The organism is Streptomyces sp. NPDC104096 (genome assembly GCF_055584385.1).
On record NZ_JBVJMD010000055.1, the window covers coordinates 1 to 51,073 of the forward strand.

At 71.7% G+C, this 51,073-nt stretch carries 38 protein-coding genes and 1 pseudogene; 18 read left to right on the top strand and 21 right to left on the bottom strand.

What is annotated here, in order from left to right; all coding sequences use genetic code 11:
• The first annotated feature begins 226 nt into the window (after positions 1–226).
• Both ACZ60B_RS35205 and ACZ60B_RS35210 read left to right on the top strand, forming a co-directional pair.
• Positions 227–1,615, top strand: a complete 1,389-nt coding sequence (locus ACZ60B_RS35205) for an OFA family MFS transporter (RefSeq protein ID WP_469394415.1) — start codon at positions 227–229, stop codon at positions 1,613–1,615.
• Between the two features lies 1 nt (position 1,616).
• A complete protein-coding gene (locus ACZ60B_RS35210; protein WP_469394417.1) occupies positions 1,617–3,023 on the top strand; it encodes an OFA family MFS transporter in 1,407 nt (468 codons plus the stop codon).
• A gap of 88 nt (positions 3,024–3,111) precedes the next feature.
• Here the strand turns inward: ACZ60B_RS35210 and ACZ60B_RS35215 are convergent, their stop codons facing one another.
• The 4 genes from ACZ60B_RS35215 to ACZ60B_RS35230 form a co-directional block, all read right to left on the bottom strand.
• Positions 3,112–3,789: a GntR family transcriptional regulator gene (locus tag ACZ60B_RS35215; RefSeq protein WP_469394419.1), complete on the bottom strand. Its 678-nt coding sequence runs from the start codon at positions 3,787–3,789 to the stop codon at positions 3,112–3,114.
• Between the two features lie 270 nt (positions 3,790–4,059).
• Positions 4,060–5,007, bottom strand: a complete 948-nt coding sequence (locus ACZ60B_RS35220) for a beta-ketoacyl-ACP synthase III (protein WP_469394422.1) — start codon at positions 5,005–5,007, stop codon at positions 4,060–4,062.
• 164 nt (positions 5,008–5,171) lie between these two features.
• Positions 5,172–5,309: an MFS transporter small subunit gene (locus tag ACZ60B_RS35225; protein WP_450665801.1), complete on the bottom strand. Its 138-nt coding sequence runs from the start codon at positions 5,307–5,309 to the stop codon at positions 5,172–5,174.
• On the bottom strand, positions 5,275–6,645 hold the full coding sequence (locus tag ACZ60B_RS35230) for an OFA family MFS transporter (protein ID WP_469394424.1): 1,371 nt from the start codon (positions 6,643–6,645) through the stop codon (positions 5,275–5,277). Before ACZ60B_RS35230 ends, ACZ60B_RS35225 begins: the two co-directional genes overlap by 35 nt.
• A gap of 239 nt (positions 6,646–6,884) precedes the next feature.
• Between ACZ60B_RS35230 and ACZ60B_RS35235 the strand changes: the two genes are divergently transcribed.
• Genes ACZ60B_RS35235 through fdhD form a run of 5 tightly spaced genes read left to right on the top strand, consistent with a single transcriptional unit; the run spans position 6,885 to position 13,312 of the window.
• A complete protein-coding gene (locus ACZ60B_RS35235; protein WP_469394426.1) occupies positions 6,885–7,856 on the top strand; it encodes a 2-dehydropantoate 2-reductase in 972 nt (323 codons plus the stop codon).
• Positions 7,853–9,766 (top strand): molybdopterin oxidoreductase family protein, encoded by a 1,914-nt coding sequence (locus tag ACZ60B_RS35240; RefSeq protein WP_469394428.1) that lies wholly within the window; start codon positions 7,853–7,855, stop codon positions 9,764–9,766. Before ACZ60B_RS35235 ends, ACZ60B_RS35240 begins: the two co-directional genes overlap by 4 nt.
• Before the next feature lie 9 nt (positions 9,767–9,775).
• Complete coding sequence (locus ACZ60B_RS35245; protein WP_469394487.1) at positions 9,776–11,599, top strand: NADH-ubiquinone oxidoreductase-F iron-sulfur binding region domain-containing protein; 1,824 nt, start codon at positions 9,776–9,778, stop codon at positions 11,597–11,599.
• Positions 11,596–12,456, top strand: coding sequence for a 2Fe-2S iron-sulfur cluster-binding protein (locus ACZ60B_RS35250; protein WP_469394429.1), 861 nt, complete (start codon positions 11,596–11,598; stop codon positions 12,454–12,456). Before ACZ60B_RS35245 ends, ACZ60B_RS35250 begins: the two co-directional genes overlap by 4 nt.
• Positions 12,457–12,463: 7 nt before the next feature.
• Positions 12,464–13,312: a formate dehydrogenase accessory sulfurtransferase FdhD gene (fdhD, locus tag ACZ60B_RS35255; RefSeq protein ID WP_469394431.1), complete on the top strand. Its 849-nt coding sequence runs from the start codon at positions 12,464–12,466 to the stop codon at positions 13,310–13,312.
• Positions 13,313–13,399: 87 nt separating this feature from the next.
• Here fdhD and ACZ60B_RS35260 read toward each other — a convergent pair whose 3' ends face one another.
• Positions 13,400–13,855 (bottom strand): MarR family winged helix-turn-helix transcriptional regulator, encoded by a 456-nt coding sequence (locus tag ACZ60B_RS35260; RefSeq protein ID WP_469394434.1) that lies wholly within the window; start codon positions 13,853–13,855, stop codon positions 13,400–13,402.
• A gap of 277 nt (positions 13,856–14,132) precedes the next feature.
• On the opposite strand from ACZ60B_RS35260, the gene ACZ60B_RS35265 reads away from it, so the two are divergent.
• A complete protein-coding gene (locus ACZ60B_RS35265; protein ID WP_469394436.1) occupies positions 14,133–16,001 on the top strand; it encodes an exo-alpha-sialidase in 1,869 nt (622 codons plus the stop codon).
• Between the two features lie 46 nt (positions 16,002–16,047).
• Here ACZ60B_RS35265 and ACZ60B_RS35270 read toward each other — a convergent pair whose 3' ends face one another.
• A complete protein-coding gene (locus ACZ60B_RS35270; protein WP_469394489.1) occupies positions 16,048–17,058 on the bottom strand; it encodes a bile acid:sodium symporter family protein in 1,011 nt (336 codons plus the stop codon).
• A gap of 169 nt (positions 17,059–17,227) precedes the next feature.
• On the opposite strand from ACZ60B_RS35270, the gene ACZ60B_RS35275 reads away from it, so the two are divergent.
• Positions 17,228–18,139, top strand: coding sequence for a LysR substrate-binding domain-containing protein (locus ACZ60B_RS35275; protein ID WP_469394438.1), 912 nt, complete (start codon positions 17,228–17,230; stop codon positions 18,137–18,139).
• Here ACZ60B_RS35275 and ACZ60B_RS35280 read toward each other — a convergent pair.
• Positions 18,114–19,094 carry an Lrp/AsnC family transcriptional regulator gene (locus tag ACZ60B_RS35280; RefSeq protein WP_469394440.1) on the bottom strand — a complete coding sequence of 327 codons (981 nt, stop codon included), beginning with the start codon at positions 19,092–19,094 and terminating at the stop codon, positions 18,114–18,116. The genes ACZ60B_RS35275 and ACZ60B_RS35280 overlap by 26 nt on opposite strands.
• 123 nt (positions 19,095–19,217) lie before the next feature.
• Between ACZ60B_RS35280 and ACZ60B_RS35285 the strand changes: the two genes are divergently transcribed.
• The 3 genes from ACZ60B_RS35285 to ACZ60B_RS35295 all read left to right on the top strand — a co-directional run bounded on the left by ACZ60B_RS35285 (position 19,218) and on the right by ACZ60B_RS35295 (position 23,763).
• On the top strand, positions 19,218–20,717 hold the full coding sequence (locus ACZ60B_RS35285; RefSeq protein ID WP_469394442.1) for an MFS transporter: 1,500 nt from the start codon (positions 19,218–19,220) through the stop codon (positions 20,715–20,717).
• 274 nt (positions 20,718–20,991) lie between these two features.
• On the top strand, positions 20,992–22,818 hold the full coding sequence (locus tag ACZ60B_RS35290) for an AMP-dependent synthetase/ligase (RefSeq protein ID WP_469394444.1): 1,827 nt from the start codon (positions 20,992–20,994) through the stop codon (positions 22,816–22,818).
• 108 nt (positions 22,819–22,926) lie between these two features.
• The gene (locus ACZ60B_RS35295) at positions 22,927–23,763 is read left to right on the top strand and encodes an aldo/keto reductase (RefSeq protein WP_469394446.1); all 837 of its coding nucleotides are present in this window, start codon (positions 22,927–22,929) and stop codon (positions 23,761–23,763) included.
• 18 nt (positions 23,764–23,781) lie between these two features.
• Here the strand turns inward: ACZ60B_RS35295 and ACZ60B_RS35300 are convergent, their stop codons facing one another.
• The 4 genes from ACZ60B_RS35300 to ACZ60B_RS35315 form a co-directional block, all read right to left on the bottom strand.
• Positions 23,782–24,483 (bottom strand): SDR family oxidoreductase, encoded by a 702-nt coding sequence (locus ACZ60B_RS35300; protein ID WP_469394448.1) that lies wholly within the window; start codon positions 24,481–24,483, stop codon positions 23,782–23,784.
• Between the two features lie 119 nt (positions 24,484–24,602).
• Positions 24,603–25,493, bottom strand: a complete 891-nt coding sequence (locus tag ACZ60B_RS35305; protein ID WP_469394450.1) for a class I SAM-dependent methyltransferase — start codon at positions 25,491–25,493, stop codon at positions 24,603–24,605.
• A 151-nt stretch (positions 25,494–25,644) separates the two neighbouring features.
• Positions 25,645–27,348, bottom strand: a complete 1,704-nt coding sequence (locus ACZ60B_RS35310; RefSeq protein ID WP_469394453.1) for a glycoside hydrolase family 6 protein — start codon at positions 27,346–27,348, stop codon at positions 25,645–25,647.
• A 167-nt stretch (positions 27,349–27,515) separates the two neighbouring features.
• On the bottom strand, positions 27,516–29,003 hold the full coding sequence (locus ACZ60B_RS35315) for a cellulase family glycosylhydrolase (protein ID WP_469394455.1): 1,488 nt from the start codon (positions 29,001–29,003) through the stop codon (positions 27,516–27,518).
• 275 nt (positions 29,004–29,278) lie between these two features.
• Between ACZ60B_RS35315 and ACZ60B_RS35320 the strand changes: the two genes are divergently transcribed.
• Together ACZ60B_RS35320 and ACZ60B_RS35325 are read left to right on the top strand one after the other, a co-directional pair.
• Positions 29,279–32,197, top strand: coding sequence for a glycoside hydrolase family 48 protein (locus tag ACZ60B_RS35320; RefSeq protein WP_469394457.1), 2,919 nt, complete (start codon positions 29,279–29,281; stop codon positions 32,195–32,197).
• Between the two features lie 136 nt (positions 32,198–32,333).
• Positions 32,334–35,009: a cellulose binding domain-containing protein gene (locus ACZ60B_RS35325; RefSeq protein ID WP_469394459.1), complete on the top strand. Its 2,676-nt coding sequence runs from the start codon at positions 32,334–32,336 to the stop codon at positions 35,007–35,009.
• A gap of 563 nt (positions 35,010–35,572) precedes the next feature.
• On the opposite strand, the pseudogene ACZ60B_RS35330 reads toward ACZ60B_RS35325, so the two are convergent.
• A pseudogene (locus tag ACZ60B_RS35330) lies at positions 35,573–37,142 on the bottom strand (ISAzo13-like element transposase-related protein).
• 499 nt (positions 37,143–37,641) lie between these two features.
• Positions 37,642–37,992, bottom strand: coding sequence for a hypothetical protein (locus tag ACZ60B_RS35335; protein ID WP_469394461.1), 351 nt, complete (start codon positions 37,990–37,992; stop codon positions 37,642–37,644).
• A gap of 396 nt (positions 37,993–38,388) precedes the next feature.
• On the opposite strand from ACZ60B_RS35335, the gene ACZ60B_RS35340 reads away from it, so the two are divergent.
• Positions 38,389–38,763 (top strand): transposase, encoded by a 375-nt coding sequence (locus ACZ60B_RS35340; RefSeq protein ID WP_469394463.1) that lies wholly within the window; start codon positions 38,389–38,391, stop codon positions 38,761–38,763.
• Here the strand turns inward: ACZ60B_RS35340 and ACZ60B_RS35345 are convergent.
• The gene (locus ACZ60B_RS35345) at positions 38,729–39,475 is read right to left on the bottom strand and encodes a class I SAM-dependent methyltransferase (protein ID WP_469394466.1); all 747 of its coding nucleotides are present in this window, start codon (positions 39,473–39,475) and stop codon (positions 38,729–38,731) included. The two genes, ACZ60B_RS35340 and ACZ60B_RS35345, sit on opposite strands and share 35 nt — an antisense overlap.
• A 30-nt stretch (positions 39,476–39,505) precedes the next feature.
• Complete coding sequence (locus ACZ60B_RS35350; protein WP_469394468.1) at positions 39,506–39,811, bottom strand: 4a-hydroxytetrahydrobiopterin dehydratase; 306 nt, start codon at positions 39,809–39,811, stop codon at positions 39,506–39,508.
• Positions 39,812–40,187: 376 nt separating this feature from the next.
• Here ACZ60B_RS35350 and ACZ60B_RS35355 point away from each other — a divergent pair, with 376 nt between their 5' ends.
• Positions 40,188–41,051 carry a helix-turn-helix domain-containing protein gene (locus tag ACZ60B_RS35355; RefSeq protein WP_469394470.1) on the top strand — a complete coding sequence of 288 codons (864 nt, stop codon included), beginning with the start codon at positions 40,188–40,190 and terminating at the stop codon, positions 41,049–41,051.
• Positions 41,052–41,066: 15 nt separating this feature from the next.
• Here the strand turns inward: ACZ60B_RS35355 and dnaK are convergent, their stop codons facing one another.
• The 6 genes from dnaK to ACZ60B_RS35385 form a co-directional block, all read right to left on the bottom strand.
• Entirely contained in the window at positions 41,067–42,974 is a 1,908-nt protein-coding gene (gene dnaK / locus ACZ60B_RS35360; protein ID WP_469394472.1) for a molecular chaperone DnaK, read from the bottom strand.
• Between the two features lie 243 nt (positions 42,975–43,217).
• Entirely contained in the window at positions 43,218–43,643 is a 426-nt protein-coding gene (locus ACZ60B_RS35365; RefSeq protein WP_162469773.1) for an OsmC family peroxiredoxin, read from the bottom strand.
• Between the two features lie 65 nt (positions 43,644–43,708).
• The gene (locus ACZ60B_RS35370) at positions 43,709–45,445 is read right to left on the bottom strand and encodes a vWA domain-containing protein (protein WP_469394492.1); all 1,737 of its coding nucleotides are present in this window, start codon (positions 45,443–45,445) and stop codon (positions 43,709–43,711) included.
• 56 nt (positions 45,446–45,501) lie between these two features.
• The gene (locus ACZ60B_RS35375; protein ID WP_469394475.1) at positions 45,502–46,563 is read right to left on the bottom strand and encodes an ATP-binding protein; all 1,062 of its coding nucleotides are present in this window, start codon (positions 46,561–46,563) and stop codon (positions 45,502–45,504) included.
• Between the two features lie 176 nt (positions 46,564–46,739).
• Positions 46,740–48,926: a phage holin family protein gene (locus ACZ60B_RS35380; RefSeq protein WP_469394478.1), complete on the bottom strand. Its 2,187-nt coding sequence runs from the start codon at positions 48,924–48,926 to the stop codon at positions 46,740–46,742.
• 108 nt (positions 48,927–49,034) lie between these two features.
• The gene (locus ACZ60B_RS35385; protein WP_469394482.1) at positions 49,035–49,466 is read right to left on the bottom strand and encodes a hypothetical protein; all 432 of its coding nucleotides are present in this window, start codon (positions 49,464–49,466) and stop codon (positions 49,035–49,037) included.
• Positions 49,467–49,549: 83 nt separating this feature from the next.
• On the opposite strand from ACZ60B_RS35385, the gene ACZ60B_RS35390 reads away from it, so the two are divergent.
• Positions 49,550–50,323, top strand: coding sequence for an MBL fold metallo-hydrolase (locus ACZ60B_RS35390; protein ID WP_469394485.1), 774 nt, complete (start codon positions 49,550–49,552; stop codon positions 50,321–50,323).
• The gene (locus tag ACZ60B_RS35395; RefSeq protein ID WP_469394494.1) at positions 50,323–50,979 is read left to right on the top strand and encodes a DedA family protein; all 657 of its coding nucleotides are present in this window, start codon (positions 50,323–50,325) and stop codon (positions 50,977–50,979) included. The genes ACZ60B_RS35390 and ACZ60B_RS35395 overlap by 1 nt, the downstream gene beginning before the upstream one ends.
• The last annotated feature ends 94 nt before the right edge of the window (positions 50,980–51,073 follow it).

Here is a 51,073-nt window from a genome sequence, read left to right on the forward strand (position 1 = left end):
GGGGGGTGTTGGGGGTGGAACGGGGGTTTGGGGGGTCTATGGGTTGCGTTTTGGGGGGGGGTTTGGGCGGGGGGGGGGGGTGTTGGGGGGGTTGTCTTTTGGGTCCCGGCGGGGGGGGGGGGGCCGAGGGTGCGGGGGGGCCGCCCCCGGGACCCGTGCGCGCACGAAACGCATTTGGACAGGGGGCGCTGGCCAGGAGCTTTCGACGCAAGGGGTGCTGAGTGACATGACAACCACCGACTACCCGGCCTCCGTCCCCTATCGGGAGGTGACGGACCGCAACGGCCGCGTGTACCGCGTCGGCGAGACCGACGTCGACATCATGGGCCGCAAGCGCACATGGATGGTCGTCCTGCCCTGGGTGGGCATGATGGGCATCAGTTCCGCCGAGTACGCGTTCACGTCGGCGGAGGACACGCTCCACGAGGCGCATCTGTGGAGCAGCGGACACATCTTCTGGCTGATGGGCGTCTGGATATTCTTCCAGGCCGCCGTCGCCTTCCCGGCCGGGCAGCTGCGCGAGAGCGGCCGGCTCCCGGCGCGTACGGCGATGCTGATCGGCGCGGTCGGCACGATGGCCGGCTATCTGTCGCTGGCGTACGCGCCGAACGTGCTCGTCGCCTACTTCGGCTTCGGCATGTGCAGCGGTATCGGCGCCGGTCTGGTCTACGCGACCTGCATCAACATGGTCGGCAAGTGGTATCCGGAGCGCAAGGGCGGCAAGACGGGCTTCGTCAACGGCGGTTTCGCGTACGGGTCCGTGCCCTTCGTCTTCCTGTTCACCTCGTACATGGACCTGGGCAACTACGAGACCGTGCTGGCGCTGGTGGGGGTCGGGCTGTGCCTGATGGTGGCGTCGGCGGGCTGGTTCTTCCGGGACCCGCCGAAGAACTGGTGGCCCGCCACGGTCGACCCGCTGCGGGTGACCGACGACCCCAGGATCCGCCGGGCGCTGGAGAAGAACCCGCCGGCGGTCAGGCAGTACACCCCGAAGGAGGCGGCCCGTACCCCCGTTCTGTGGATGATGTGGTTCTGTCTGCTGTGCACGGCCGGCATCAATATCTTCGGCATCGCCTTCCAGGTGCCGTTCGGCAAGGACATGGGCTTCGCGGGCGGCATCGTCGCCACGGCGATGTCCCTGAAGGCCATCGTCAACGGCACCGGCCGGGGCGTGATCGGCTGGATCTCCGACCGCTACGGCCGCCGCAGCACCCTGGTCATCGTCTGTCTCGTGCTGGGCACCGCGCAGTTCGGCGTGCTGGTCTCCGGCCAGTTGGGCAGCATGCCGTTCTTCCTGTTCTGCTCCATGGTCTCCGGCTTCGGCGGCGGGGCGATCTTCCCGCTGTTCGCGGCCATGACGGCCGACTACTTCGGTGAGAACAACAACGCCACCAACTACGGGATGGTCTACAGCTCCAAGCTGATCTCCGGGCTCGTCGGCTCGGGCGTCGGCGCGATCGTGGTCGACGCGTGGGACTACCACGGCGCGTTCGTCCTCGCGGGCTCGATCGGGCTGGCCTCCGCGGTGCTGGCGCTCTTCCTGAAGGCTCCCGGCCGGCCGAAGGCCCGGAGCATCGTCCCCAACCCGCAACCGCTCGGCGAGGAGATGGCGTGAGATGACCGCGGATCCCATCGCTACGAACGGCGCGTCGGCCGATTCCGGCGCCGCGCACCGCCCCTACCGTGAGGTGACCGACGCCCGCGGCCGGGTCTACCGGGTCGGCGAGACCGACCGGGACATCCTCGGCCACTCCCGCAGGCTCATGGTGTATCTGCCGTGGATCGCCATGATGGCCATCAGCGTCTTCGAGTACGCCTACGGCTCGGCGGAGGACACCCTCTCGCACGCGCACGGCTGGACCCAGAGCAACACCTTCTGGATCCTCAGCGTCTGGGTGTTCTTCCAGGCCGGTATCGCCTTCCCGGCGGGCTGGCTGCGCGAGCGGGGCGTCCTGACCGCCCGCCGGGCCATGCACCTGGGCTCCGGCATGTGTCTCGTGGGGTTCCTGGCCCTCTCGCACCTGAGCGATGTCCTGCTGGCGATCCTCGGCTTCGGCGTGATCGGCGGCATGGGCGCCGGGCTGGTCTACGCGACCTGCATCAACATGGTCGGCAAGTGGTTCCCCGAACGCCGGGGCGCGCGCACGGGGTTCGTCAACGGCGGCTTCGCGTACGGCTCGCTGCCGTTCATCTTCATCTTCAACTACGCGTTCGACACCGGGAACTACCACCGGGTGCTGGACCTGATCGGCTGCTACATCATGATCGTGGTGTTCGGGTGCGCGTTCCTGTTCAAGGACCCGCCGAAGAACTGGTGGCCGGCCGACATCGACCCGCCGACCCTCACCGGTGACGGCGAGAACGCGGCGCGGACGTCCAAGAACCCCCCGGCGGTACGGCAGTTCACCCCCAAGGAGGCCGTCAGGTCCGGGATGCTCCCGCTGATGTGGATCTCGATCGTGCTGACCGCCGGGGTGTCGATCTTCGGGATCTCCTTCCAGGTCGACTTCGCCAAGGAGGTCGGCTTCGGCCCGCTGGTCGCCGCCTCGTCGATGGGCGTGATGGCGGTCATCAACGGCGTCGGACGCGGGGTCGTGGGCTGGCTGTCCGACCGGTGGGGCCGCAAGTCGACCCTGGTGTTCGTCATCGTCGTGCTGGGCCTGGCCCAGTTCGGCGTGATCCTGGCGGGCGACCTCAGGAGCGAGTGGCTGTTCCTGTTCTTCGCCTTCCTGTCCGGGTTCGGCGGCGGCGCGTTCTACCCGATGTTCGCGGCGCTGACGCCGGACTACTTCGGCGAGAACTACAACGCCACCAACTACGGCCTGGTGTACAGCGGCAAGCTCGTCAGCGGCCTGTTCGGCGGCGGCCTCGGCTCCATGGTGGTCGCGGCCTGGGGCTACGACGGCGCGTACGCACTGGCGGGCGGAATCTCGATGATCGCGGCGGCGATCGCCCTGCTGCTACGACAGCCGGGGCACGGCGCAACGACCACACCGACGGCCGCACCGCGGCCGGCGGGCTGACGACGGCGTACGGCCGTCGGACGGCCCGCACCGCACGAGGTGGCCCGCCCCTGTTTCCGGGGAGGGCCGCCTCATGTGCTGCCGGGCCTCAGGACCTGGTGCGGGCGTGGTACGAGGTTCGGGTGTGTTCGGTGTGTTCGCGCATCAGCCGGGTGGCTTCCTGCTCGTCGCGGTCGGTGATCGCGGCGATCAGGTCCCGGTGCTCGATCCACGACTGCTGTCCGCGCTGACGGGCGACCGGCATGTAGTACCAGCGCACCCGGCGGTCGACCTGGGCCGCGAGTTCCGCGAGGACCGCGTTGCCCGCCAGTTCCATGATCTTGGCGTGGAAGCGGGCGTTGAGGGTCACCGCGGTGTCCACGTCGTCGTCGGCGACGGCCCGCAGCCCCTGCGCCAGCAGCTCCTCCAGCGCCTCGATGCCCGCGCTGGTGGCGTTGGCCGCCGCCAGCCGGGCCGCCTCGGCCTCCAGCAGCGTACGCACGGTGAGGAGTTGGTCGGCCTCCTGCTCCGTGGGCTCGTGCACGAACGCGCCCTGCGCGGGGCGCAGATCGACCCAGCCCTCGGTGTTGAGCCTTTGCAGCGCCTCGCGCACCGGCTGCCTGGAGACCCCGAGGTGTCCGGCGAGTTCGCTCTCGACGAGGTGCTGGCCGGGCTGGAGGGCCCGGGTGGTGATGAGTTCGAGCAGTGCCTCGTAGACGCGGTCACGCAGTGGACCGGGGCGTTCGAGCCGGGGCACGGCCCCCTGCGGCAGTCCTGTCGACAACATCGCGGTCCCCCTCCTCGGCGGGCCGTGCACAGCGGTCGGAGCGCCGGCCTGGATTGGCTTTCGTCTACAGTCTACGGCGCTCGATGTCCGCAGGGGCGGCAGGACGGCGTCATCGCACGGCGTCGGCGCGTCAGGTCGCCACAACCGGTCGTCACAACCGGTCGCCGCATCCGGTCTTTACAACCGGTTGCCACGCCCGGTCGTCACGCCCGGTGTGTCCGTACGGGGGCGCCGCAACGCGTTGTGGCTCCCCCACCCGCCGGGGGCGGCTCACGGGCAGCGGACGACCTGGCCGGCGTACGAGAGGTTGCCGCCGAAGCCGAACAGCAGGACCGGGTCCCCGGTGCGGATCTCGCCGCGCTCCACCAGCTTGGAGAAGGCCAGCGGGATGCTCGCCGCGGAGGTGTTGCCGGACTCGCTGACGTCCCGGGCCACGACGGCGTTCACCGCGCCGATCTTCCCCGCGAGCGGCTCGATGATGCGCAGGTTCGCCTGGTGCAGGACGACGGCCGCGAGGTCCTCGGGGGTGAGTCCGGCCCGTTCGCAGGCCTGCCGGGCGAGCGGCGGCAGCTGGGTGGTCGCCCACCGGTAGACGCTCTGGCCCTCCTGCGCGAAGCGCGCGGGCTGTCCCTCGATGCGCACGGCGTGCCCCATCTCGGGCACCGACCCCCACAGCACGGGCGAGATCCCCGGCTCCTCGCCCTCGGCGCACGCCTCGACCACGGCGGCCCCCGCCCCGTCGCCGACGAGCACGCAGGTCGTACGGTCCGTCCAGTCGGTGACCTCGGACATCTTGTCGGCGCCGATGACCAGGGCCCGGGTGGCGGCGCCCGCGCGGACGGTGTGGTCGGCGGTGGCGAGGGCGTGGGTGAAGCCGGCGCACACCACGTTGACGTCGATCGCGGCGGGCGAGGGGACGCCCAGCCGGGCGGCGACCCGGGCCGCCATGTTCGGGGAGCGGTCCACGGCCGTCGACGTGGCGACCAGCACCAGGTCGATGTCACCGGGGGTCAGCCCGGCGGCCGCGAGCGCCTTGGCGGCGGCGTGCGCGGCCAGCTCGTCGACGGGTTCGTCGGGGCCCGCGATGTGCCGGGTCCGGATGCCCACCCGGGACCGGATCCACTCGTCACTGGTGTCGACCATGCCCGCCAGTTCCTCGTTGGTGAGCACCCTGGCGGGCTGGTAATGGCCGACGGCGGCGATGCGCGAGCCGTGCATGGGAGGGTCCCCCTCGTTGCCGTGAGTAGCGGGATTCACCAGTCTGATGAGTGACTCACGGGTACGAGGACAGGTGATGCCACAGGAAACGCCCGCCCGGGTTGTCGGCTTCCGTCAGACCTCAAACGCCGCAACCCCGGCGAACCGTCTCCCGTGCCGTGGCGTCAGCCGGTGAACAGTTGTCTGGCCCGCTGTACGAGCTCGTACAGCCCGTAGGCGAGCGGCGCGCCCACCCACAGCCAGGCGAAGGCGATCAGTCCCCGCCGGTCAGGCGGACTCTGGCTGCTGTCGTTGCCGGACATCGGCGTCCTTTCCGGGGGCGGGGAGGTGGTGGCGGGGGTGGACGGGCCGGACGAGTTCGTTGGCCACGAATCCGATCGCGAGCAGCCCGATCATGATGAAGAACGACAGCGAGTACAGGGCGGAGCCGTGTCTCCCGGCCTCCTCCTGGCGGTCGGCGATCCAGTTGACGATCAGCGGGCCGAGGACGCCGGCGGTGGACCAGGCGGTGAGCAGCCGGCCGTGGACGGCGCCGACCTGGTGACTGCCGAACAGGTCCTTGAGATACGCGGGGATCGTGGCGAAGCCGCCGCCGTAGAAGGAGAGGATCACCAGCGCGCACCCGACGAACAGCGGCTTCGAGGTGTCGCCCAGCAGCGCGATCAGGGCGTACATCAGGGCGCCGACGCCGAGGTAGACGCGGTAGACGTTCTTGCGCCCGATCAGGTCGGAGGTCGACGACCAGCCGATGCGGCCGGCCATGTTGGCCGCCGACAGCAGCGCGACGAAGCCGGCGGCGGCCGTCGCGGAGACCGGGGTGGAGCTGTCGGCGAAGAAGTCCGTGATCATCGGGGCGGCCTTCTCCAGGATGCCGATACCGGCCGTGACGTTCATGCACAGAACGACCCAGAGGCACCAGAACTGCGGGGTGCGCACGGCGCTGCGGGCCGACACCTGCACCCCCTCGGCGGCACCGGCGCCCTCGGCCGCGGCCGGCGCCCCGCCGCCCCCGGGCACCGCCCCGTCCTGCCCCGTACCGCGCGGCACCCGTACCAGCAGCACGCCGAGCAGCATGAACACGGCGTACGACAGTCCGTGCACGAGGAACGCGAGCGCGATCCCGGAACTGTCGGCGCCGAACGACTCCAGCATCTGCGCCGACCACGGCGAGGCGATGAGCGCGCCGCCGCCGAAGCCCATGATGGCGATGCCGGTCGCCATGCCGGGACGGTCGGGGAACCACTTGATCAGGGTGGAGACGGGCGAGATGTAGCCGATGCCGAGGCCGATCCCGCCGACGAAGCCGTAGCCGAGGACGATCAGCCAGTACTGCTCGCTCGCGGCGCCGAGGGCGGAGATCAGGAAGCCGGACGAGAAGCAGACCAGTGCCACGGTCATCGCCCAGCGCGGCCCCCTGCGCTCCACCAGGGTGCCGCCGAACGCGGCGGACAGGCCGAGCATCACGATGCCGAGCTGGAAGGGCAGGGCGCTCTGGGTGCCGCTGAGGCCGAGCGCGGATTCGAGGGGCGGCTTGAACACGCTCCAGGCGTAGGCCTGGCCGATGGAGAGATGCACGGCGAGGGCGGCGGGCGGAACCAGCCAGCGGCTCCAGCCAGCGGGCGCGACGGGAGGACTCATGATCCCGGACGGTAGGCAGGGGGACGGGAGTTGAGAAGCGGTCGGGTCGACCGTATGCGATGAACGGTATCCAGGCTGCGCCGAGCGGTCAGGGCGGACCGGCCCCGGGAACGGACCGCGCCGCGGACCCTTGCCGAGGCATCCTCCATACTGTAGACAATATTTCGTCGACATAGTGTGCGGCGTCGGCGTCCTCCCCACCTCCGCGGTACTCCCTCGACCGAACGGAGCGTTCCGAAGTGAAAGTCGCAGTCCTCGGCGCCGGTGCGATCGGCGCCTACGTCGGTGCCGCGCTCCACCGCGCCGGCGCCGACGTGCACCTCATCGCCCGTGGACCGCATCTGGCGGCCATGAGACGGCACGGCGTACAAGTACTCAGCCCGCGCGGCGACTTCACCGCCCGCCCCCACGCCACCGACGACCCGGCCGAAGTCGGCCCGGCCGACTACGTCTTCCTCGGCCTCAAGGCCAACTCGTACGCGGCGTGCGGGCCGCTGATCGAGCCGCTGCTGCACGGCACCACGGCGGTCGTGGCCGCCCAGAACGGCATCCCCTGGTGGTACTTCCACCGGCACGGCGGCCCCTACGACGGCCACCGCGTCGAGAGCGTGGACCCGGCCGGCGCGGTCAGTGCGGTGCTCGCGCCCGAACGGGCCGTCGGCTGCGTGGTCTACGCGGCCACCGAACTCGAGGCCCCCGGCGTCGTACGGCATCTGGAAGGCACCCGGTTCTCGGTCGGCGAGCCCGACCGGAGCGTCTCGGCGCGCTGTCTGGCCTTCGGCGAGACCATGCGGGCGGGCGGGCTGAAGTGCCCGGTCGAGCCGGACCTGCGCAACGACATCTGGCTGAAGCTGCTCGGCAACATCTCCTTCAACCCGATCAGCGCGCTCGCCCGCGCCACCATGCGGCAGATGTGCCTGCACGGCGGCACCCGCGAGGTCATCGAGACGATGATGCGCGAGACGCTCTCGGTCGCCCGGGCGCTCGGCTGCGAGGTCGGCGTCTCCATCGAACGCCGGCTCGCGGGCGCGGAACGCGTCGGCGACCACCGCACCTCCACGCTCCAGGACCTGGAGCGCGGCAAACCGCTGGAGCTCGACGTCCTGCTCGCCGCCGTCGTCGAACTGGCGGAGATCACCGGCGTGCCGGTGCCCACCCTGCGCACCGTGCACGCCATCTCGGACCTGCTCGCGCTGAGGAGCGCCGCATGAGGAAACGGCAGCAGAAGACCTACACCCGGCTGACCCACCCCCTGGTCCGGGACTCCCGTGACGAGCCGTTCCGGCGGGCGAGCTGGGAGGAGGCCCTGGACCGGGCGGCCCGCGGCCTGGACCGCAACCGCGACGCGTTCGGGATGTTCTCCTGCGCCCGCGCGACCAACGAGATGAACTACGTGGCGCAGAAGTTCGCCCGGGTGGTGATGGGCACCAACAACGTCGACTCCTGCAACCGGACCTGTCACGCGCCGAGCGTGGCGGGCCTGTCGGCGGCCTTCGGCTCCGGCGGCGGGACGTCGTCGTACGAGGAGATCGAGCACACGGACGTCATCGTGATGTGGGGGTCCAACGCCCGCTTCGCGCACCCGATCTTCTTCCAGCACGTGCTGAAGGGGATCCGTAACGGCGCCCGGCTGTACGCCGTCGACCCGCGCCGCACCTCCACCGCCGAGTGGGCGGAGAGCTGGCTCGGGCTGAACGTCGGCACGGACATCCCGATGGCGCACGCGGTCGGCCGGGAGATCATCCACGCGGGACTGGCCAACGAGGCGTTCATCGAGCGGGCGACGACCGGCTTCGAGGAGTACAAGGCGCTCGTCGAGCCCTGGACGCTGTCGCTGGCGGAGAAGGTGACGGGCGTACCGGCCGCCGCGATACGGGAGTTGGCGCACGCCTACGCCCGCGCCGAGCGCGCCCAGCTGTGCTGGACCCTCGGCATCACCGAGCACCACAACGGCACCGACAACGTACGGGCGTTGATCAACCTCTCCCTGCTCACCGGTCAGGTCGGCCGCTGGGGAGCCGGGTTGCAGCCGCTGCGCGGCCAGAACAACGTGCAGGGCGGCGGCGACATGGGCGCCATCCCCAACCGCCTGCCCGGCTTCCAGGACATCCTCGACCCGGGCACCCGGCTGAAGTTCGAGTCGGCCTGGAACACGGTGCTCCAGCCGCACTACGGGCTGAACCTCACCGAGATGTTCGAGGCGATGGAGGAGGGCACGCTCAAGGCGGTCTACTGCATCGGCGAGAACCCCGCCCAGTCGGAGGCCGACAGCGAGCAGGCCGTCCGCCGGCTCCGGGCCCTGGACTTCCTGGTCGTCCAGGACATCTTCCTGACCAGGACGGCGGAACTGGCGGACGTGGTGCTCCCGGCCACCGCGGGCTGGGCCGAGACCGAGGGCACGACCACCAACAGCGAGCGGCGGGTCCAGCGGGTGCGCCGGGCCGTCGCCCCGCCCGGCGAGGCCCGCGAGGACGTCGACATCCTCTGCGAGCTCGCGGCCCGGCTCGGCCACGACTGGAAGTACGCCGACGCGGAGGCCGTCTGGAACGAGCTGCGCTCGGTCTCCCCGGACCACTACGGGATGACGTACGACCGGCTCGTCGAGCACCAGGGCATCCAGTGGCCCTGCCCCAGTACCGACCGGCTCGAACCGACCTATCTGCACGGCCGGTTGTGGGAGAAGGACCCGGCGAAGCGCGGTACGCCGGCCCCCTTCGGGCTGGTGCGGCACGATCCGCCGGTCGACCTCACCGACGAGGAGTACCCGATCCGGCTGACCACCGGGCGGCGGCTCGACTCGTACAACACCGGTGTGCAGAGCGGGGGTTTCGCCTCCCCGCTGCGGCGCGGCGAGTACGTGGAGCTGTGCCCGGAGGACGCCGAGCGGCACGGAGTGGTGGTCGGCGAGCAGGTCAGGGTGTCCTCGCGGCGCGGCGCGGTCGTCGCCCCGGTGTGGATCGACCCCGCGCTGCGCCCCGGGCTGGCCTTCATGACCATGCACTTTCCCGACGAGGTGGACACCAACCGGCTGACGATCGAGGCGAACTGCCCGATCGCGGGTACGGCGGAGTTCAAGGCGTCGGCGATCCGGATCGAGAAGCTCCCGGTTGCGACCCAATGAGGTGACGTGGTGGACCTGCACTTCGGCGACGGCAAACCCACGGACGAGGAGCGGGCGGCCGTCGACGCCCTGCTCGGCCCTCCGGAGTCCTCGTGGGAGGGGGCCGACCGCTCCGACGGCGACCTGAGGTGGGCGCGCGGCGGCCGCGCGGCCCGGGACCGCCGTGACCTGCTGCTGCCGGGGCTGCACGCGATCAACGACAGGGTCGGCTGGATCAGCGAGGGCGCCCTCGGCTATCTGTGCCGGCGGCTGACGGTGCCGCCGGCGGAGGCGTACGGAGTCGCCACCTTCTACGCGATGTTCTCGCTGCGGCCGCGGCCCGCGACCGTGCTCCAGGTGTGCACGGACCTCGCGTGCGCGGCCGCCGGCGCGTCGGAGCTGTGCGCGGGCGTCGAGGCCGGGCTGGGTCCGGGCAGCGGGGTGGGTGTCGAGCGCAGCCCCTGTCTGGGCCTGTGCGAGCGGGCTCCGGCGGCGCTCGCGGTGCGGGCGGGCGATCCGGTGCGTACGGCGGTGTCGGCGCCGGCGACGGTGGACAGCGCCGTCCTCGCCGCGAGCGCGCCGGACGCGGCGCCCGATGAGGCGCCTGTGGTGTCGGCGGTCCCCCAGGCCGGGGACCAGGCGCTGACGCTGCTGCGCCGGGTCGGCGTGGTGGACCCCGCCGACCTGGACGACTACCGCGCGCACGGCGGCTACTCGGCCCTGCGCCGGGCCTTCGCGATCGGGCCCGCCGCGGTCATCCGCGAGGTCACCGACTCCGGCCTGGTCGGGCGCGGCGGCGCCGCCTTCCCCACCGGTCGCAAGTGGCAGGCCACGGCGTCGCAGCCCGCCCGTCCGCACTACCTGGTGTGCAACGCGGACGAGTCCGAGCCGGGCACGTTCAAGGACCGGGTGCTCATGGAGGGCGATCCGTACGCGCTGGTGGAGGCGATGACCGTCGCGGCGTACGCGGTCGGCGCCGAGCGGGGGTACCTGTATCTGCGCGGCGAGTACCCGCGGGCGCTGCGCCGGATGCGGCACGCCGTCGACCGGGCGCGCGCCCGCGGTCTGCTCGGCGACGACATCCTCGGCACGGGCTTCGCCTTCGACATCGAGATCCGGCGGGGCGCGGGCGCGTACATCTGCGGCGAGGAGACCGCCCTGTTCAACTCGATCGAGGGCTACCGGGGCGAGCCGCGCTCGAAGCCGCCGTTCCCGGTGGAGCAGGGCCTGTTCGGCCGGCCGACGGTGGAGAACAACGTCGAGACGCTGGTCAACGTGCTGCCGATCCTGAACCTGGGCGCGCAGGCCTACGCGGCGATCGGCACCGAAGGCTCCACCGGGCCGAAGCTGTTCTGCGTGTCGGGCAGCGTCGCGCGGCCGGGCGTCTACGAGCTGCCCTTCGGCGCCACCCTCGGCGAACTCCTCGCCCTGGCGGGGGTGCGCGCGGATCTGCGGGCGGTGCTGCTGGGCGGTGCGGCCGGTGGTTTCGTACGGCCGGACGAGCTGGACGTCCCGCTCACCTTCGAGGGCACCCGCCGGGCGGGCACGACGCTCGGCTCGGGGGTCGTGATGGCCTTCGACGGCACGGTCCCGCTGCCGCGACTGCTGCTGCGGATCGCGGAGTTCTTCCGCGACGAGTCGTGCGGGCAGTGCGTGCCGTGCCGGGTCGGGACCGTGCGCCAGGAGGAGGCGCTGCACCGGATCGCCGAGCGCACGGGGGCGGCCGCCGACGACGACATCGCGCTGCTGCGGGAGGTCGGCCGGGCCATGCGGGACGCCTCGATCTGCGGTCTGGGGCAGACCGCGTGGAACGCCGTGGAATCCGCCATCGACCGTCTGGGGGCGTACGAATGACCGTGACACCGTTGGGGATCCCCCGCCGGCTGCTGGAGTTCACCCTCGACGGGGAGCCGGTGCGGGCACCCGAGGGCTCGACCCTGCTGGACGCCTGCCGGGCGGCCGGGAAGGACGTGCCGACCCTCTGCCAGGGCGACACCCTCACCCCGAAGAACGCCTGCCGGCTCTGTGTCGTCGAGGTGGCGGGCTCGCGCACCCTGGTGCCTGCCTGCTCGCGCAAGGCGGAGCCGGGGATGGAGGTGCGCACCGACACCGAGCGCGCCCGGCACAGCCGGAAGGTCGTCCTGGAGCTGCTCGCCTCCTCGGTGGATCTGTCGACGACCCCGCGGGCGGCCGAGTGGATCGAGGAGTACGGGGCGGAGCCGGACCGCTTCGGGCCCGACGCGGCCCGGCTGGGCGAGGAGCCGCGGGTCGACAACGAGCTGTACGTCCGCGACTACGACAAGTGCATCCTCTGCTACAAGTGCGTGGACGCCTGCGGCGACCAGTGGCAGAACACTTTCGCCATCTCTGTCTCCGGCCGCGGCTTCGACGCCCGGATCGCGGTCGAGCACGACGCGCCGCTCACCGACTCCGCCTGTGTGTACTGCGGCAACTGTGTCGAGGTGTGCCCGACGGGGGCCCTGTCCTTCAAGTCCGAGTTCGACATGCGGGCCGCGGGTACCTGGGACGAGTCGGCGCAGACCGCGACGACGACGGTGTGCGCGTACTGCGGTGTGGGCTGCAACCTCACCCTGCACGTGCAGGACAATGAGATCGTCAAGGTCACCTCGCCGCACGACAACCCGGTGACCCACGGCAATCTCTGCATCAAGGGCCGTTTCGGCTACCAGCACGTACAGAACCGGGGCTGATCAGGACATGGGACGAGTCACGGAACGACGCAAGGTGATCCGTATCCGGGACGGCGCGGTCTCCAGCCGGCCCGACACGCTCGTCGCCGAGGAACCGCTGGAGATCAGGCTCGACGGCAGACCGCTCGCCATCACCATGCGCACACCGGGGGACGACTTCGCGCTGGCCGCGGGGTTCCTGGTGAGCGAGGGCGTGCTGGCCGCCGCGTCCGACCTGCAGAACATCGTGTACTGCGCGGGCGCCACGGCCGACGGTTCGAACACGTACAACGTGGTCGACGTGCGGACCGCGCCGGAGGTGGTCGTCCCCGACATCACCCTGGAGCGCAACGTCTACACGACGTCGTCGTGCGGACTGTGCGGCAAGGCGAGCCTGGACGCGGTGCGTACGACGGCCCGTTTCCCGATCGCCGACACTCCCCCGGTCCGGGTGGACCCCGGTCTGCTGGCGAGCCTCCCCGACCGGCTGCGCGCGGCCCAGCGGGTGTTCGACCGGACCGGGGGGCTGCACGCGGCGGCCCTGTTCACCGAGGACGGGGACCTGGTCGACATCCGCGAGGACGTGGGCCGGCACAACGCCGTCGACAAGCTGGTCGGCCGGGCGCTCCAGAACGGTGACCTGCCGTTGTCGCGTTCGATCCTGCTGGTCTCGGGACGGGCGTCCTTCGAGCTGGCGCAGAAGGCGGTGATGGCGGGGATACCGATGCTGGCGGCGGTCTCGGCGCCGTCGTCGCTGGCGGTGGACCTGGCCGCGGAGACCGGCCTGACGCTGGTGGGTTTCCTGCGGGGCAGCTCCATGAACGTGTACGCGGGCGAGGACCGGATCGCCCTGCGGGCCGCGGCAGCCCAGGGCTGATACGGCTCCCCGCGGCACGGCGGCGGGGCCCCGGACGGCGGGGAGCGCCCCCTGCGCCGCGGGGCCCCGCCTCGGGCCCCCGTCACCTCACGTCACGTCGGACGGTTCGTCCGGGCCGGCCGCGACGCGGACCAGCAGCGCGGTGAACCGGTCGCGTTCGGCTGCCGGGAGGGGCGCGAGCAGTACCTCGTTCGCCGCCCGTGCCGCGTCCTCGCAGCGCAGCAGCAGCGCCTCCCCCCGCGGGGTCAGCGAGACGGCGTTCTTGCGGCGGTCCCCCGGATCCGGCTCGCGGACGACCAGGCCTCTCGCCTGGAGGTCGTTGAGCACGCCCACCAGGTCCTTGGGGTCGAGTCCGACCCCGCGGCCCAGGTCGGCCTGGGCGACCGGGGCGAGGTCGCGGACGGCCGACAGCACCACGTGGTGCCACATCTTCACGCCCTGGGCCGCGAGCGCCTCGGCGACCAGCGCCCGGCCGCGGGCCGCGGCGCGGCCGAGGATCCAGCTGGGCAGGGCGCGGATCGCGGGGATCGGGGCTTCGGACATGAACGCAGCCTAGCGACGATTCATTGGACTTCCCAATGATCCGACGATACCGTTGGCGCTCCCAACGATATCATTGGGGACCCCAACGATATCCGGCGGCCGCCTCCGTACAAAGGTCGCCCCCGATCCCCTGACGCACGCTCCTCGTCGGGCCCGGCGGCCCCGACCAACGTCTGCCGCACGCCCCTTGGACATGGGATGTCCTGACGTCCGGTGGTCCGGACATCCGCATGTCCGGACCACCGGACGTCGAGACGCACGAAGGGCAGGTCTCACCATGCCGTCAAGTCTTCGCACCCGCCTGAGATCCACCCTCGCCACGGCGTCGACCACCGTCGCGCTGCTCGCGCTGCCGGGTCCCGCGCACGCCCTGCCGTCGGCGGCCGACCCCGAGTTCGGACAGCAGGTGCTGTTCAAGGCGTCCCAGGACCCGGGGTACGCCTGCTTCCGGATCCCGGCGATCGTCACCACGACGGACGGCACGCTGCTGGCGTTCGCCGAGGGCCGGGTCCTCAACTGCGGTGACACGGCCGACATCGACATCGTGCTCAAGCGCTCCACCGACGGCGGGCGCACCTGGGGCCCGCTCCAGGTCGTCGACGAGGGCGGCGGCGACACCCACGGCAACCCCGCGCCGATCGTGGACCGCGAGACCGGCCGCGTCCTGCTGGCCGAGACGTACAACACCGGGCGTACGGACAGCGCCGGCTGTGCCGTCCCCTGCGACCGCACCCCGCACCTCCAGCACAGCGACGACGACGGTCTGACCTGGTCCGCGCCGCGCGACCTGAGCTCCGAGATCCGGCCCGCGAACTGGAACTCCTGGTACGCCACCGGCCCGGTGCACGGCATCCAGCTCACCCGCGGCCGGCACGCGGGCCGGCTCGTCCTCGGCGTCAACACCGAGACCTGGGACGGCGGCCGGGTCACCGCCGACCACGCGGCACTCGTCGTCAGCGACGACGGCGGCGAGCACTGGCGTCCCGGCGCCGTCGACTCCTGGCCGGTCGCCGAGGACGGCACCTTCCGCCAGAAGCCCTCCGAACTGACCCTCACCGAACTGGTCGACGGTGCCGTGCTGGTCAGCGGCCGGGAGCAGGACGGCACGGACCTCGGCCACCGCACCCAGGCGGTCAGCCGCGACGGCGGCGACAGCTTCACCGCGCCGTTCCGCGACCTGCCCGACCTCTACGCGCCCCAGGTGCAGTGCTCGACCCTCCGCCTGGGCCCGCGCCTGCTGCTGGCCTGCCCCGGTGACCCCGACCGCCGGCGCGGGATGATGATCCGCTCCTCCTACGACGGCGGCCGCACCTGGGACAGCCTGGACCGCGGCACCACCGTCACCACGGACTTCTCCGGCTACTCCGACCTGACCCGGATCGACGGGGACACCGTCGGCCTGCTGTACGAGGGCGGTGCCGTCGACGCCCGCGACGAGATCCGCTTCGCCCGCTTCTCCGCGGACTGGCTCGTGCCGCGCCGCGGCCCGGACCCGACCACCGACGACCTCGCCCCGGGCGCCGCACCCGCGACCGTGCTCGGCGGCGCCCGGGTGAGCGACGGGATCGACGGCGGCGCGCTGTCCTTCGACGGCTCCGACGACGGCGTACGTCTGCCCTACAGCGACCGGCTCCCGCTCGGGACGAAGGACTTCACCGCCTCCCTGTGGTTCCGCTCCACCGCCGCCACCGGTGAGCAGCCGCTGCTGTGGATGGGGGGCGTGGGCACCACACAGCCGCAGATCTGGCTGCGCGCGGAGCCCGCGAGCGACCGGGTGCGCGCCCTGATCACCGTGCGGGACGGCGCGACGGCCGTACGGTCCGCGGCCGTGAGCGTCACCGGCGCCTTCGACGACGGGCGCTGGCACCGGGTGGCGCTGCGCCGCGGCGGCGGCCGTCTGACGCTCTTCGTCGACGGCACGCAGTCGGCCGTCGCCGACGTGACCGGTTCGGTGAGCCGGAACTCGCCGTTCGGTGTCCACGTCGGCCAGCGCATGGACGGCCGGGAGTTCTTCACCGGCGCGCTCGACGACGTACGGGTATGGGACCGCGCGCTGAGCGACGCGGAGATCGCCGGCACACCGTCCGACGACCTTGCGCACACCGTGCTGCGGCTGCCGATGGACCGGGTGCGGGAGGCCGGCTGAGCACGGCGGGCCGCGACGGTCGCCGCGGGCCCCGGCGCGGCCGGGGTCAGCGCGAGCGGGTCGCCGTGACGGTGCTGGTCCGCACGGGGGCGGCCGGCGCGGCGGCCCCGGCCGGTTCCGGGTCGTGGGCCCGGCGCTTGGCGATCACCGCGCACACCATCAGCTGCATCTGGTGGAAGAGCATCAGCGGCAGCACCGCGAGCGAGGCGTGCGCGCCGAACAGCACGCTCGCCATCGGCAGTCCGGAGGCGAGGGACTTCTTCGAACCGGCGAACTGGATGGCGATGCGGTCCTCCCGGCCGAAGCGCAGCGCCTTCGTGCCGTACCAGGTCAGCGCGAGCATCACGGCGAGCAGGACGGCCTCGACCAGGAGCAGCCCGCCGAGCCGGACCGGGCTGACCTGGTGCCAGATGCCCTGGACCATGCCCTCGCTGAACGCGGTGTAGACGACGAGGAGGATGGATCCGCGGTCCACGTAGCCGAGCGCCTTGCGGTGCCGGGCGACGAAGCCGCCGATCCAGGGGCGCAGCACCTGCCCGGCGAGGAACGGCACGAGCAGCTGGAGCACGATCTTGACGACGGAGTCGGCGGAGAACCCGCCGCCGCTGCCGCCGAGCAGCGCGGCCGCCAGCAGCGGAGTGGCGACGATGCCCGCGAGCGAGGAGAAGGACCCGGCACAGATCGCGGCGGGCACGTTGCCGCGGGCCATCGAGGTGAAGGCGATCGACGACTGGATGGTGGAGGGGACCAGGGTGAGGAACAGCAGTCCCTGGTAGAGCGAGTGGGTCAGCAGCACCGGGACGAGTCCGCGGGCGGCCAGGCCCAGCAGGGGGAAGACCACGAAGGTGCAGAGCAGGACCGTGCCGTGCAGGCGCCAGTGGCGCAGCCCTTCGAGCGCCTCGCGGGTGGACAGCCGGGCCCCGTAGAGGAAGAAGAGGAAGGCGATCGCGGCCGTGGAGGCCCCGGAGGCGACCTCGGCGGCCGCCCCGCGCGCGGGCAGGAGCGCGGCGAGACCCACCGTCGCGAGCAGCAGCAGGATGTACGGGTCGATCGGCATCCGACTCGGCCGGCGCAGGCGTTTCACGGTGCTCCACTTGCTCGTGCGTTTCGGTCCGGAGCCGCTCAGGAGGCCCCCTTCCATCGTCCTCTCCCGCTCCGTGATCGGGAATCCGTCATACCGCTCTGACTGTCATCACGTGCCGTGATGGCCGGGTACGGTGGCAGCTGTGTACGACCCCTCCCAGCTGCGTACCTTCCTCGCGGTGGCGCAGACGCTGAGTTTCACCCAGGCCGCCGGGCGGCTCGGGCTGCGCCAGTCGACCGTCAGCCAGCACGTACGACGGCTGGAGGACGCCACCGGCCGGACGCTGTTCACCCGGGACACGCACTCGGTGGAGCTGACCGAGGACGGCGAGGCGATGCTCGGCTTCGCGCGCCGGATCCTGGAGGTGCACGAGCAGGCGACGACGTTCTTCGCCGGCACCCGGCTGCGCGGCCGGCTGCGCTTCGGCGCGTCGGAGGACTTCGTGCTGACCCGGCTCCCGGAGATCCTGGAGGGCTTCCGGCACGACCATCCCGAGGTCGACCTGGAACTGACCGTCGAGCTGTCCGGCACCCTGCACGAGCAGCTGGCCGCCGGGAAGCTCGACCTGGTGCTGGCCAAGCGGCGCCCGGGCGACCCGCGCGGCGAGCTGGTGTGGCGCGACGAACTGGTGTGGATCGGCGCGCAGCGGCTGCGCCTGGACCCCGACCGTCCGGTGCCGCTGATCGTCTACCCGCCGCCGGGGATCACCCGGGCCCTCGCCTTCGAGGCACTTCAGCGTCAGGGACGGGCCTGGCGCGTGGCGTGCACCAGCGGCAGCCTCAACGGGCTGATCGCGGCGGCCCGGGCGGGGCTGGGCGTGATGGCGCACTCGCGGGGGCTGGTCCCGCCGGGGCTGGTGCGGGTGCCGGAGCGGGCGGGCCTGCCGGAACTGGGCCGCGTCGAGTTCGTCCTGGTGCACGGCCGGCGGCGGACGGCGGCGCAGGGCGCGGCGGAGGCGCTGGCCGCGGCGGTCCTGGGCGGCGGGGACCGGCTGCACCGCCGCTGGCGCGGGTCCGGCGAGGAGCGCGCTAACGCGACGGCAGCGGGTACGTGAGCTGCTTGACCCGGCGCAGGAACGGCGTCGTCTCCACGTGCCGCACCCCCTCCAGCCGGCCGAGCGGACCGCTCAGATAGGCGTACAGGTCGGCCGTGCTCCTGGTCAGCACGGTCGCGACGATGTTCGAGGGTCCGGCGGTCGCGGAGACGTGGGCGATCTCCCGGTGGGCGGCGAGTGCCTCGCCGACCGGGTGCAGGGCCGCGGGGGCGGTGGTGATCCACAGGACGGCGGCGACGGAACGGCCGAAGATCTCCGCGTCGTACTCGATGTCGATGTACACCGCGCCGGAGGCCAGCAGCGTGCCGAGACGGCGTTTGACCGCGGACTCGGAGCGGCCGGTGGCGCGCATGAGCTCGGGGTGGGTGGCGCGTCCGTCGCGTTCCAGCACGGCCAGCAGCGGCTCGTCCTGCGGATCGATACGGGCCTCGCCCGCCGCCGGCGCCGCCGGCTGCGCGCTCAGGGCGGTGATCTGGTCGTCGGTGAGGGCGCCGAGCTTGCGGACCCAGCCGTTGACACCGCCGTAGAAGCGGTGGAGCAGTTGGTGGGCCCGGATCTCCACCACGCTCGGCGTGCGGGGCAGTTTGCCGAGCAGCAGGTCGTCGTGGTCGCCGGAGCTGCGCGGCCGGGTCAGGCAGAGGACCTCGGTGCCCCCGGAGGCCAGCCCGATCCAGTAGGTGTCGGGCCGCTTGGCCAGCGCGTCGGCGATGGCCAGGGCGCTGTCGGGTGCGCAGCGCAGCCGCAGCATCCACTGGTCCTGGCCGAGCCTGGTGGCGTCCCGGACCGCGACGACCCGCAGCCCGCCCTCGGCGCACAGCCTGCGGTAGCGGCGGGCGATCGTCTGGTCGGAGACGCCGAGCACCGTGCCGATCCGGCTGAAGGGGGCCCGGCCGTCGGCCTCCAGCGCGGACACCAGTTGCAGATCGAGCCGGTCGACCATGCCGGATTCCGTCATCGGAACGCCCCCCTCGGTCGGATTCCGTCGGTCGCGCCCCTGCCACCGCCGCGATCGGCCACCCTGCGGTCATCGTACGGAGGCATACGCAACCATCGCACAGGAAGTACAGGGGTGGAGGACATGCGGACATGGGGGCCGCTCACGGCGGTGTGCCTGGGCACGTTCATGTTGTTGCTGGACGTGACGATCGTGGTCGTCGCGCTGCCGGACATGGCGCGGGCGCTGCACGCGTCGCTGAGTGATCTGCAATGGGTGGTCGACGGGTACGCGCTGGCGCTGGCCGCGCTGCTGCTGGGCGTCGGGGCCGCGGCCGACCTGCTGGGGCGGCGACGGGTGCACGTGGCGGGCGTGGTGGTGTTCGCGCTGGCGTCGCTGCTGTGCGGGCTGGCGTCCGGGCCGGGCACGCTGGTGGCCGCGCGGGCCGTGCAGGGAGTGGGCGCGGCCGCGATGTTCGCGACGACGCTGCCGCTGCTCGGCTCGGTCTACCAGGGGCGGCAGCGGTCGGCGGCGCTCGGGGTGTGGGGCGCGGTGAGCGGCGCGGCCGCGGCGGTCGGGCCGGTGCTGGGCGGGCTGCTCACCGAGGGGCCCGGCTGGCGGTGGATCTTCTTCGTGAACCTGCCGGTGAGCGTGGCCGCGGTGTGGCTGATGCTGCGGGTGGTGCCGGAGTCGCGGGGCCCGCGCGGGATGCGGGTCGACTGGGCGGGCACGGTCACGTTCGCCGTGTTCGCCGGCGGGACGACGTACGCCGTGGTCCGGGCCGGGACCGAGGGCTGGGGCGAGCCGCGCACGCTGGTCGCGTTCGCGCTCGCCGCGCTGGCCCTGACCGCGTTCGTGCTGGTGGAACGGCGGGCCGCGCATCCGCTGCTGGACCTGGGGCTGCTGCGCAGGCCCGCCTTCGTGGGCGTGATGCTGGGGGCGCTGGCCTTCAACGGGGTGGCGTTCGGGGTGACGCCTTACCTGTCGATCTGGATGCAGACCGTGCTGGGGATGAGTCCGGTGCGCGGCGGGCTGACGCTGCTGCCGCTGACGGTCGCCGCCATGGTGGCCGCCGTGGTGGTGGGGCGACTGCTGCACGGGGTGCCGGCCCGGCTGACCATCGGCGGCGGGCTGCTGCTGATCGGCGCGGGGGCGTTCTGCCAGGCCGTGCTGGACTCCGGGTCGGACTGGACGGCGCTGGTGCCCGGGTTCGTACTGGTGGGTGTCGGGACCGGCTTCGTTTCGCCGACCGTGGCGGGCGCGGCCCTGGCGGCGGTGCCGGCCGAGCGGGCCGGGATGGCGGGCGGCGCGGTGAACACGGTCCGCCAGCTCGGGTACGCGCTCGGCGTCGCCGTCTTCGGCACCGTGGTGACCTCCCGGATGACCGACACGCTGCCGCAGGAGGCGGCGCACACGCTGGCGGGCGGCGGGGCGGGGGCCCTGCGGGGCGCGTTCCCCGAGCACGCGCTGCGCTCCGCGTTCGCGTCCGGGCTCGACACGGCGCTCGTGGCGGCGGGTTTCGCGGGCCTGGCGGCCGGTGCCCTGGTGCTGCTGCTGGTGCGTACCCCGGCCGCGGAACGCACCGCGCCGCGCGAGTCCGCCGCTCCGGCCGCGGCCGGGCAGGCCCCGGCCGCCCGCGGCTGACCGCCTCCGCACCGAGCCCCGCCGGACCCCTCGCCGGGGTCCGGCGGGCTCCCCGAGGGTCGTTCAACGTCGTACAGATTCAGTGGAGATTACGGTCGCGAAACTTACTCAACCGTCAGGTTTGTGTCCGGTCCTCCCCGCTATCGACTCTTTTCTCCTCCCCCGGATCAGGTGGAAACCGCCCCCGCCCGGCTTCCCGCCCCCTCCCGACCTGGCGTTCGGTGGGGTAGCTTTCACGGCGCTGTGCGGAGCACGACTAGAACGGGGAGCGGGTTTGCGCGAGTTCACCAACCCTCCGTCGGCGTCGGCACCGCCGGTCGGCGGCCTGGCCGACGTCGTCTTCCGGTATGCCGAGGAAGACCCGCTGCACATCGCGCTCGGCCGCAAGGACGAGCGGGGACAGTGGCAGGACGTGACCTCCGCCGAGTTCCGCGACGAGGTCCTCGCCCTCGCCAAGGGGTTGCTGGCCGAGGGCGTCCGCTTCGGCGACCGGGTCGCCGTCATGTCCCGCACCCGCTACGAGTGGACGCTCCTCGACTTCGCGCTGTGGTCGATCGGCGCCCAGGTCGTGCCGATCTACCCGACCTCCTCGGCCGAGCAGTGCTTCTGGATGCTGTACGACGCCGAGGTGGCGGCGGCGATCGTGGAGCACGAGGACCACGCGATGACGATCGCCACCGTCATCGACCGCCTGCCGCGGCTGCGCCGGCTGTGGCAGCTCGACGCCGGCTGCGTGCCGGAACTGTACGAGGCCGGCGCCCATCTCGACGACGAGGTGGTGCACCGGCACCGGGAGGCGGTCACCCCCGAGTCGACCGCCACGGTCATCTACACCTCGGGCACCACGGGCCGCCCCAAGGGCTGCGTCCTCTCGCACGGCAACTTCATGTTCGAGGCGGACACGGTCATCGCCCGCTGGGAGCCGGTGTTCCACTCCCGCAGGGGCGACGAGGCGGCGACGCTGCTGTTCCTGCCGCTCGCCCACGTCTTCGGCCGGATGGTGGAGATCGCCGCGATCCGCGGCCGGGTCCGCTTCGGTCACCAGCCGCGGCTCGACGCGTCCACGCTGCTGCCCGACCTGGCCGCCTTCCGGCCGACCTTCATCCTCGCCGTGCCGTACATCTTCGAGAAGGTGTTCAACGCGGCCCGCCGCAAGGCGGAGAAGGAAGGCAAGGCCGGCCCGTTCGAGAAGGCCGTCGAGGTGGCGGTGAAGTACGCCGAGGCCGTGGAGAACAAGGCCTGGGGCCTGGGGCCCGGCCCCTCGGCGGCCCTGCGCGTACAGCACCAGTTCTTCGACAAGCTCGTCTACGCCAAGGTGCGCGCCGCGATGGGCGGCCGCATCCGCAACGCCATGTCGGGCGGTTCCGCGATGGACCGGCGGCTCGGCCTGTTCTTCGCGGGCGCGGGGGTGCAGATCTACGAGGGCTACGGGCTCACCGAGTCGACCGCCGCCGCGACCGCCAACCCGCCCGAGCAGACCCGTTACGGCACCGTCGGCCAGGCCGTCCCGGGCGTGACCGTGCACATCGCGGACGACGGCGAGATCTGGCTGAACGGCGCCAACGTCTTCCAGGGCTATCTCAACAACCCCAAGGCCACCGACGAGTCCCTGCACGACGGCTGGCTGGCCACCGGCGACCTGGGCTCCCTGGACGAGGACGGGTACCTCACCATCACCGGGCGCAAGAAGGAGATCCTGGTCACCTCCGGCGGCAAGAGCGTCTCCCCCGGGGTGCTGGAGGAACGCGTCCGCGACCACCCGCTGGTCAACCAGTGCATCGTCGTCGGCAACGACCGCCCCTACATCGCGGCCCTGGTCACCCTCGACGAGGAGGCCGTGGAGCACTGGCTCCAGATGAGCGGGAAGGCGCTGCCGCCCCCGGCCGAGCTGGTGCGCGACGCGGACCTGGAGACCGAGGTGCGGCGGGCGGTGGTCGCGGCGAACACCCTCGTCTCGCAGGCCGAGTCGATCCGCACCTTCCGGATCCTGGCCCAGCCGTTCACCGAGGAGCACGGACTGCTCACCCCGTCGCTGAAGCTGAAGCGCAAGGCGATCGAGAAGGCCTACGCCGACGAGGTCGAGGCTCTTTACCACGCCTGAGCCGTTCCCCGGCGGTTCCGACGGATTCCCTCGTCAGGAATGCATCACGGCCCGTGATCGTTGACGATGGGAGTACCACTTGACGGACAACCGAAGGATCAAGAGCTCGTGAGCAGCAAGGTCCCCCCGATCATCCTCAACAACGGCGTCGAGATGCCCCAGCTGGGCTTCGGCGTCTGGCAGGTGCCGGACGCCGAGGCGGAGCAGGCGGTCGCCACCGCGCTGGAGGCCGGGTACCGCAGCATCGACACAGCGGCGATCTACGGCAACGAAGAGGGCACCGGCAAGGCCATCGCGGCCGCCGGCATCCCCCGCGAGGACGTCTTCGTCACCACCAAGCTCTGGAACAGCGACCAGGGGTACGACGCGACCCTGCGCGCGTTCGACACCTCCCTGCGCAAGCTGGGGCTGGACTACCTCGACCTGTACCTCATCCACTGGCCGCTGCCGTCCCGGGACACGTACGTCGACACCTACAAGGCGCTCGAGAAGCTCTACTCGGACGGCCGGGTGCGGGCCGTCGGCGTCTCCAACTTCCTGCCGGAGCACCTGGAGCGGCTGATCTCGGAGACCTCGGTCATCCCCGCGGTCAACCAGATCGAGCTGCACCCCTACCTCCAGCAGCACGCCCCGCGCGAGTTCCACGCGCAGCAGGGCATCGCCACCGAGGCCTGGTCGCCGCTCGGCCAGGGCAAGGGCCTGCTGGAGGTCCCGGCGATCGTCGCCATCGCCCAGAAGCACAACCGCACCCCGGCCCAGGTCGTGCTGCGCTGGCACCTCCAGCTCGGCAACGTCGTGATCCCCAAGTCCGTGACGCCGTCCCGGATCGAGGAGAACATCGACGTGTTCGACTTCGGCCTGGACGCCGAGGACCTCGCGGCGATCAGCGCGCTGAACGAGGACCGCCGGATCGGTCCCGACCCGGCGGCCTTCGACATCGGCTGACCTGACCTGCGGGTCAAGTCAGTTGGGCTGTCCGAGCGGTCGTACGACGACGGTGTTCACGTCGACCCCGTGCGGCTGCCGGACGGCCCAGACGACCGAGTCGGCGATCTGGTCGGCGGTGAGCAGGTTCCCGGGCGGCAGCGAGCCGTAGCCGTCCCAGAACGGGGTCTCCACCCGGCCGGGCGCGACCAGGGTCACGCCGACGCCGAACTCCGTGACCTGGCGCCGGGTGTTCTCCGCGAGGCCGGTCACCGCCCACTTCGTCGCTCCGTAGAGGTTGCCCGGCGTGTGCACGAACCCGGCGACGCTGCCGATCAGCACGATCCGGCCCCGGGTCTCCTTCAGCGCGTCGATCGAGGCCCTGATCAGCAGGGCGGGCCCCAGCACATTGGTGAGGACCATCTCGGTCCAGCCGGCCGGGTCGCCGTCCGCGACCGCGTCGTGGGTGGCGATGCCGGCGTTGGCGACGACGGTGTCCAGTCGGCCCCAGGTCTTGACCGTGGTCTCGACGGCCGACTGGATCCGCTCGTAGTCCGCCGCATCCCCGACCAGGGTCAACAGGCCCTCGGGGCGGCCGAGTTCCTCGGCGAACGCGGTCAGCCGCCGCTCGCCGCGGCCGGTGACGGCCACCCGCTGGCCGTCGTCCAGCAGCCGCCGCGCGACCGCGGCGCCGATGCCGCTGCCGCCTCCGGTGATGAGCGTGACCGGAGAGTCGGTCATGGTTTCCCCCTGCGTCTCTACGTCTCTGCGAACGACGGGGAGTCCATCACTTGGAGCGCTGTCGAAGTCAAGGGCGGCCGCCGCGGCAACCGCCCCGCCGGGCAGCACGAGCGGGGTCGCTACGCGGGCCGCACGGCCGTGTGAACGGTGTGCGCCGCCAGCACGAACACGTCCGGCCGGCGGTGCACGCTCACCTCGTCGTCCGGGTCGAGCAGACGGTCGAGGACGATGAGGTCCTCGGGCTCGATGTCCTCGGCGCAGGCCTCGCGCAGCCAGGACAGGGACGTGGCCACATAGCCGCGGGCCTGCTCGGACGCGGGCGCGGGCAGGTCCAGCAGGAAGGTACGGGTGCCGGTGTGCCGCAGGCCCGCGGCGGTCAGCAGCGCGGGCCAGTCCTCGCACTCGGCGACGGACCCCGGCAGAGCGGCTCGCATCCGCGCGAACCACGCCGCCAGCACCCCGTCCAGCCGCGGCTGGAGTCCGGAACGGCCGAGGCCCAGGTCGCGCGGCAGGTAGCGGGCGGGCAGCCCGCCCTCCATCAGCGCCAGCGTCCCGCCCGGCGCCAGCCGGTCGGCGAAGACGGAGAGGGCGGCGCCCTGGTCGCCGATGTGGTGCAGGCTGCGGGCCGCCCACAGCAGGTCGGCCGGTCCGTCCGTCTCGGCCAGTACGGACGGGAGATCACCGGCCAGGGTGCCGAAGCGGTCCGCGAGACCGAGTCCGGCCGCACGCCGGCGGGCCCGGTCCAGCAGCGGGGCGGCGGCGTCCACGGCCACCACCCGAGCGCCCGGGAACGTCCGGGCGAACCGGCAGGAGACGACTCCGGGCCCGCTGCCCGCGTCGACGATCAGTGCGGGCTCGGCCACCTGCTCCCCGAGCCAGGCCAGGATCTGGGTGTACAGCGGCGCGAACAGTTCCGCCTGGGCCTCCAGCGGTTCGGCCATCTCGGCCCAGTCCAGGTCGCCGCCGGGGGCGTCCTCGCCGTGACCGTGGTGATGGGGGTGGTGCGCCATGGAAGTCAGCCTCTCGTCCGGTAGCCGTCGGCGTGCGCCGACACACCGCGCGACGGCCGCCTCCGTTGCCGGGACGGGAACGGCAGGGACGGGAAACCCCGCCGGGGCCGGCCCCTGGAGGGGGTCGGCCCCGGCGGAGCGCGTCAGCGCGTCACAGCGCCGGGTAGGCGTTCTGCATCAGCTGCTGGAACTGGGCGGAGAACCAGTGCCCGGACAGCGGCGCGTTCGGCAGGGCACCCGACATGCTGTTGCCGTTGCGGGCGTTGCCCGTGTAGGTCGGGTCGCACATCCGGTCGAAGCCCTTGCCCTCGTCGTTCGCGATGGCGCTGCTGGAGCCGTCGGACTCACCCGGCGGCTTCATCCACACGTACGCGTCGATCCCGGTCGCCGGGGCCGCCTTCGGCCGTTCGCCGAGACCGGCTCCGGACTGGTTGCACCAGTTGCCGATGTGGATGCGGCGGTCGTAGCGGCCGCCGTCGACGTAGGTGTCCACGCTGGTCGTGGCGCCCGGTCCGGCGGGTCGGGCGGTGCCGCCCCAGCCGTTCCTGGAGGTGTCGATCAGCATGCCGATACCGGAGTTGAAGCCCACCGAGACAAGCTGGTTGCGGAAGGCCTGGGCGTACGACTGCTCGTCCACGTACCGGTTCCAGTCGACCCACTTCGACTGGCGCACGGAGGTGCCGTTGACGGTGTCGTTGACGGTGAAGTTGTTCTCCTTCAGGGCGCTGTAGTTGGCCGTGTTGGTGATGAAGCCGTGCACGTCGGCGACGGTGGCTCCCTCGGCGTTGGCGGCCTGGTAGAAGAGCTGGGCGGACGGGGCGAAGTTGTCGTCCCAGCCGAGCCAGCCGTGGTGGCCGGCGTCGATGTAGTTGTAGACGTTGGGGATCGCGCCGAGCTTGTTCAGCGCGTAGCCGACGCCCTTCACGTAGTTGCCGTTGGCGAGCATGGTGTCGCAGGCGGCCGTGGCGGTGGCCCGGCTGCCGGTGTTGGTGACGAGGTTGGGCAGCGAGTCGATCTCGATGGTGGTGACGATCCGCAGCGAGGCGTACTTCGAGTCGGCCAGGATCGCCGCGATCGGGTCGATGAACTGCGTCTTGTACTTGTCGATCTCCGTCGGGCCGAGTTCGCCGTTGGAGGCCAGTGCCGCGCAGTCACGTCCGGGCAGGTCGTAGACGACCAGCTGGACGACCTCCTCGCCGGTGCCCTTCTGGGCCAGCGCCGCGTCCAGGTGGGCCCGCAGCCCCATGCTCCCGCCGGTGCCCGCGATGGCGGCGATGCGGTCCAGCCAGACACCGGTGGGCTGGTTGGAGATCCGGCTGCCGCCGGTCTCCGCCGCGGCCTTCGCCGACCACTCGGGGTTCACGTACACCTTGGCGCCGACGTAGGGGTTGTCGACCTTGCCGGACGGATCGGTGCCTCCGCCGCCCCCGCCGCCCCCACTGCCGTCGTCGACGTTGCAGGTCACGCCGTCGAGGGTGAAGGCGGTCGGCAGGGCGTTGGTGCCGCTGTAGGAGGCCTGGAAGCCGAAGCTGACCGAACCGCCGGTCGCCAGCGTCCCGTTGTAGCTCTCGTTGTTGGCGGTGACGGCGGTACCGCTCTGGGTGATCTTCGCGTTCCAGCCGTTGGTGATCTTCTGGTTGCCGGCGTAGGCCCACTTCACCGCCCAACTGCTCTTGGCGGCGCTGTTGTTGGTGACGGTCACATTGGCGGTGAAGCCCGTGTCCCACTGGTTCTGCACCGCGTAGGCGACGGTGCAGGGGACGGCGGCGGACGCGGGAGCGGCCGTGACGGCCGCTCCGGTGGCGCCGGCGATCAGCGCCAGTGCGGCGAGTACCGCTGTTCTGCTACGGCTCATGAGTGCGGGTTCCTTCTGTGGTGTTCCGTGATGGATTGCGCGATTGACTGCACGGTGGAGCGCATGACGGGTTGCACGGTGGAGCGCGTGCTGGACTGCGCCGTGGGATGTGCGGTGGAACGCATGGTTCGGCGCGTGGTGGAGCGCATGCCGGACTGTGTGACGGATCAGCCGTTCAGGGCGCGCAGATGGTCGCGCAGCCCGGCTCCGTACGACGTGGGTGTGCCGTCGTACGCGGAGATGAGGGACGGCCCCGACGAGCAGTCCCAGGTGTTCCAGGTCCAGCCCAGGTAGGACAGACCGTGTGCGTCGAACCACTTCATGACCTGGTCGACGAACGCGTGCGAGCAGGTGTTCTCACCTATCTCCCCCGCCACCAGAGGCACTTGGGCGGCGACCGGGGCGAGCGTGGAGTTCCAGCAGCTCTCGCTCGCGCAGGTGTTGAAGTTGTACACGTGATAGGCGGCGGCGAGATTGCCCGCCGGGTCGGTGGGCCGGTAGGTGAGCCACTGGCCCAGGTCGTTGGAGTAGGCGAGCCCGCCGGCCAGGACCAGGTTGTTCGCGCCGGCGCCGCGTACGGCGTCGACCAGGTCCTGCATTCCGGCCACTTCGTAGCCGATGCCGGGGCAGCTGCCGCCGTCGCGCCAGCACTGCCACGCCTGGGTGGTCGTGGCGGTGGCCCGGTCCGGGTAGGGCTCGTTGAACAGGTCGAAGGCGACGGCCGGGTCGGCCTTGAAGGTGCTCGCAACCGACGACCAGAACGCGGGCGAGTACTGCATGTCGGGCATCGGCTTCTGGCAGGTGGCGTGGACGTCCGAGCAGCCGGCCGAGTTGCCGGTGTACTGCCCGTAGGTCCAGTGGAGTTCGACGACCGGCGTCATGCCGTGCGCCTCGACCCGGGCCACCAGGTCCTTCACCGCGCCGATGTAGTTGGCCCCGGAGTACTGGGGTTTGATGTTGGACAGGCCGAGCCAGCACTCCTCGTTCAGCGGTATCCGGACGGTGTTGGCCTTCCAGTCGGCGATCGCCTTGATCGCGGCGTCGTCGACCGGGCCGTCCCAGATGCCGTATCCCTGCACGCACATGAACTCGCCGCCGGAGCGGTTGACGCCGAGCAGCCGGCGGGTGCCGCCGGAGGCGTCGACGAGCCTGTTCCCGGAGACGTGCAGCGCGGGCGCCGTGCCGTCCGAGGGCGGCTCGGTGGGGGTCGGGGTGGGTGTGGGGGTGGGTGACGGCTCCGCGTCGGCGTTGCACGTGGTGCCGTTGAGCTTGAACGTGGCCGGCGGGGTGTTGCTGCCCGACCAGGAGGCGATGAATCCGGCGCTGACGCTCGCGCCGGTACCGAGGGATCCGTTGTAGCTCTCGTTCACGGCGGTGACGGCCGTACCGGACTGGGACCACTTGGCGTTCCAGCCCTGGGTGACCCTCTGGCCGCCGGCGAAGTCGAAGGTGAGGCTCCAACTGCTCAGGGCGGCCGTGTTGTTGGTGATGCTCACGGTGCCCTGGAAGCCGGAGTCCCACTGACTGACGACGGAGTACTGCACCGTGCACGCCGGCGTGGCCGCCTGCGCGGTGACGACCGGTACGACCGCTGCCCCGATGAGGGCGATCGCACCGGCGACGACTAAAAGACCTGAACGCGGGGGGTGTCGCATGAGCGAGTCCTTGCAGCTCGGGCGCGCCGTGGCGGACGCGTCGACTGTTGGAATCGCTCCCACTGGTGCGAAGGAAGGTAGCGCCAAGTGACGGTGAAGAACAGAGGGTTCGCTGACTTTCCCTCAATGTGGCCGACTAAGCGTTCGTCGAATCTTTTCGACTCTTCAAGTGTCTTGACCGCCCCCACCCCCATCCCCACTATGGGAGCGCTCCCACTGGTTCAAGCCTTGACTTCTCCGAGCCGCAACAGCCGCAACAAGGAGGAACCAGCACCATGCATCCCCCACCCCGAAGGCGCAGAGCCGTACGACGGTTATGGGCCGCCGCCGTGACGGCCCTGGCCCTCCCCCTGTCGATGCTCGCCGTCGGCACGGCCCCCGCCCAGGCGGCCACGCTCCAGTGCAGCGTCGACTACAGGACCAACGACTGGGGCTCCGGCTTCACCGCGGACCTGACCCTCACCAACCGAGGCACGGACGCCATCAGCGGCTGGGCCCTGACCTACGCCTACACCGGCAACCAGAAGCTGGTGAACGGCTGGAACGGCACCTGGACCCAGTCCGGCACCGCGATCACCGTGAACAACGCCTCGTACAACGGGACGATCGCCGCGGGCGCGGCGGTGAGCACGGGCGCGCAGTTCACCTACAGCGGCACCAACACCGCTCCCGCCTCCTTCGCGGTCAACGGCACCACCTGCGCCGGCGCCCATCAGCCGCCGCTGGCCGTGCTGACCAGCCCGGCCGCGGGCGCGGTCTACACCCAGGGCGCCGCGGTCCCGCTCGCGGCCACCGCCGCGGCCGCGGACGGCGCGACGATCAGCAAGGTGGAGTTCTACGACAACACCACGCTGCTCGGCACGGACACCAGCGCGCCCTACTCGCTCTCGGCCTCTGGCTTGACCGTGGGCAGTCATTCTCTGCTCGCGAAGGCCTACGACAGCCTGGGCGCCTCGGCGGAGTCCACCCCGGTCGGCATCACGGTCGCCTCGGGTCCCGCCGTGGTGGCCTCGACCAACCAGCTGGCCGTCCAGCAGGGCAAGACGGCGACGTACGACGTGAAGCTGTCGACGCAGCCCAGCGCGAACGTCACCGTCACCACCGCGCGCACCGGCGGCAACACCGGTGTGTCGGTCACCGGCGGCGCCTCGCTCACCTTCACGCCGTCCAACTGGAGCACCGCGCAGCAGGTGACGGTCACCGCCGCCGCCACCGGGACCGGCGCGGCCACCTTCGACTCGACGGCCACCGGCTTCACCAAGGCCACCGTGACGGTCACCCAGATCGCCGCGTCGAAGGAGTACGACGCCCGCTTCCTGGACCTGTACGGGAAGATCACCAACCCGGCGAACGGCTACTTCTCGCCCGAGGGCATCCCGTACCACGCGGTCGAGACGCTGATCGTCGAGGCGCCGGACCAGGGGCACGAGACCACGTCGGAGGCGTACAGCTACCTGCTGTGGCTCCAGGCCATGTACGGCAAGGTCTCGGGCGACTGGACCAAGTTCAACGGCGCGTGGGACCTCATGGAGAAGTACATGATCCCCACCCACGCCGACCAGCCGACCACCTCCTTCTACAACGCCTCCAAGCCGGCGACCTACGCGCCCGAGCTGGACACGCCGAACGAGTATCCGGCCAAGCTCGACACCGCGGTCTCCGTGGGTACGGACCCGATCGCCGGTGAGCTGAAGACGGCGTACGGCACCGACGACGTCTACGGCATGCACTGGATCCAGGACGTGGACAACGTCTACGGCTACGGCAACGAGCCCGGCAAGTGCGAGGCGGGCCCGACCGCGACCGGTCCCTCGTACATCAACACCTTCCAGCGCGGCCCGCAGGAGTCGGTGTGGGAGACGGTGCCGCAGCCGACCTGCGACGCCTTCAAGTACGGCGGCACCAACGGCTATCTGGACCTGTTCACCGGCGACTCGTCGTACGCCAAGCAGTGGAAGTACACCGACGCCCCGGACGCGGACGCCCGTGCGGTGCAGGCCGCGTACTGGGCGGACGTCTGGGCCAAGGCCCAGGGCAAGGGCGGTGACGTGTCGGCCACCGTCGGCAAGGCGGCGAAGATGGGCGACTATCTGCGCTACGCCATGTACGACAAGTACTTCAAGAAGATCGGCAACTGTGTCGGGCCGTCGACCTGCGCGGCCGGTACCGGCAAGGACGCCTCGGCCTACCTGCTGTCCTGGTACTACGCCTGGGGCGGCGCCACCGACACCAGTGCCGGCTGGGCCTGGCGCATCGGCTCCAGCCATGTCCACGGCGGCTACCAGAACCCCCTCGCCGCCTACGCGCTCAGCGCCAACGCCGACCTGAAGCCGAAGTCGGCCACGGGCCAGGCGGACTGGGCCAAGTCCCTGGACCGGCAACTGGAGTTCTACCGCTGGCTCCAGTCGAACGAGGGCGCCATCGCGGGCGGCGCGACCAACAGCTGGGCGGGCCGGTACGCGACCCCGCCGGCCGGTACGTCCACCTTCTACGGCATGTACTACGACCAGCAGCCCGTCTACCACGACCCGCCGTCCAACCAGTGGTTCGGCTTCCAGGCGTGGTCGATGGAGCGGGTCGCCGAGTACTACCAGCAGACCGGGAGCGCCGCCGCCAAGACGGTCCTCGACAAGTGGGTCACCTGGGCGCTGTCCAAGACCACGATCAACCCGGACGGCACCTATCTGATCCCCTCCACGCTCCAGTGGTCCGGCCAGCCCGACACCTGGAACGCGTCGAGCCCCGGCGCCAACAGCGGCCTGCACGTCACCGTCGCCGACTACACCAACGACGTCGGCGTGGCGGCCGCGTACGCCAAGACCCTGACGTACTACGCCGCCAAGTCCGGCAACGCCCAGGCGAAGACGACGGCGAAGGCGCTGCTGGACGGCATGTGGGGCAACTACCAGGACAGCCTGGGCGTCGCCGTGCCGGAGACCCGCACCGACTACAGCCGGTTCAACGACAGCGTGTACGTGCCGAGCGGCTGGACCGGCAAGATGCCCAACGGCGACACGATCAGCTCGTCGTCGACCTTCTCCTCGCTGCGGTCCTTCTACAAGAACGACCCGGCCTGGTCGAAGATCTCGGCCTATCTCGCGGGCGGCGCCGCCCCCGTGTTCACGTACCACCGTTTCTGGGCCCAGGCGGACATCGCCCTGGCCATGGGTTCGTACGCGGAGCTCCTCGAATAGTCCCCGCCATCGCTCCGCGTACCGCGCCGGGCGGCCCCTACCCGCACAGGGGGCCGCCCGGTCGTCGCGTCCCGCCCCTCCTGTTCCTCTCCCCGCTCCTCTCCCCGTTCCTCCCCGTCAAGGAAGGACCCCCACCGTGCGAAGAACCCGCATCCTCACGGCCGTGCTCGCGCTCACGGCCGGCCTCCTCGCGGGCACGGCGTCAGCGCTGGCCGCGCCGAGCGAGCAGGTGACGGTCGCCGCCGAGTCGTACACCTGGAAGAACGCCCGTATCGACGGCGGCGGTTTCGTTCCGGGCATCGTGTTCAACCGCTCCGAGAAGAACCTCGCCTACGCCCGTACCGACATCGGCGGCGCCTACCGCTGGCAGGAGTCGACGAAGACCTGGACACCGCTGCTGGACTCGGTGGGCTGGAACGACTGGGGGCACACGGGTGTCGTCAGCCTCGCCTCCGACTCGGTGGACCCGGACAAGGTGTACGCGGCCGTCGGCATGTACACCAACAGCTGGGACCCCGGGAACGGGGCCGTGCTCAGGTCCGCCGACCGGGGCGCCAGCTGGCAGAAGACGGACCTGCCGTTCAAGCTGGGCGGCAACATGCCCGGCCGGGGCATGGGCGAGCGCCTGGCGGTCGACCCGAACAAGAACAGCGTGCTGTACCTGGGCGCGCCCAGCGGCAAGGGCCTGTGGCGGTCGACCGACTCCGGGGTGACCTGGTCGCAGGTCACCGACTTCCCCGACGTGGGCAACTACGTGCAGGACGCGACCGACACCTCCGGCTACGCCAGTGACAACCAGGGCATCGTCTGGGTGACCTTCGACGAGTCGACCGGCACCTCGGGCACCGCGACGAAGACGGTGTACGTCGGGGTCGCCGACCAGAGCAACGCGGTGTACCGGTCGACGGACGCGGGCGCGACCTGGACCCGGCTGGCGGGCCAGCCGACCGGATACCTGGCACACAAGGGCGTGCTGGACGCCAGGAACGGCTACCTCTACCTCGCCTACAGCGACAAGGGCGGTCCGTACGACGGCGGCAAGGGCCAACTGTGGCGGTACGCGACCGCGACCGGCACCTGGACGAACATCAGCCCGGTCGCCGAGGCGGACACCTACTACGGCTTCAGCGGTCTGACCGTGGACCGGCAGCACCCGGGCACCGTGATGGCGACCGCGTACAGCTCCTGGTGGCCGGACACGCAGCTCTTCCGCTCCACGGACAGCGGCGCCACCTGGACGAAGGCGTGGGACTACACGTCCTACCCCAACCGTGCCAACCGCTTCACCATGGACGTGTCCTCCTCGCCCTGGCTGACCTGGGGCGCCAACCCGTCGCCGCCGGAGCAGACACCCAAACTCGGCTGGATGACCGAGGCGTTGGAGATCGACCCGTTCGACTCGGCCCGGATGATGTACGGCACGGGCGCGACGATCTACGGCACCGAGAACCTCACCAACTGGGACAGCGGCACCCAGTTCACCGTCAAGCCGATGGTGAAGGGCCTGGAGGAGACGGCCGTCAACGACCTGGCCTCGCCCCCGTCCGGGGCGCCCCTGCTCAGCGCGCTCGGTGACATCGGCGGCTTCCGGCACACCGATCTCACCGCGGTCCCGCCGATGATGTACACCTCGCCGAACTTCACCACGACCACCAGCCTGGACTTCGCCGAGACGAACCCGAACACGGTGGTGCGGGTCGGCAACGTCGACTCCGGTGCGCATGTGGCGTTCTCGACCGACAACGGCGCCAACTGGTTCGCGGGCACGGATCCTTCGGGGGTGTCGGGCGGCGGCACGGTCGCGGCCGCGTCGGACGGCAGCCGCTTCGTGTGGAGCCCGCAGGGCACCGGGGTGCAGTACACGACCGGCTTCGGCTCCTCGTGGTCGGCGTCGAGCGGCATCCCGGCGGGCGCGGTCGTGGAGTCCGACCGGACCGACGCCAAGACCTTCTACGGGTTCAAGTCCGGGAAGTTCTACGTCAGTACGGACGGCGGCGCCACCTTCACGGCGTCCGCCGCGGCCGGACTGCCCGGCGGGGACAGCGTGCGCTTCAAGGCGCTGCCCGGCGCCAAGGGCGATGTCTGGCTGGCGGGCGGGGCGAGCGACGGGGCCTACGGCCTGTGGCACTCCACCGACGGCGGCACGACCTTCACCAAGCTGTCGAACGTCGAGCAGGCCGACACCATCGGCTTCGGCAAGGCGGCGACCGGGGCGACCTACCAGACCCTCTACACCAGCGCGAAGATCGGTGGCGTCCGCGGCATCTTCCGCTCCACCGACAGGGGCGCGAGCTGGACCCGTGTCAACGACGACGCCCACCAGTGGGGTTGGACCGGTGCGGCGATCACCGGTGACCCGCGGGTGTACGGCCGGGTGTACGTCGCCACCAACGGCCGGGGCGTGATCTACGGCGACACCTCGGACACCGGTGGCGGGGGCGGGGGCGGCACGGACCCGACCCCGACTCCGACGCCGACGCCGACTCCGACCGGCGCCTGCGCGGTGACGTACAAGATCACCAACCAGTGGCAGGGCGGCTTCCAGGCCGACGTCCAGCTCACCAACACGGGCACGAGCGCCTGGAGCGGCTGGTCGCTCGGCTGGTCCTTCGCCGACGGACAGAAGGTCACCCAATTGTGGAACGCTGACTACACCCAGTCGGGTGCGGCGGTGACGGCGAAAAACGTGAGCTGGAACGCCACTGTGGCAGCCGGTTCGTCGGTGGGCTTCGGCTTCACCGGGAGCTGGTCCGGGACGAATTCCAGGCCCGTCGCCTTCAAGCAGGGCGATCAGAGCTGCACCGTGACCTGAGGGTCGCGGGGCACGGCGGCCGTCGCCGTGCAGGCGCCGATGAAGAAGCCCGACAGCAGCGAGCCCCGCCGGGCATCACTCCGGCGGGGCCTCAGCAGCATCCCCGACTTGTTCGTTGGATGCTTGTTCGGATCACACTACTGGCCGCCACTGACATCGCCCGAACCCGTCGACAGGCCGACTGCTCCGCGTGGGGTGCAGAACGCGGGCGGCCATGCTCCATCCGGTGGAATTGCAGTCACGGGCGGCGCGTTGTGGCGTTGAAACTGTATGAGCAGAAGTCGCAGATTCTGGGAGTTAGCCGGCCCGATGGCCGTCGATCAGCTACGGGCCCAGCTGGCTCGCGCGGCTGCCGGGATGTCCAAAGGGAGGCATCGGCGGCAGAAGGCGTCCGAGGAAACGCTTCTCCCGGGTGCGGAGCCGGATACCGGCCGGAGTGAAGCGGCGGCGTCCGGCTCGGCTTGAACCGGCCCACGGGATCCTGAAGGCGGCGACCGGTCGGGCGCGCCGACGGATCGCCGCCCCACTGTCGGGCCGGAGCCTGTTTCCCCAGCTCAACCAGGCTAGGGCGTGTACACCGCGGGACGGGCTGCCGTCGCCATGCCGGAGCCGATGAAGAAGCTCGGGTGCGGGGGCTGGTTGCAGGCGGCGTTCTGCCAGGCCAGGGCCTCGCGGTACTGGGTGTCGTGGAGCAGCGTGGTGATCTTCGTGCTCGTCTCGTACGGGGTGGAGTAGATCCTCAGGGCCGTGTTGTCCGTGGTCGGCCAGACGGCCTCCTCGCGCCAGTCGCCGAGGATTTCGAGGAGGGGGCTGATCTCCTGTTTCGCGCGGCTGATGGGCATCGCGGTGACGCCGAAGAGCTGGCCGAGGAGGTCCATGGTGGCGAGTTTGCGCAGGTGGAGGACGGTGGCCAGGATCCGCTCGGCTGGGGTGAGCTTGGCTTTGGCGCCTGCACCGGGGGCGACCAGACGTCCGTGGCCGCGACGTGCGTGGAGTACTCGCTCGCGTTGAACCTCCAGCGCGGGAGTCAGCGCGTCGACGAGTTCGCTGAGCTGTTGGCGGGTCATGCCGGTCAATTTGGGGTCCTGCAGGGACCCCTGCGTGAGGCACTCCGGGCTGTCCGACGAGGCCTGGTCTGACGTGCTGTCGGTGGCCGTCACGCCCAGCCGGTGCTGGGGGTGGAGGGTGTAGTTCCAGTCGCCATGGAAGCGGTGCCGGGTGATCGGCAGGGCGGCAATCTCGTCGTCGCCGGCCTGGACGCCGGTGGGATACCGGCTGGTGTCGAGCTCGGCGTGCACGGTCAGGCCGCTCTTGGTGGTAGTCGCAGCGATGCTCTCGACGATGACTTCGCGGCTGGTCAGGGGCCTTCGCCGCCATCACCGTCTCGCCAGGTGCCAACGCCCACTACCGTCACCGTTGTGAACGGGGCGACTGGCATGCCGCCGCACAACGCAGCCTGTTCAACCGCATGCTGGGGATGCTCTACCACTGCCTGCGTAACCGCGTTCCTTGCAACGAACAACGCGCCTTCGCACCACTCCTCGAACCCGTCGCAGTTTGACTCTTAGCGCCGTGAGATGTCTTCTTCGTGTCCACGCTGATTACGGGAGCCCCGCGGTCCTGGTGGTTGCGGGCCTGTTCGTTGAGATACCGGAACTGCGCGTCCCGGTCGGGGTGCTGCTTGCCTTCCAGGGTCTCGGCGTTGCTCTGCAGACTGAAGCCCTCCTCGCGCAGGAGGTCGCCCACCGCATCCGCGCCAATCCTGTGGCCCTGACGGGTTAATTCCTCGGCGAGCTTGCGGGTGGACTTGGTCGTCCAGCGCAATGGCGACATGGGGTCCCCGCGGACGTCGGGCTCGACCAGGGCGAGGAGGGCCGGGTTCATGTCGACCACGCGTTCGCGGCCGCCGCCGGCCCTGCGGACCCGTCCCAACGGAGCCTCGCCTGAGTCGAGTTACCGCACCCCGAGCGACACAGTGGCCTCACGGTCGCCCGCGGCCCGGGCGACCGTCCTGATCCCGCCGTGGCCGAGGGAGCGGGCCTCCGCCCCTATCGACAGACGACGCTGCCGCTCGTCGAGGTGCGGCAGAATCGCCCCGAAATTCACTGCCGACACGGCCCGTTGCACTCCCAGCCCACCCGTACCAGATCAACGATTCCCAGAGCGGGAAGCTACGGGTTGAAGATCTGCACGCCCTGAAGGCGTTCGTCGCCGAACCCCAAGTCGTGGTCTCGGTCGTGAACGACCCCCGCCGCTTGGTACTCGGGGTGCGGACGCACGCCTTGGCGTCTTTCCTGCCGATGTCCGCACCGGCACAGCGTTCGTGCAAGCACGTCCACGTTCTGGTCCCTCCCTCAACGGCCGAGCAGGCACGCCGTTCCGGGAGGGTCAGCATGAAGTCACAGATCATCAGCCTGGTGCGCCTCGATTCGCCTGTCCCGCAGACGGATACGTGGATCTGTACACCACACGGCCGGACCGGATGCAGCCGGGATATCGCCGTGGTCGCCTGCACCCACTGCGGGACCTGCGAGCGTATTGGCCGCGTCCCAGGAGGCACAGCCGGCCGTCGGGCCTGAGGGCCACGCCGGAGGCGAGCCTGCGGACCGCGCGGCAGGCGCATGCCTCTCACTCAGGAGACGCAGTATTTCGTCCAGCCGTCGTTGTAACCCCTGTCGTAACCGCTCAAGTAGTCCGCTGTGAGGTACACCGGTGCATACGAGTCGTGGTAGTAGTCGAGGCAGTACTTGCTAGGGGTGTCCCAGGCGTTGCTGCCGTCGAAGTACCCATCGATGTAACCGTTCTGGTAACCGTCCTCGAAGCCGTCCTGGGGGACGAGGACGCCTGCGGCCGGCGCTGTGACCGTCGCCGAGTTATGGGAGGCGGCAGCTGCGGCCTGCGGCATCGTCGCCGGCGCGAACGTCAGGGCGGCTACGGCGACGACCGGGCTCACGGACAGTGCGAGGAATCGTTGCGCACGCACAGTTATCCCCTTTCGAGAGGCAGATACGCGCAGTCGGTGCCTTGTCCTGGTCGGGCGCATACTCCATGAGGCAGCGGGCCAGGCGTGAATGCTCACTTGAAGAGCGGTGGGGGCACCATGCGGCCGGTAATTTCGGCCTTCGACGCCGACTGCTCAAATGGCGGCCACTGTCGGCCATAGCGTCATCGTTTTGACCTTATCGAGCCATGGGTGATGTGTCCACTTATCGCCCCAATCACCACAGTTGCCGCGCCAAGACCCGGCGAAGACCTTGCGATGCCGCGTCCCGGTTGATGGTCGACTGAACCGATCAGGGTCCGGTGAAGTGATATGCCCCGGTTCTGCTGGAGTCGGGTTGCTGGACAATTGACGCTCCAGCAGCCTTCGAAGGCCGTGATGCCCCGCAGCTGTCCGCCCGAATTCCGCCGCAGGGTTCTCGATCTCGTCGCATCCGGAAGGAAGGCCGCCGAGGTCGCCCGGCTCTTCGGCATCAGCGACCGGACGATCCGTGTCTGGCGGTGCCAACACCTCATCGACACGGGCCAGTTGCCCGGCACGACCAGCAGCGACCAGTCCGAACTCGCCGCAGCCCGCAAACGCATCGCGGAGCTGGAGGCCGAGTCGGCCATTCACCGGCGGGCTGCCGAGTTGCTGGGCGAGGGTGCCTCCTCGGCGGGTTGCCGTGGGTCCCGGTCCCGGTGGACGGCGCGCGGACCCGGCCGGCCGGGCCGGGAGCTCAGCGGGCCGGCTTGCGGTACGCCCGGAGGGTGAAGCGGGGGTCGGGGCGGGGGCGGTCCTGGTCGGGGAGGGCCTGGAGGCGGGCGGCGAAGCGGTCGGCGAGCGGGTCGCCGGGGGGCAGCGTGACGAACCAGCCGCGGCGCAGGTCCGCGACCGTCCGGCGCGGGCTGCGCCCCTGGCCGTGGCCGTCGAAGCGGGCCTGCCCGGCCGGGGCGAGGCCGTGCGCCAGGGCGTACGACTCCACGAGGGCCGCCGCGTCCCGGGCCGCCCGGTGCGGCCGGGAGGCGAGGACGGCGTCGATGTCGCTGCCCACGTTGTGCGCGGCGGCCTTGTCGACCGTGGTCACATAGACCCCGCCCGGCCGCAGCACCCGGGCGCACTCGGCGACGATGGCACGGACGTCCGCGTCGCTGTCCGCGAGGTGCAGCAGCCAGACGCTGCACACGGCGTCGAACCGCTCGTCACCGAACGGCAGTCGGCGACTGTCGGCGCGCACCACGGCGCCGGGCAGCCGGGCGGCGGCCTGGCGGACCATGGCGGGCGCGAGGTCGACGCCGGTGACCCGCAGGCCGTCCCGCCCGGCGGCCAGCCGCCGGGTGACGATGCCGGTGCCGCAGGCGACGTCGAGCAGCCCGCGGGTCCCCGGCGGCACCAGGCCGAGCACGCCCGCCGCGGCGGCGGCCGCCCTGGGCTCGCCGCCGCGGGAGGCGTCGTAGCGTTCGGCTTCCTCGTCGTAGTCCAGCACCCGTCCTCCCCCGTTCCGGTCCGGCCGCGCTCAGTGGGCCCCGTGCCCCGGGGCCAGGTCCTCCACTCTGCGGGCGAGCGAGAAGTCGAGCTCGGTGACGGCCCCGCCCACGCTGTGGGTGTTCACGGTGAGCGAGACCGTGTGGTAGCCGAGAGTGAGGTCGGAGTGGTGGTCGAGTTCGTCCTGCACCTGGGCGATGTGCACCACCAGCCCGGCCGCCGCGAAGTGGGAGGACAGCCGGTAGGAGCGGGCGAGGCGCTCCCCGTCGTGGGACCAGCCCGGCAGCTCGGCCAGCCGGTCCTCGATCTCCTTCCGCGACAGCGCTTCCACGGCCATGGCGCTCGCTCCCTTCCTGGGTGGCGCGTACCTGTCCAGCCTGCCATACGACGGCCACGGCGGCGCTGGTCGACGGTGTCGCCGGTCCGGCCGTCGGACGAGTCGCCGATCGGGTGTCGGCCATCGTACGGCCGCCGGCCGCCGATGTGGATCGGGTGCGGCGGGCCGGCACCGCCGTCACAACACGCCGATGGCCGTGACCGTCGCCGAGCCGGCGCCCGGGACGTTCCCGTCCGCCGATCCGGCCACCGCCAAGTGCCTGTTCTTTATGGGGACTTGACGTGGTGGTGCGTCATGCAATTCGATCGACCCCCGGTGCTGCCGCGCGTCCCGTGGCACACTGGCCCGGTTGATCGACTCACAGGGGAGACGTGGCGTGAGTGAGCGTCGGCCCGCTCCCACCGTGGGCCAAGTGGTGCTCGGCAGACGGTTGCAGGAGCTGCGGGAGGCCGCGGGTCTCAAGCGGGAGGAGGCCGCGCGCGTCCTGCGGGTGGCCCCCGCGACCGTACGGCGCATGGAGATGGCCGAGGTCGCCCTGAAGATCCCTTACGTGCAGGTGCTGTTGGAGACGTACGGCGTGCCCGCCGAGGAGGCGACCGACTTCGTGAACCTGGCGGAGGAGGCGAACCAGCCCGGCTGGTGGCAGCGCTTCCACGACGTGCTCCCGGAGTGGTTCAGCCTGTACGTCAGCCTGGAGGGCGCGGCCCGGCTGATCCGGTCCTACGAACCGCACTTCATGCCCGGCCTGCTCCAGACCGAGGCGTACGCGCGTGCCGTCATGGAGGGCGGGACGATCGCGCAGGAGGGCACCGACGCGGTGGAACGGCACGTCTCCCTGCGGATGACCCGCCAGCGGCTGCTGGAGCGCGACAACGCGCCGCACCTGTGGGTGATCATCGACGAGACGGTGCTGCGCCGCCCGGTGAGCATCCACGGCAAGGTGATGCGCGACCAGCTCACCAAGCTGCTGGAGATCACCGAGGACAGGAAGGTCACGGTGCAGGTCGCCGAGTTCACGGCGGGCCCGCACCCGGGGACGTACGCGCCGTTCTCGCTGTTCCGCTTCGCCGAGCCCGAACTGCCCGACATGGTGTTCACCGAGTACCTGACCGGCGCGCTGTACCTCGACTCGCGCCGGGAGGTGGCGGCGCACCTGGAGGTCCTCGACCACATGACCACGCACGCCGCGTCGGCCCAGCGGACGAAGAAGATCCTCCAGCGGTACCGCCAGGAGTACTGACCGGGAAAGGGCCGGTCAGGCGGCGCCGCCCCGGGTGTCGCGGTCGTCGTCGACGATCTCCGCGTCGACCACCCCTTCGTCGTCCTGGGAGTCCCGGGAGTCCTGGGGGGTGTGGGCGCCCTGGGGTCCGGGCCCGTCCTGCGGGGAAGCGGACGCGGTCGGGCCCTGCTGCTGCGCCTGGGCGTACATGGCCTGGCCCAGCCGCTGGCTGACCGTGGCCAGCTTCTCGACGCCGGAGCGCAGCGCGTCCGTGTCGGCCTGCCGCTCCAGCAGCGCCTTGAGCTCGGCGATCGCCGACTCGACCTCGGACCGGGTGTCGGCGGGCACCCGCTCCTCGTTGTCGCGGATGAACTTCTCGGTCTGGTAGACGAGTTGCTCGGCCTGGTTGCGGGTCTCGGCCGCCTCACGGCGGGCCCGGTCCTCCTCGGCGTACTGCTCGGCCTCGCGCATCATGCGGTCGATGTCGTTCTTGGGCAGGGCGGAGCCGCCGGTGACGGTCATCTTCTGCTCGCGGCCGGTGGCCAGGTCCTTGGCGGAGACGTGCATGATCCCGTTGGCGTCGATGTCGAAGGCGACCTCGATCTGCGGGATGCCGCGCGGGGCGGGCGGCAGACCGGTGAGGTCGAAGACCCCGAGCTTCTTGTTGTACGCGGCGATCTCCCGTTCGCCCTGGTAGACCTGGATGCCGACGGAGGGCTGGTTGTCGGCGGCCGTGGTGAAGATCTCCGAACGGCGGGTGGGGATCGTGGTGTTGCGTTCGATGAGCTTGGTCATGATGCCGCCCTTGGTCTCGATGCCCAGGGACAGCGGGGTGACGTCGAGGAGCAGCACGTCCTTGACGTCACCGCGGATGACACCCGCCTGGAGCGTGGCGCCGACGGCGACGACCTCGTCCGGGTTGACGCCCTTGTGCGGATCCTTGCCGGTCAGCTCCCGGACCAGCTCGGTGACCGCGGGCATCCGGGTCGAGCCGCCGACCAGGATCACGTGGTCGATCGCGGAGAGCTTCACGCCGGCGTCCCTGATCGCCTGGTGGAAGGGGGTCTTGCAGCGGTCCAGCAGATCGGCGGTGAGCTCCTGGAACTGGGCGCGGGTCAGCTTCTCGTCGAGGTGGAGGGGGCCCTCGGCGGAGGCCGTGATGTAGGGGAGGTTGATCGACGTCTCCGAGGACGAGGACAGTTCGATCTTGGCTTTCTCGGCGGCCTCGCGCAGGCGTTGCAGCGCCATCCGGTCGTTGCCGAGGTCGATGCCGGACCCGGCCTTGAAGCGGGCGGCGAGGTGCTCGACGATCCGCTGGTCCCAGTCGTCGCCGCCGAGCAGGGTGTCGCCGTTGGTGGCCTTGACCTCGATGACACCGTCGCCGATCTCCAGCAGGGACACGTCGAAGGTGCCGCCGCCGAGGTCGAAGACGAGGACGGTCTGCTCCTCGCCGCGGTCGAGGCCGTAGGCGAGGGCGGCCGCGGTCGGCTCGTTGATGATCCGCAGCACCTTCAGGCCGGCGATCTCACCGGCCTCCTTGGTGGCCTGCCGCTGGACGTCGTCGAAATAGGCGGGAACGGTGATCACGGCGTCCGTGACGTCCTCGCCAAGGTAGGCCTCCGCGTCCCGCTTCAGCTTCTGCAGGACCCGCGCGGACAGCTCCTGGGCGCGGTAGCGGGTGCCGTCCACGGAGCCGTGCTCGGGGAACCGCCAGTCCGGGGAGCCCATGTGCCGCTTGACGGAGCGGGCGGTCCGGTCGACGTTGGTGACGGTCTGCCGCTTGGCGACCTCGCCGACGAGCACCTCGTCGTTCTTGGCGAAGGCCACGACCGACGGTGTGGTCCTGGTGCCCTCCGCGTTGGCGATGACCGTGGGCTCGCCGCCCTCCAGCACCGCCACCACCGAGTTCGTGGTTCCCAGATCGATCCCGACCGGACGTCCCATCGCTGTCCCCTTCCACCAGGGTCACCAGGGTCACGCGAGGAGGTCGTGTCGGCGGGCCTCCCGCACTCCAGCACAGAACGCGCACACGCCGTTGTCAATGGCACGGCCCGCCCGCCCGCGCGGGCCACCCGGGCCGGGCGGTCCGCGCAGGCGGGCGTACGTTCCCTCGGATCGGACGGAACGTGCGGATCAGGTGAATCGGGTGGATCAGGTGGATCAGGTGGATCAGGTGGATCAGGTGGATCAGGCGAGCTTCGCCGAGAGGGTGATGGTGGTTCCCGTCAGGGCCTGGCTGACGGGGCAGTTCTTCTTGGCCTCCTCGGCGGCTGCGACGAACGCGTCGTTGTCGATGCCGGGCACCGAGCCCTCGACGGTGAGGTGGATGCCGGTGATGCCCTCACCCGGCTGGAAGGTCACGTCGGCCGAGGTGACGAGCTTGGTGGGCGGGGTGCCGGCACCGGCCAGGCCGTGCGAGAGGGCCATCGAGAAGCAGCTGGAGTGGGCGGCGGCGATCAGCTCCTCCGGGCTGGTCTTGCCGTTGGCCTTCTCGGCGCGCGACGGCCACGACACCGGCTGCTGGCCGATGCCGGAGGAGTCGAAGGTGACGACGCCGTTGCCCTCGAGCAGGTTGCCTTCCCAGACGGTGTGTGCGGAGCGCGTGGTTGCCACGGTTCTTCCTTTCGCGTGGGTTCCCGGTTCCGGGATTCCTGCGCACCATCCGATCACATTCCGGCTCAGCGCACCCGGAACACCGGCCCGCGCGCGGTGAACGGCAGTCGTGCGTTCTGCGGGATCAGATAGGCGTGTTCGCGCCGCACCCGCAGCACGTCGCACCAGCCGTCGGTGATGACGAGGACGGGCGCGCCGGGCGGGAAGTCCTCGGCCCGCTGCAACAGGTCGATCCCGGGCTGGAGCACCGTGCCGCCGCGCCCGTGCACCCTCACCCGCCCGGCGATCTCGGTGACCGGGAGGTAGCCGGCGTCGTGCGGGACGGTGTCGCAGAAGACGACCCGCGCGGCCGGGACGTCCCGGGCCTCGGCGTAGGAGGCGATCGCGCCGAGGGCCTTGCCCAGCAGGGTGCGGTCCATGGAACCGGAGGTGTCGAGGACGACGCCGAAGGTGCAGCGGGCGATCTCCTCGGGCGGGAAGTGGCGTCCGGCCCGCGGGATGTCGGGGGTGGCGGACTGGCGGCGGGACGGACGGGCGTAGGAGCGGACGGGCTCGGGGCGGGGCACGAACTCGTCGAACCAGCGGGCCAGCCGGGCGTCCCAGGGCAGCGGCGGGTGGGAGAGGGCGCGGATCTCCTCGACGAGTCCGCCGGGCAGGAAGCCGCGCTCCTGTCGTTCGTGCAGGTCGAGGCCCTGGGCGAGACCCCGGCGGTAGAAGCCGTCGAGGTCGGCGTGGTCGCGTGCCGGGCCGAGCGGGGCGCCGAGGACGTCGCCCACGCCCTTGCCGCGCAGCGTGGCCAGCCGGCGCATCCGGCGCAGGTCGACGGCGATCCGGTCGTAGACCTCCTCGGCGGACAGACCGGCCAGGGAGGGATCGTGCAGCAGCCCGTCGGGCATGGTGCCGACCTGCATCTCGCACAGCCAGCCGTTGACGACGTAGTCGCAGGCGACGTTGAACAGATAGGGGTCGCGGCCGCCGCACCGGTCGCCGTGGCGCAGGGCGGCGTGCAGCATCTCGTGGGCCAGGACGAAGCGCCATTCCTCGTCGTCGAACCGGCGGACGGGGTTGACGTAGATCTCTCCCGCCTCCGCGTCGACGGCGGCGACCGCGATGCCGTGCGCGCGGGCGAGTTCGGCGTCGGCGACCAGCCGGATGCCCGCCGCGATACCGCCGAGCAGCGGGAACGAGGAGACGAACCAGCCGAGCGCCCGCTCCCAGGGCTGTCGTCCGGCCGCCTCGCCGTCGAGGGTGTCGCGCCGGCCGCCCGCCACGTCCATCGCGGCGGACACGGTCCGGGTCAGCGCGCCCGCGAACGCCAGCTGCCAGTCCGGGAGGTGACCGCCGAACCGGCCCACCGCCGGCACGAGCAGCTGGTCCGGTTCGGTGCCCGCGGTGCCGCAGTGCTCGTACGCGGCGGGGAGTCCGGTGCGCCGCCAGCGGGCGGCGAGCCGTTCCTCGTCGCCGTCGGGGTAGCTCAGCGGCAGCTCGTCCGGGACGGTGCCGACGGGGAAGGTCAGCAGGAAGCGGTTGACGACCGTGCAGCGGGCGGCGAGCTCGTGGCGGTCGGGCTGGACGCGCTCGCCCTCGGCCGCGGGGAGGTGTCCGAAGCCCAGGTGGAGACCGGCGTGGGCGAGCGACCAGGCCCAGTGCGCCGGGTCGGCGATCCGGGCCGGATGGACGTGCAGGAGGCCGGCGGAGTCGGCGCGCACGAGGCCGTCCCGGGGGTTCAGCGGACAGTCCTCCGCACGGCAGACGCTGAGGTCGAGGGCGGCCAGCGCCGGGTTGGCGCGGAACAGCCGCATCCCCTCGGCGAACGCCTCCGCGGCGACGTCCCGCTTCTTGCGGCCGCGCTCGCGGCTCACCGGCGCGCCTCCACCAGCCGGGGCATGTCGCGGGCCGCCTCGACCAGGAACCAGGCGGGCAGCACCGGGTTGCCCTCGGCGTCGGCGGCGATGACCGTCTGGGCGACCTCGACGGATATCTCGGCGAGCTGCACGAGCAGCGACTTCGCGCGGTACGCGAGCTGCCGGCCGTTCGCCGGCATGTGCTCCTTGTCGGCGGGCAGCTCCTTGAGGAGCCGGCCGCGGAACGAGTCGGCGAGGTAGTAGAGCAGGTCGCGGTCCTCGACGCGGTGCGGCCAGGGGGCGTCGCCCCTGAGGACGGCCTCGATGCCGTACCGGCTGCGGACGATCTTGACGTAGCCGCAGAAGGCGACGGCGTGGGCGGGGGTGAGCGTGCCGTGCGCGAGGACCTTCAGGGTGTCCTCGTCGAGGTCGCGGCCGAAGGAGTGCAGGGCGTCGGAGAGCATGTGCCAGGAGCGGGGCGTGGAGAACGGCTCCTCGGTCTTCGGCGGCCTGGACCACAGGTGGTCGGGCCGGTCGGTGAGGTGGTCGAGGATCCAGGGGTGGACGGCGTGGGCGGCGGCCCAGCCGAGCCAGTCCTTGGCGGAGGCCTCCAGGTGCACATGGGTGAGACGGTTGACGAGCGCGGAGGCGATCGGCCGGGCGAGGGCGTTGTCGGTGGCGCGGTTGCCGGCGCCGATGACGATCGAGCCCGCGGGCAGCTCGTAGGAGCCGATACGGCGGTCCAGGATGAGCGAGTAGAACGCCTTCTGCACGTCCGGCGAGGCCGCGTTCAGCTCGTCCAGGAACAGGCAGTACGGCTGGTCGCGGGCGATCGCCTCCGGCGGGCAGAACACCGAGCGTCCGTCCCGGATCTGCGGCACGCCCATCAGGTCCTCGGGCGCCAGCTGGGTGCCGAGCAGGCTCACGCACTCCAGGCCCAGCGACTCGGCGAACTCCCTGACCAGGGAGGACTTTCCGATGCCGGGGGCACCCCAGACGAAGACGGGCCGCACGGTGGCGAGGCCGAGCAGCAGCTCCGGGAGGCGGGCGGGCGTGACGGTGACGGCAGCCTGCAAAGCAGGGACTCCTTGCGGGGGTGGGGACGGGCGCGCCGTGGTGCGCGCCGCCGGACGCGAACAGTGTGTGCGTACGCGTCCGCCCGCGCAGCCGATTTATCACGCGATGCGCTGCCGCCGTCCGGCGGTGCGGGCCGCTCGCCGTCGGGCCGCCCGGCGGTACGGGCCCCTCGCCGTCAGGCCGCGCACTCCTCCTGTCCCTCCCGGCCGTCCCGCTCCGTGGGTCCCTCGCCGTTCGGCCGCCGCGCGCTCCGCGGGCCCGCCGCCAACGGCACCTGGGGGCCGTCCGGCTCGCGCAGCCAGCGGCGCAGCACCCGGTGGACGTGCTCGGCCCCGACGAGTTCGGCGCCGTCCTCGACCGGTGCCGAGACGGCGAGCGGTGACATCAGGAAGGGCCGGCCCTGGGCGCCGCCGAGGCCGCCGTGCGAGCCGATCTGCTCCTCGAACGCGTGGACTTCACCGGCGGCGGGGTCGTACCAGGAATTGATCATGATGTCGGCGGTGTGCGGGAAGGAGTGGGTGCGGCGGACGGCGTCGGCGGCGCCCGGCCCGAAGACCGCGAGCGGCCCGGGGTCCTCGTCGAGCCGGTCCAGCGGGATCTCCGCGCCGCCGGGACCGAGGACCAGACCATCGTGCTCCTCGCTGCGTACGAGGAGGAAGCCGATGCCGGGATGGTTGGCGAGGGCGGGCAGCAGCGCGGGGTGGCGGGCGTCGATCTCCTCCCTGGTCATCCGGTGCGGCACGTCGGGGAAGGACACCAGGCCGAGGTTGCCGGAGGCCAGCACGACCGGGTCCGAGCGGCGGCCCGCCGGACGGTGCCGGTCGTCGCGCTCCTCGACCGGACGGTGCAGCGCGGCCCGGACCGCGGCCCGGGCCTCGGTACCGGTCGGGGGCTCTCCCGCGCGGGCGGCGCCGACGGCGTGGGCCAGGGTGCGGTCGGTCAGGCGCGGCACGGGCAGCCCGCAGCCGGCCCGCACCAGGTCGCCGAGGGTGAGGCCGTAGCGGGAGCGGAAGGTCTCACCGGGGCTCTGCCCGTGGTCGGACAGGACGACGATCCGGTACGACCGCGGGGCGTGCTCGGCGACCCTGCCCAGCAGCGCGAGGCAGCGGTCCATGCGCCGCAGCACCTGCTCGGCGTCGCGGCTGTGCGGTCCGGAGTGGTGGGCCACCTCGTCGTAGGCGACCAGGTCGGCGTAGACGGCCGTGCGGCCGACGAGCATGTCGCCGATCACCGCGGCGACGACGACGTCCCGTTCGACGACGGTCGCGAAGGCGCGGACGAGGGGGTAGAGGCCCCCGCGTCTGACGCGGGGGAGCTGCCCCCGCATCCGGGCGCGGGTCGACTGGTGGACCTCGCGGGCGACCTCGGCGACGAAGGACAGCACGGTGCGCACGGCGTTGGCGGGGTCGCAGAAGTAGGCGAAGTAGCCCGAGCGGGACCGGGTGCGGCGGCCGCGGCGGCCGATGGCGATGGACAGCACGAGCGCCTGTTCGTCGGCGCCGCCGCCGAACAGGTTGCCGCGGCTGGCGCCGTCCAGGGTGAGCAGTCCGCCGTCGCCGGTGCGCTCGACCGCGCGGCGCTGGAGTTCGGCGGCGCTGGTCGGGCGGTTGCAGACCATCACCTCCCGGCTGTCCTTCTCGTACCAGCGGAAGGCCGGGACGTCGAAGTTGCTGGCGTGCAGGATGCCGAGCTGGCTGGCGCCGGTCTGGCTGGACCAGTCGGTGCGCCAGGACGTCAGCCGGTGCGTGGTCGGGCCGGGGGCCCTGTCGGGGCCGGTGCCCAGCCAGCCGGCGACCGTCGGCATCAGCCCCTTGCCGACGGCGTCCACGAGCACGTCGTGGCCGACGCCGTCGAACTGGAGGAAGACGGTGCCGGGGGTCTTCGGGCAGGCCGGGCCGCCTCTGCGGCGGCGGACGGCGAGCCGGGAGAGGCGGCGGCGGTAGGCCTCGTCGTCGCGCACGGCCAGGGCGGCGCCGGTGGCGGAGGCGACGGCGGACATCACGGCGGCGACGATGACCGCGGTCTCGGGGGCCGCCTCGCTGCTGCCGGACGGGGTCAGCCGCAGCGCCAGCAGCAGCAGCGAGCCGTTGAGGAAGAAGACCAGCAGGCCCAGCACGAAGGCGGGGACCAGCAGCAGGAGCCGGACGAGCAAGGGCCACACGAGGGCCGACAGCAGACCGAAGAAGCCCGCGCCGAACGCCGCCGTGACGGCGATGCTGGTGGCGCTGTCACCGTCGGCGGACTGGAGCTGGAAGTCCGGCAGGATGCCCGCGAGGACCAGCATGGTGACCGTGGAGACGGCCCACACCACGATGCTCCGCCCGACCTGACTGGCGATCCGCCGCCAACGCACGTCCCGCACGGCCCGTACACCTCGCGTCCCGGCCCCACGCCGGCCGCGGGCCCTCACCCTCCCACCCTGCCACAGGCGGGATGGCGGGCCCTGTCCGGACGTGCGCCGGGATCCGGGTCAGCGCCCGTCGTAGCCGGCCGTCGGCATGGACAGCCGGCGGTGCACCCGCGCCTTCATCTGCGCGTCGTACAGCGGTTCGGCCCGGCCCACCGTCTCGACCCGCACCCCGCGCCGCAGGGCCTCCGCGGTGAACTCCTCGACGGACGACAGCGCGCTCTCCAGCACCCGCAGGCTGGGCGCCACGAACAGGTCCACGCCGGGGCGGACACCGTCCCAGAGCACCACGTGGTCGGGGCGCAGCCCGCACACCAGCAGCTCCCGCGCGACCGCGTACCCGCGCTCGGCGGCCCAGCGCGCGCACATCGCGTGCTGGCTGCGGGAGTCCACCAGGAACGGGTCGTCGTCCAGTTCCTCCAAGGGTGTCAGGCTCGCGATCGCCGTCACGCGCACCGCGTCCGGCCCGCCGGAGGCACCCCGCACCTCTCCCATGGCGTCCCCCTCACCTCCGGGTTTCGCCGCCGACCCTACTCCTGCCCGTAGGCTTCGGGGAGTCGCGCGAAGGAGGCAAAGAGGTGCCGGTGGAGATCACCTGGTGGGGCCACGCGACCTGCGCGGTCGAGGATTCGAACGTACGCGTACTCACAGATCCCCTGTTCACCGGCCGGCTCGCGCATCTGCGCCGGCGCCGGGGCGCGCTGCCGCCGGCGGACGCCCGGCGCGCGGACGTCGTACTCGTCTCCCATCTGCACGCCGACCATCTGCACCTGCCGTCGCTGCGACGGCTCGCGCCGGGCACGCGCCTGCTGGTGCCCCGGGGCGCTCCGCGCGCCGTCCCCGGACTCGGGCGCCTCACCCACCTGGACGTGCAGGAGATGGCCCCCGAGGACGAGACGGCGGTCGGCGCCCTGGTGGTACGTGCCGTGCCCGCCCGGCACGACGGGCGGCGGCTGCCCGTGGGACCGCACCGCTGCCCCGCGCTCGGCTACGTCGTGACGGGCGAGGCGCGCACCTATTTCGCCGGGGACACGGGACTGTTCGACTCGATGGCCGAGGAGGTCGGGCCGGTCGACACGGCGCTGCTGCCGGTCGGCGGCTGGGGCCCCTACCTCGGCGAAGGGCATCTGGACGCCGGGCGGGCGGCCGAGGCGCTCGCCCGGCTCGCGCCGCGCAGCGCGGTGCCGGTGCACTACGGCACGTACTGGCCGATCGGGCTGGACGCCGTGCGCCCCCATGAGTTCCACGCGCCGGGCGAGGAGTTCGTGCGCCTCGCGGCCGAGCGCGCGCCGGAGGTCGTGGTGCACCGGCTCGGACACGGGGAGAGCGTGCGCCTGGAGGTCACCCCGTGATACCCCCGGCCCTCGCGTCGCTGTCGGCCGTTCCGGTGCTGTCCGCCGCCGCGCGGACCGTGTCGCCGGAGTCCACACCGCAGGCCTTGGGCTATCCGTCGCTGTTCCTGCTGGTGCTGATCGGGGCGCTGGTGCCGGTGGTGCCGACGGGGGCGCTGGTGAGTTCGGCGGCCGTGGTCGCCTTCCACCAGACGGCGCCGTTCGCCCTGGCGGCGGTCTTCGTGACGGCGTCGCTGGCCGCGTTCCTCGGCGACGCGGCGCTGTACTGGCTGGGCCGGCGCGGGATGCGTTCGAAGAACGGTTCGCGCTGGCTGGAGGCGATCCGGGCGCGGGCGCCCGAGGACCGGCTGACGGGGGCGCAGCACAAGCTCGCCGAGCACGGGGTGGCGGTCCTGGTGCTGTCCCGGCTGGTGCCCGCGGGGCGGATCCCGGTGATGCTGGCCTGTCTGATGGCCGAGTGGCCGCTGCGGCTGTTCGCCCGGGGCAATCTGCCGGCCTGTCTCGCCTGGGCGGTGACGTACCAGCTCATCGGGATCCTCGGCGGCTCGCTGTTCAGCGAGCCGTGGGAGGGCGTGGTCGCGGCGGTGGCGCTGACCGTGCTGATCGGCGCGGCACCGACGCTGTGGCGCAGGGTCCGCGGGTCGGCCGGCGCCTGAGCGCTGCGCGGCGGAGCGGGCGGATCCGAACCCCGCCGTGGGCCGGGGGCCCCCGGCCCCCCCGGGGGGCGGGGGGGCGACGGGACAGCAACCC

What these genes read in the sequence shown, in the direction of transcription:
- ACZ60B_RS35205 (WP_469394415.1), top strand. Translation starts at nt 227, where the DNA reads ATGACAACCACCGACTACCCGGCCTCCGTCCCCTATCGGGAGGTGACG.
- ACZ60B_RS35210 (WP_469394417.1), top strand. Translation starts at nt 1,617, where the DNA reads ATGACCGCGGATCCCATCGCTACGAACGGCGCGTCGGCCGATTCCGGC.
- ACZ60B_RS35215 (WP_469394419.1), bottom strand. Translation starts at nt 3,789, where the DNA reads ATGTTGTCGACAGGACTGCCGCAGGGGGCCGTGCCCCGGCTCGAACGC.
- ACZ60B_RS35220 (WP_469394422.1), bottom strand. Translation starts at nt 5,007, where the DNA reads ATGCACGGCTCGCGCATCGCCGCCGTCGGCCATTACCAGCCCGCCAGG.
- ACZ60B_RS35225 (WP_450665801.1), bottom strand. Translation starts at nt 5,309, where the DNA reads ATGTCCGGCAACGACAGCAGCCAGAGTCCGCCTGACCGGCGGGGACTG.
- ACZ60B_RS35230 (WP_469394424.1), bottom strand. Translation starts at nt 6,645, where the DNA reads ATGAGTCCTCCCGTCGCGCCCGCTGGCTGGAGCCGCTGGCTGGTTCCG.
- ACZ60B_RS35240 (WP_469394428.1), top strand. Translation starts at nt 7,853, where the DNA reads ATGAGGAAACGGCAGCAGAAGACCTACACCCGGCTGACCCACCCCCTG.
- ACZ60B_RS35250 (WP_469394429.1), top strand. Translation starts at nt 11,596, where the DNA reads ATGACCGTGACACCGTTGGGGATCCCCCGCCGGCTGCTGGAGTTCACC.
- fdhD (WP_469394431.1), top strand. Translation starts at nt 12,464, where the DNA reads ATGGGACGAGTCACGGAACGACGCAAGGTGATCCGTATCCGGGACGGC.
- ACZ60B_RS35260 (WP_469394434.1), bottom strand. Translation starts at nt 13,855, where the DNA reads ATGTCCGAAGCCCCGATCCCCGCGATCCGCGCCCTGCCCAGCTGGATC.
- ACZ60B_RS35265 (WP_469394436.1), top strand. Translation starts at nt 14,133, where the DNA reads ATGCCGTCAAGTCTTCGCACCCGCCTGAGATCCACCCTCGCCACGGCG.
- ACZ60B_RS35270 (WP_469394489.1), bottom strand. Translation starts at nt 17,058, where the DNA reads ATGCCGATCGACCCGTACATCCTGCTGCTGCTCGCGACGGTGGGTCTC.
- ACZ60B_RS35280 (WP_469394440.1), bottom strand. Translation starts at nt 19,094, where the DNA reads ATGACGGAATCCGGCATGGTCGACCGGCTCGATCTGCAACTGGTGTCC.
- ACZ60B_RS35285 (WP_469394442.1), top strand. Translation starts at nt 19,218, where the DNA reads ATGCGGACATGGGGGCCGCTCACGGCGGTGTGCCTGGGCACGTTCATG.
- ACZ60B_RS35300 (WP_469394448.1), bottom strand. Translation starts at nt 24,483, where the DNA reads ATGACCGACTCTCCGGTCACGCTCATCACCGGAGGCGGCAGCGGCATC.
- ACZ60B_RS35305 (WP_469394450.1), bottom strand. Translation starts at nt 25,493, where the DNA reads ATGGCGCACCACCCCCATCACCACGGTCACGGCGAGGACGCCCCCGGC.
- ACZ60B_RS35310 (WP_469394453.1), bottom strand. Translation starts at nt 27,348, where the DNA reads ATGAGCCGTAGCAGAACAGCGGTACTCGCCGCACTGGCGCTGATCGCC.
- ACZ60B_RS35315 (WP_469394455.1), bottom strand. Translation starts at nt 29,003, where the DNA reads ATGCGACACCCCCCGCGTTCAGGTCTTTTAGTCGTCGCCGGTGCGATC.
- ACZ60B_RS35320 (WP_469394457.1), top strand. Translation starts at nt 29,279, where the DNA reads ATGCATCCCCCACCCCGAAGGCGCAGAGCCGTACGACGGTTATGGGCC.
- ACZ60B_RS35340 (WP_469394463.1), top strand. Translation starts at nt 38,389, where the DNA reads ATGCCCCGCAGCTGTCCGCCCGAATTCCGCCGCAGGGTTCTCGATCTC.
- ACZ60B_RS35350 (WP_469394468.1), bottom strand. Translation starts at nt 39,811, where the DNA reads ATGGCCGTGGAAGCGCTGTCGCGGAAGGAGATCGAGGACCGGCTGGCC.
- dnaK (WP_469394472.1), bottom strand. Translation starts at nt 42,974, where the DNA reads ATGGGACGTCCGGTCGGGATCGATCTGGGAACCACGAACTCGGTGGTG.
- ACZ60B_RS35370 (WP_469394492.1), bottom strand. Translation starts at nt 45,445, where the DNA reads ATGCGGCTGTTCCGCGCCAACCCGGCGCTGGCCGCCCTCGACCTCAGC.
- ACZ60B_RS35385 (WP_469394482.1), bottom strand. Translation starts at nt 49,466, where the DNA reads ATGGGAGAGGTGCGGGGTGCCTCCGGCGGGCCGGACGCGGTGCGCGTG.